Here is a 43,047-nt window from a genome sequence, read left to right as displayed (position 1 = left end):
ATCCTGGTGCCGCTGCCGACCGAGGGCGTCGAGATCGTCCAGGGCCAGCAGGTGTTCGGCGATCCCGACGCGCCGCACGGCCACATGCACATCCGGTTCGACAACGCCCGCGTGCCGGCCTCGAACATGCTGCTGGGCGAAGGCCGCGGCTTCGAGATCAGCCAGCTCCGGCTCGGACCCGGCCGTATCCACCACTGCATGCGCGCCATCGGCCGCGGCGAGAAGGCGCTGGACCTGATGGTCACCCGCGGCCTGACCCGGGTGGCGTTCGGCAAGCCGATCATCCAGCTCGGCGGCAACATCGAGATCGTCAGCCGCGCGCGCATCGAACTGGAGGCCATGCGCCTGATGGTGCTCAAGGCCGCGAAAGCCATGGATGTGCTAGGCAACCGCGAGGCCCGCATCTGGATCCACATGGTCAAGGCCATGGTCCCCGAGCGGGTCTGCAAGATCATCGACCAGGCGATCCAGATGCACGGCGCGCTCGGCGTGTCGCAGCACACGCCTCTGGCCGACCTCTGGGCCAAGACCCGCACCCTGCGGATCGCCGACGGACCCGACGAGGTGCACCACATGGTGGTGGGCCGCCACGAACTCCAGCAATACCGCGAAGCGCCGGTCGATCCGTCGCTGGTCTCGGTGTTCAGGTCCTAGGCGCGCGCGATGGCGGCGGCGGACACCCCGAGTGGCGACGAGGGCCACATCCACGGCTACGGCACGCGTCGCTACCGGACGTGGGTGCTGGGCGTTCTGCTCTTCATCTTCATCCTGAACTTCGTCGACCGGACGCTGCTGTCGGTCGTCGCACCGCAGATGAAGCCGGAGCTCGGCATCTCAGACACCGCGTTCGGCCTGCTCACCGGCTTCGGATTCGCCCTGCTGTTCACCGTCGTCGGCATTCCCCTCGCTCAGTTGGCCGAGACGCGCCACCGGGTGTGGATCATGAGCATATGCCTGTCGATCTGGTCGCTGATGACCGCGCTGTGCGGTCTGGCGGCGGACGTCACGATCGGCTCCATCACCATCGGGGCCTTCTGGATTCTGCTGGCCTGCCGGGTCGGCGTGGGCGTCGGCGAGGCGGGTTGCGTTCCCCAGTCCAACTCGATCATCGCCGACTACTTTCCACCTCACGCGCGATCGACCGCGCTCGGCTTCTTCGGAATGGGCGTGACGCTGGGCACGATGCTCGCGAACGTCGTCGGCGGTCCGATCACGGACGCCTTCGGCTGGCGATGGGCGTTCCTCATCCTGGGCCTGCCCGGCGTGCTGGTCGCCGTGGGCCTCAAGCTCACGGTCCGGGAACCGCCGCGCGGCTACACCGACCCTCCGGGCACGCCCCGGCGCGAAAAGGTCCGCATGGCGGACGGCCTGCGCGAGATCGCCTCCAAGCGGTCGTTCTACACCATGACGGCCGCCGCGACCGTCGCCGCCTTCTGCGGCTATGGCCTGTCGACCTTCCAGTCCCTGTTCGTGAGCCGCAGCTTCGGGATGACCGCCGGCGAGGCCGCGATCGCGATCAACGTGCCGGTCGCCCTCGCCGCGGCGGCGGGCACCTTCGCCACGGGCTGGATGGCGGAGAAGCTACGGCGGCGCAGCTCGACGGCCATCGCCTGGCTGCCCGGACTGGGCCTGCTCATCTGCGTGCCGTTCTACATCGTGGCCTTCTCGACCGATCATATCGGGGTCTGCCTGGCCGGCCTCGTGGTGGGCGGCGCCGTGAAGTACGGCTACGTGGCCGCGCAGTACACGATCAGCCAGGGCGTGGTCTCCGCCCAGACGCGGGCGCTCGCGACCGCCGTCATGATGTTCGTCATCAACCTGATCGGCTACGGCCTGGGTCCGCTGTTCATCGGTGGGCTCAGCGATGTGATCTTCGCCTGGCAGGTCTCGGACATGGGCGCCGCGTCCCTGACCCGCGCGGCCTGCGAGGGGGCGGCCCGAAGCGGGCTGGATGCGGCCATGACGCAGGTGTGCGCCGTCGCCCATCCCCAGAGCCTCCAGCGCGCCATGCTGATCACCGCCTCGATCTATGCGTTGAGCGGCGTGCTGTTCCTGCTGACCGCCCGTACACTGAAGTCCGATCTCGTGGCCCGGTGAGCTGCGCGCGCCGACAGCGCCCCCCACGACGAACAAGAACAGGGAGAACGAACCGAGATGAAACTGGACGGCAAGGTCGCGGTGATCACCGGCGGCGGCGGCGGCATCGGCAAGGCCATGGCGGAGCGCTTCCGGAAGGAGGGCGCCGTCGGGCTGCTGATCGCGGACCGGGACGGCGACGCCGCCCAAGCGGTGGCCAAGGCCGTCGGCGGCGTCGCCGTCCAGGCGGACGTGGCCGACGAAGCCCAGGTCCGAGGGATGGTGGCGCTGGCCGAGGACCGGTTCGGGCGCATCGACCTGATGTGCTCCAACGCCGGGGTGTCGGTCCGCGATCCCGACTTCGACAATGCGACCTCGGCGTCCAACGAGACCTGGATGCTGGGCTGGACGGTCAATGTCATGGCCCATGTCTACGCCGCCCGCGCCGCCCTCCCCGGCATGATCGCCCGGGGCGGCGGCCATTTCCTCCACACGGTCTCCGCCGCAGGGCTTCTCAGCCAGCCGGGGAGCCCGGCCTACGCCACCACCAAGCATGCGGCGGTCGGCTTCGCCGAGGCGCTGGCGATCACCCACAAGCGCGACAACATCGGGGTCTCGATCCTCTGCCCTCAGGCGGTGGACACCCCGATGATCCGCGGCGCCCGCGGATCGCAGGCGGTCGACGGCGTCATGTCGCCCGAGGACGTGGCCGGCTTCGTGGTGGACGGCCTCGCGCAGGAGACCTTCCTGATCCTGCCCCATCCGCAGGTGCTGACCTACATGCAGCGCAAGGTCGGCGACTACGATCGGTGGATCCGCGGCATGGTCAGGCTGCGCGACGGACTCTCGCCCCCGACGGCGCGGTGATGCGCGTGAGCGACGATCTTCGCAACGACGCCACCGAGGCGACGCGGCGGGCTCACGCCGACACCGCCGGGCGCCTGCCGCCGGACGACGGCGCCGACTTCGCGCTCGCGCGCCGGGGCTTCCTGGGCAGTATTCCGGACGCCGAAGTCCCGGGCGCCTGGAGCCAGGCGCCGTTCGCCTTCCTCGACGGCGAACGGCCGGACACCGTCAATCCCAGTCTCTGGCGGCAGGCGCGCCTGAACGCGCTGCACGGCCTCTTCGAGGTGACGCCCGGCGTCTATCAGGTGCGCGGCTTCGACATCTCGAACGTCACGTTCATCGAGGGACGCGAGGGCTGGATCGTCATCGACCCGCTGACCTCGGCCCAGCCGGCCGCCGCCGCGCTCGACCTCTTGCGGCGGCAGGTCCGGGACCGGCCGGTCACAGCGGTCATCTATACGCACAGCCACGTCGACCACTACGGCGGGGTGATGGGCGTCCTGTCCGCGGACGACATCGCGCGGGGCGTTCCGATCGTCGCGCCGAAAGGGTTCCTGGAGGCGGCCGTCGCCGAGAACGTGCTGGCCGGAAACGTGATGAGCCGGCGGGCGACCTACATGTACGGCGGCCTGCTGCCGAAGGACCCGCGGGGCCACGTGGACTCGGGCCTGGGCAAGGGCGTCTCGACCGGCCGGGTGGCGCTGGCGCCGCCCAACGTCTCGATCGACCACACGGGCCAGCGCCTGACTCTCGATGGCGTGGAGGTCGTCTTCCAGGTGACGCCCGACACCGAGGCCCCGGCGGAGATGAACTTCCACTTTCCGAAGTTCCGCGCGCTGTGCATGGCCGAGAACTGCACCTGTCACCTGCACAACCTGTACACCCCGAGGGGCGCCCAGGTGCGGGACGCCAAGGCCTGGGCGTTCTACATCGACGAGGCGCTCGACCTGTTCGCCGGCGCCACGGACGTGATGTTCGCCAGCCACCACTGGCCCCGCTGGGACGAGGCGTCGATCCGCGGCTTCCTCGCCAAGCAGCGCGACCTCTACAAGTACATCCACGACCAGACGCTGCGGATGGCCAACCACGGGATGACCGGCGCCGAGATCGCCGAGGTCCTGCGGCTGCCGCCCAGCCTCGAGGCGGAGTGGTACACCCGCAGCTACTACGGGACGCTCAGCCACAACGCCAAGGCCGTGTACCAGAAGTACCTGGGCTGGTTCGACGGCAATCCCGCCAACCTGAACCGGCATCCGCCCGAGGCCGCCGGCCGCCGCTACGTGGAGGCCATGGGCGGCGCGGACCGCGTCCTCGCCGAGGGCCGGCGCGCCTACGACGCCGGCGACTACCGATGGACGGCGGAAATCGTCGGCCATCTCGTCTTCTCGGACCCGGCCCACGCCGAAGCGCGCGCGCTGCAGGCCGATGCGCTGGAGCAGATGGGGTATCAGGCCGAATCCGGACCCTGGCGGGATTTCTACCTCACCGGCGCCCAGGAGCTTCGCCGGCCCCGGCCGAAATCCGACAGCCCACGCCAGGCCTCGGCCAACCAGTTGCGGACGCTTCCGGGCGACAGTCTGCTCGACGCCCTGTCGGTCCGCCTGAACGGCGAGGCCGCGGGCGACGAGACGCTGCGCCTCACGATCGCCTTCACCGACACGGGTGAGCAGTTCGCCGTGCGGATCGAAAACGCGGTCCTCCATCACCGGCGCGGCGACGGCGGCCCCGGCGTAGCGCTCCAGCGGACCGATCTCGTGGACCTCGTCACCGGCGCCAGGACCGTCGCCGACCTCGGACTCGCGGGCGATGGCGCCACGGCCCTCGCCCGCCTCGTCGCGCTGCTCGACCGCTTCGACCTCTGGTTCGAAATCTCAGCGCCCTGACCAAAGGAGACGGCGCCCATGGCCCAACCCGAATTCGAAACCCTGCTCTACGATGTGGCCGACGGTATCGCCACGATCACCCTGAACCGCCCGGACCGGCTCAACGCCTTCACGCCGAAGATGATGCTGGACATGATCGCGGCCTTCGACGCCACCGACGCGGACGACGCCGTGAAGGCGGTGATCGTCACCGGGGCCGGGCGCGGCTTCTGCGCCGGCGCCGACCTGGGATCGGGCGGGGCGACCTTCGGGGAAGGCTCGCGCGAAGCCGAGCGCCGGGCCGCCGGCGACACGGGCGACGTCACGCGCGACGGCGGCGGCCGCCTGTCCCTGCGCATCTTCGAGAGCCTCAAGCCGGTGATCGCCGCGGTCAACGGCGCGGCGGTGGGCGTGGGCGCCACCATGCAGCTGCCCATGGACATCCGCCTGGCTTCGCGCGAGGCGAAGTTCGGCTTCGTCTTCGCCCGGCGCGGCATCGCGCTGGAGGCATGTTCCTCATGGTTCCTGCCCCGTCTCGTGGGTCCGCCGACGGCCCTGGAATGGGGCTACTCCGGCCGGGTCTTCGGGGCCGAGGAGGCCCACCGCCGCGGACTGGTCCAGGCCCTGCACGCGCCCGAAGACCTGCTGCCCGCGGCCCGCGCGCTGGCGGCCGAGTTCGTACAGAACGCCGCGCCGGTCTCCATGGCGGTGACCCGCCAGCTCGTCTGGCGCGGCATGGTCGCCGATCACCCGATGGAGGCGCACCGCGCCGAGAGTCGATCCATGCGGCTTCGCGGGGCCTCGGATGACGCCAAGGAGGGGATCGCCGCCTTCCTGGACAAGCGGGCTCCGGCGTTCCCCGACCGAGTCTCGGCCGGCCTTCCCGACCTCTGGCCCGAGTGGCGGGAGCCCGAATACCGCTAGCCCTCGATCGATCGAAGGACATCCGAATGCCCGGTCAGACACCTCCAAAGGCCTTCCCCCGCCGACCGGCCCGCCGTCGAGCGATCCCGGCGGGCCTTCTTCTGGCCGCCGGGATCGCCACCGCCTGCGCGCCCCTGCCCGACCGCCAGGGCGTCGCGCCTGCGCGGGATGCGGCGATGATCCGGATCGCGGCCGCCACCGTGCAGATCGGGGACGACCAGGCGCCGCCCGACGAACGTCCCCAGACGACCCGCCGGATCGCCGCGTTCCTCCTCGACCGCACGCCGGTGACCGTCGCCCAGTTCCGGGCGTTCGTGGCCGCGAGCGGACATGTGACCGACGCCGAGCGTCTCGGAGGCGGCGCCGTACTCGACAAGGCGTCCGGGGGCTGGGTCCTGGAGCCCGGCGCGGACTGGCGCCGCCCCTACGGTCGGTCCGGCCCAAAGGCCGCCGACGACCATCCCGTCACCCAGGTCAGCTGGCGCGACGCGGAGGCCTTCTGCGCCGCCTACGGCCTGCGGCTTCCCACCGAGTTCGAGTGGGAACGCGCGGCGCGCCTCGGACAGACGCCGGACGGACATGTCTTCCGCGCCGGCGATCCCATGAGCCTGGACGGGCGCTGGCGGGCCAACGTCTGGCAGGGGCTCTTTCCCCTCCTCGACGAAGGGCAGGACGGCTATCGCGGCGCCTCGCCCGTCGGGGCCTTCGGGGCCGCGCCCTCGGGCCTGACCGACATGGCCGGCAACGTCTGGGAATGGACGGCGTCCTGGTACGTCCCCTACGGCGCGCGCAACGCCAAGGGCGTCGAGCGGGTCCAGCGCGGCGGATCCTTCCTCTGCGATCCCTCCTTCTGCCAGGGCTTCAGGGTCACGGCCCGGGGCCGCGCCACGCCCGACACCTCGCTGATGCACGTGGGCTTCCGCTGCGCGTCCGGCGACGACCGCCCGCCGGCGCGGGCGGGACGCCTGTTCACCCCCAACCCCGTTCCAGGCCGCACGGCCCAGACCGCCCGCGCTCAGGAGGTTTCATGAAACGTGTCATAGCCCTCGTCACCGCCCTCGCCCTGGGCTTTACGACCTTCTCCGCGCCTCACCAGGCGGCCGTCGCCAAGACGCCGCGCGCGGCCAAGGCGGGCAAGGCGCCCAATGTCATCGTCATCGTGGCCGACGATCTCGGGTACGCCGACATCAGCGCTTATGGCGCCAAGCGCATCAGCACGCCGAACATCGACCGCATCGGACTGGAAGGCGTCCGGTTCACCGACGGCTATGTCTCAGCTCCGGTCTGCGGGCCGTCCCGCGCCGGAATCCAGACCGGCCGGTACCAGGGTCGTTTCGGCTACGAATACAACAACGGCCCGCCGCAGCGCGACGTGGAGGAGAACCTCGGCCTGCCGCCCGACGAACTGACCATGGGCGAGGCCCTGGGGCGACAGGGCTACCAGACCGCCCTCATCGGCAAGTGGCATCTGGGCAGCAACGACGCCTACTACCCGACCAACCGGGGCTATCAGACGTTCGTCGGATTCCTCACCGGCGACACCGCCTACATGCGCCTGGACGCGCCCGACCTCCACTATGCGCCCACGGCCGACGTGGCGCTGCCGCGCCGGACGCCGCAGAGCCAGATCATCGAAGGGCCCGCGAGGACCGTGGTCCACAACGAGGACGAGTACCTCACCGACTACTTCGGCCGTCGCGCGGCCGAGTACGTGACGCGCGCCGCGCGCAGCGACCGGCCCTACTTCCTCATGCTGACCCCCAACGCGCCGCACACGCCCCTGATGGTCACCCGGAAGTACTACGAGCGCTTTCCGCAGATCGCCGACGAGCACGCCAGGGTCTACGCCGCGATGATCTCCGCCCTGGACGACATGGTCGGCGAGGTCCTGAAGGCGGTCGATGCGTCGGGGGAAGCCGACAACACCATCGTCTTCTTCCTCACCGACAACGGCTGCGCCTCCTACATACCCGGGCTCTGCTCGTGCGAGCCTCTCAGGGGCGGCAAGCTCAGCCACTACGAAGGCGGCGTCCGGGCGCCGATGATGGTCCGCTGGCCGGCGAAGCTGAAGCCCGGCCAGGTCAACCGCGAGATCGTCTCGAGCCTCGACATCTTCCCGACCGCCCTGGCCGCGGCCGGCGGGACCCTGCCGAAGGACCGCGTCTACGACGGCGTCGATCTCACCCCCCATCTCACGGGCGAAAAGGCCGGCCCCCCGCACGACCTCCTGGCCTGGCGACGGCGCCCCCTGGCGTCCATCCGGATCGGCGACTGGAAGCTGTGGAAGAGCCTGGACGGGCAATACACCCTTCTCTTCAATCTCAAGGACGACCTGAACGAGACGACGAACCTCGCGGCGAGCCGCCCGGACAAGCTCCGCGAACTCGAGGCCGCCTTCGATCGCTGGGCCAAGGACATGCAGGACCCGCGCTGGCCATCGCGGCCGCCCCGCGACCAGGACGTCTGCGGGACACCGTTCAAGCTTCCGATCTGACACCCGACCTGAAAGTCCGGCCCGCCGCCGCGCCTCGCCACGAATCGGGCGGTTGCGCGGCGGCGTCCCAACCGGCCGGGACGCCGCACCCGCCGCGGTGAAGCCTTCTTCGGCGAACAGGACGCCGGGAATTTTGAGGCCCGGTCCGGGCAAGACGCCCTTCAATACGCGCCAAGCGGGCGAATGGCGCGCCCTCCAGGCTCGGACATCCGACGGAGCCGTCGCTCGGAACAGGCTTGCAAAGATGGTGCCCCCGGTCGGGATCGAACCGACACCCCTTTCGGGACCGGATTTTGAGTCCGGCGCACCTGAACCATATATCTGATCTTCTTAGCATTTTCCACCCGTGGCCGTAAGCTGTGTAACGCAGTGTGCAAGTCCAGCCACCCCACAGGGTGAGCTGCCGTGGTCCTTGGGGGCCGAAGGGGTACGTCAGCAGCAGAATCGCGGACAGCCAGAGCAAAGGGGGCGTCAGCTTCGCACCAACGCCGGCATGGTCGCAGCATTCCGGACGCGCCTATCACTGGGCCGCAGCAGCCCGGCGCTACCCGCGCCTCCACGTGGTACGCCTGGTTCAGTAGAGACTTGAACCTGCACCGCGGCAACTCCATGTTCCTGTTTTGGACCAGGGGGGCACCTCATGGGAAATCGAGAAGCGTCCGGCAAAGCCGCGGCAAGCGCCGCCGGCAAAGTTCTGCGTGATCCAAAGGCGTCCGCCGCCGCGAAGAGCGCAGCGGCCTCCACCCTTACGCAGCGCGCCAGCCAGCTCGAGGAGACAAGCCGGGCCGCCGCGAGCGCCGCCGGCAAGGTGTTGAGCAATCCGAGCGCCTCAGCGGCACAGAAGCGGGCTGCGGCATCGGCTCTGACGCAGCGGCGCAATCGGGGCCGCTGACCTCCGTCTGGCCATCGCCACGAAGTCGAGCGGCGACGCTCGTGCGAAGGCACCATCCAACGTCTGGCGATCAGGACTCACGCTAAGGTCGAGGCATGGAAGAAAAGCTCGTCGAGACCTTTATGGAAGCCCGCGTCGCCGAGACCGGACGCGATCGCGCCTATTGGCTCTCCAGAAGTTGGGTCGACCAGCACCGGCGCGGCGCGGTCGCCGCGGCGCCGATCGTAGTGTTGCCCTGGGAGGACGCCGAGGGCGACAAGATTCATTATCCGACCGCCGCGCCGGAGTTCGTGCAAATGCTGCGCGAGGCTTTCGGTCCCGACCTGACGATCGCCATCCCGACCCGTCCGGAGGACTACGCCGAGCTGGTGCTGCATTCGCGTGAATGGCGGCTCCCCAAGCTATTGATCGGCTTTGTCCTGGTCCCGCTGCTGGTCAATCTCCTCTCGGACAAAGTGGCAGAGCTCCTGCCCGGCTTCGAGGTGGGCGACACCATAGAGATGGATTTGATCGTCGAGGGAGAGAACCACCGGTGCTTGTCGGTGACCTACAAGGGACCTCCCGACGCCATTCCTGAGGTCGTGCTCAAGCAGATCGAGCGATGCGGCCACTATCTGACCGAAGCAAAAGGGGCGGCACGCAAGTGACGGCCATCGACGAGATGGCCGAGAGTCTGACCGCGCGCGCGGCAGCGCCGCATGGGCTGGCATGGCAAGCGCTCGCCGATCAGGTCCTCGCGATGGAGATCGATGACGCGCCGACAGACGAGGCCAAGAACCGCCTGTGGTTTCTTCGCCAGTACGTCGCAATGGTAAGGGCCTATGTGGCGGCCTTCGAGGAAATGCGCGATCGGCGCTATTATCCCGCGTGGTGCCAACTGGAGCAGGTAGAGATCGGGCTAAAGGCGCTCCTTACCAACCGCTTCTACGATCCGTCGCGGTTCGACGTCCCTGGTCTCGTGAGCCGTATTGCCGCCTGGCAGGAGCTCTTTCCCTACGGGGTCTTTATCAGTCCGGGGATGCGGGTGCGGCGCGCGACCTGCTCAATCTGCGGCGCGGCGAACACCATCGACATCCACTGCGGGCATCGACCGGGCCGTGTGTACGCTGGCCGCTTCTGCGCACGTCGATTGGAAGAGGTGGAGCTGCGGGAGGTCTCCGTCGTCCTCAAGCCAGTGCAAAAGTACTCGGTGCTGTTTGCCGACGTGGACAATCCCGATCGCTACACGCTCGTCGGCAGCGTCGTGGAGATGGTTGGCGAGCCTTTTGCGCATTGGCGCGCCCATTGGACTTTCGCGTACCATCCCCACAGGCTTTTCGCTCATGTTCCGCCCAGCGGCCCCTGTCCCTGCGGCGGCGGCGGGCTCTACGAGACCTGTTGCGCGCCCCGCCCCGGCGTCCGGCGGCCGCACCTTGATATTGAGCTAGAGCGTCCGCCGCCGGCTGACTGGCGCGGAGCTCGTTTGCACGGCTATTCCGAGGAGCAGCTGGCGCGCCTTGAGAACGCCGGGGCCTCCTTGCCGTGAACGGTCAGGTCTGAACGCATGCTGCCGGACCTCACGCGCTATGACCGCTGGAAGTTAATCACGGCCAAGAATGTCAGGCTGAAACGCCTATGGCCGTGGGGCCTTTCCATTCAGCGCATCTTGGCGCCCAAGGAGCGGGGGCCCGCGCCAGTGCGGCAGCTCGTTGTGGCTTCCGATTTCGGCGGCGAGCACAAGTCTGCGACCCACATCCTCTATGTCTACCTCGTCGTCGCCACGGGCCTCGAAGACTGGACGACGCGCATGGCCGCCCTTCGTCATGAGACGCTTGGCGACCGAACGATGGCCTATAAGAAGCTTGGCGACGGAGTGCGCCAGGCCGCCCTCCCGGCCTTCTTGAGCGCGGCTGCCGACCTCGATGGGCACCTCGTAGCCATCGCCGTGGACAAGCGCCAGAAATGGCTGTCGACCCAGCCTGGCATGGCCGACGAGCTACGCCGGGTGTTCCAGCTGCAATGCTCCTGGAATCCGCGGGCCTTGGAGGCCCTCATGCGCAAGGCGCACTTCCTTGCGCTGCTGCTGTCCGTCTGGGCGCCTGCTGGAGCGCACGTGACCTGGCTTACGGATCAGGACGAATTTGTCGCCAACGATAAGCGGCATGACGACGCCCTGCTCGCCGCAGGTCGATTGTCATCGATGTACCTCGATCAACCGATGGGCATCTTCGCCCTCAACACCACGGCTCAGGACTCCGCGCGTCGGCACTTCGAGGATTTGTGCAGCGTCGCCGACCTCATGGCCGGGCTGCTCTCCGACGCTCGCGCTGGTCTGCCCTCGGAGGCGAATTGGGCGGTCGAGGAGCGGCGGGTTGTGGGGCCCGATCTGCCGCTCAAGGCCCAAGTGCTGTTGGATTGGTTCGCTGATCGCGGCATGCGCCTGCGAAAGACCCTGATTTCGATCGATTACCTCGGAGCACAGTCGATGGTCCGCGAACTCTGGACCGAATCTGACTTGATCCCGGAGCCGCCTAAGGAGGGCCGCGCCCTGTCGGTCTAGCCCGAGCGCGCCTTGTGCGGCAGCCTGCCCAACTCCGAAGCTCCCTCGCGCAAGCATGCGTAGGGTTCGCCTAGCCCTGAGCGACACGCTTGGAGGTCAGCTCACGAAGAAGAGGAAGAGCGAGAGGAAGAGGAAGAAAACGATGAAGATCATCATCGTGGGCGTGAACTTGGGACGATGCGGCCTAAGCGGGCTCGCAAGGTCAGACTTGCATGGCCAGGACTGTTACGAAACCTAGGACTTTGCGAACATTATCCGAGGATTTATAACATCTCCATGGAACCGAGAGGCCACCGTCAACGCGCCATCGAAGTCGCCCGCGCGCAAGGGATCGCCCGGGGATCGGACTTCGATGCAGCCGGCGTGCCGCGCATGTATCTCAAACGCCTCACCGAAGACGGCGTGCTGATGCAAGTGGGACGTGGACTCTATCGCCTGGCCGACTCCCCCTCGGACGCGGCCTCCAGCCTGGCCGAGGCCGTGCGGATCCAGCCCCGCGGCGTGATCGGCCTGCTCTCGGCCCTGCAGTTCCACGACCTTACGACCCAGACGCCCCATGCGGTCTGGATGCTGCTCGGCCCCAAGGACTGGGCGCCCACCAGCGCGCCGGTGCAGATCCGGGTGATCCGCGCCAGCGGCCGCGCGCTCAGCGAGGGCGTCGAGCGCCACGAGATCGACCAGGTGCCGGTGCCGATCACCTCGCCCGCGAAGACGGTCGTCGACTGCTTCAAGTACCGCAACAAGATCGGTCTCGATGTGGCCGTGGAGGCGCTGCGCGACCTCGTGCGGCGCGCCGATCGCAAGCCGCCCATCGCCGAGCTCTGGCGCTTCGCCGAGATCGATCGCGTCCAGACCGTGATGCGCCCCTACCTCGAGGCGCTGACGTGAACGACAAGCCCAAGGACATGGCCGTCTCCGCGCGCGCCCGCCTGACCAACCGGGCCCGCGAGCGCAAGGAGAACGCCCAGCTGCTGATGACCCGCTACGTCATCGAGCGGCTCCTGTGGCGCCTCAGCGTCTCGCCCTACCGGCAGCTCTTCGTGCTGAAGGGCGCCATGCTCTTCAGCCTCTGGGCGCCCACGCCCTACCGGGCCACCGGCGACCTGGACCTCCTGGGCTTCGGCAACAACGACCCCGACCAGGTCGCCGGCCTCTTCCGGGAAGTCATGGCCATCGCGGCGGACGACGGGATCGTCTTCAAGCCGGACACCGTGGTCGCGGCGGCCGCGCGCGCCGAGGACGAGTACGCCGGGGTTCGCCTCGACTTCCAGGCCGAGCTCGCGGGCGCGCGACTACCGATCCATGTGGACATCGGCTTCGGCGACGCGATCACCCCGGGCGCCCAGGACATCGAGTATCCGTCCCTGCTCGACCTGCCGCCGCCGAAGCTTCGCGCCTACCCGCCGGAGACGGTGGTGGCCGAGAAGTTCCAGGCCATGACGGCGCTTGGCATGGTCAATTCGCGGATGAAGGACTTCTTCGATCTGTGGGCCATCGCCAACACCTTCGCCTTCGAAGGCACGGTTCTGGCCGACGCCATCGCCGCCACCTTCGCGCGCCGCGAGACGCCGCTGCCCACGGAGCCGCCCCTGGCGCTGACGGCGGCCTTCGCGGACGCCAAGCAGGCCCAGTGGACGGCGTTCCTGAAGCGGACCGAAATCTCGCTCGCGCCCGAGCCCTTTCCGGAGATTCAGGCCCAAATCGTTGAACTCGTGATGCCGCCGACGCTCAGCGCCTCCAAGGGTGAGCCGTTCGGGGCCCACTGGCCCGCCGGCGGCGGTTGGACAACGTGAAGTGCCGGCCGGCCGACCAGCGCAACGGTTGGTAAAGTATCGTTAGCCATAGTCGCCTGGCGCGCGAGCGCGCGGGGCTCCGCCGCAGGCGCTCCCCGACGCCGAGTAAGGACACCGCATGGCGGAAACGCAGATCGAATGGACCGACGCCACCTGGAACCCAGTGGCTGGCTGCTCCATCATCACGGCCGGCTGCACCAACTGCTACGCCATGGAGATGGCGCGCCGGCTCGAAGCCATGGGCGCCCCGAAGTACCAGGGCCTGACGCGTCGCAGTGGCGGCCGTACGATCTGGAACGGCGTGGTGCGGGAAGATGCGGCCGCGCTGGAGATTCCCTACACCTGGAAGAAGCCGCGTAAGATCTTCGTCAATTCAATGAGCGACCTCTTCCACGAGGCGGTCAGCGACGACTTCATCCTGTCGGTCTGGCGCGTGATGCGCGATACGCCGCACCACAACTACCAGATCCTCACGAAGCGGCCGGAGCGGATGGCGGAGGTCGTCGCGCGTCGCGTTCCCGATGTCTTGCCCAACGTCTGGCTCGGGACGAGCGTCGAGGACGCCCCGGCGCGGGGACGCATCGATCACCTTCGGCGCGCGCCGGCCGCCATCCGCTTCATCTCGTTCGAGCCGCTGATCGGCGCGGTGGGCGAGCTCGATCTGACCGGAATCCACTGGGCGATTGTCGGCGGCGAAAGCGGCCGCGCGGCCCGTCCGATCCGCGAGGCGTGGATTGACGAAATCTACGAACAGTGCGGCGACTATGGTACAGCTTTCTTCTTCAAGCAGTGGGGAACTTGGGGGAAGGACAACAAGCGGCGCTCGAAGAAGGCCAATGGCCGCGAGTACCGGGGGCGGACCTGGAACGAGATGCCGGTCACCGCGGACCTTTGAGCGCATAGACGCGGCGCGGCGGCGCCGGGAGCGATAGGTGGTCACCAAGGCTTATGCGTGGGCGGACGGCGCGCCGCTCGACGATCACACCGAGCGGAAGCACAAGATCCTGCGGGAGTATTTCTTCCGTTACATCACGGTGCGCTGTCAGATCCCGCTGCAGACTAAGTTCCGGCTTGCGGTCGTGGACGGCTTCTCGGGCGCGGGGCGGTATCGGTGCGGCAGCCCCGGCTCCCCGATCATCTTCATCGAGGAGCTGCAGCGCGCGCTCGAGGCCGTGAACCTACAGCGCGCCGTGCAGGGGCTCGGTCCGGTCGAGATCGAGTGCCTGCTGATCTTCAACGACGCGAAGCGGGACGTCACCGAACTGCTTAAGGCGCACTGCGCGCCCGTCGTGGCCGCCGCCAAGGAGACCTGCCCGAAGCTGCACTTGCAGGTCGGCTACATGTCCGAGGATTTCGAGGCGGCCTATCCGGCCATCCGGGATCTCGTCGCCGAAGGCCGCTACCGAAACGTCCTGTTCAACCTTGACCAGTGCGGTCATTCCGCCGTCGAGCGGGGAACGCTGGTCAACATCATGCGAGCCACGCCGTCGGCCGAGATCTTCTACACCTTCGCCATCGAGTCGCTGCTGGCCTTCCTGAGTCGGACCGATCCGGCGCTGCTGGAAACACAGGTGCGGCCGCTGGGGCTCTCCGCGGCGGACTTCCAGGGCTTCTCGGGGCCGGTCAGCAACCACGTCTGGTTGGGCGCGGCCGAACGGGTGGTTTTCGAGACGTTCAAGGGCTGTGCGCCGTTCGTGAGCCCGTTCTCGATCCACAATCCCGAGGGTTGGCGCTACTGGCTCGTTCACTTCGCCAACAACTACCGGGCGCGGCAGGTCTACAACGACGTGCTGCACGCCAATAGCAGCGAGCAGGCGCATTTCGGCCGCTCCGGCCTGAACATGCTGGCGTACGACCCGGCGCGCGACGGCGCGCTCTATCTCTTCGACACCGGCGGCCGCGGCGGCGCCAGGACCGAACTCCTGGCGGACATCCCACGCCTCGTGGCGGGTGCCGGCGACGTGATGAACGTCGGGGAGTTCTACGAGTCGATCTACAATGCGACCCCGGCGCATACCGACGACATCCACGCGGCTATGATCGAGAGCGACGAGCTTGAGATCATCACACCCACCGGCGGCGAGCGGCGCAAGCCGAACACGATCACCATCGGCGACACGCTGCGCCTGAAGAATCAGCGCACCTTCTTCCCCCTCTTCATCAAATCGGAAGGGCCGTCGGGCGACCACTGAACGACGGCAGCCAGCCTGAACACCCTCGCGCATCATCTGGCCCATCCCGAGATCACGATCGAGGCCCATACCAAGGCCCGCCAGATCGAACTGGCCCAAGCCCTGCCGCCGACCCGGGTCTATCTCGACACCAAGTTCTGGCTCATTGCGCGGGACGTCGTCCGGGGCGTCCGGACCGAGGCCGTCGATGTCGCGTTCGTCGACCGCCTGGCCGCACGGGTCGCCGCGCGCGAGGTGTTCTGCCCGATCAGCGAGACGGTGTTCCTCGAACTGATGAAGCAGTCCGACCGCACGTCGCGCCGCGCGACGGCGGAGTTGGTCGATGCGTGGAGCGCCCGCGCCACCTTGATCCCGGCCCAGACGCGCATCGCGACCGAGATCGCCCACTTCTTCCACGCCGTGCGCTATCCGGGCCACGTGCATCCGCTGGACGACCTGGTCTGGTCAAAGCTCAGCTACGTGATGGGGTTCGTGCATCCGTCGAAGACGCCTTTCGACGCCGCGACCGAACTTGCCCTGCAGAAGGCGTTTCTGGATCACATGTGGGACCGGCCGCTGGTCGAAATCGTCGACCACCTGGCCGGCGTGGACGCCGACGCCTTCGACATCGACCACGTCGCGCTGGCCCAAACCCTGAACGACGGCGTGGCGGCGCATGCGCACACCATCGACGGCTTCTCGGCGGCCTATGAGGAAGAGGTGCGCGGCGTCGTCGATCTGCTGGGCGACGTGGCGCTCGACGTCATGGCCGGCATGGCCGCGAAGGAAGGGATCGCCGGGCCGCTGCCGGCCGACCGGCCGGGCCAGGTTAACATGCTCAAGAACCTGCTGGTGGCCATGCTGAAGGCCCCCGAACCTCGGCGCACCCTCCGGACGGCGCATGTGCTGGCGACGCTGCATGCCGCCGTGCGCGCCAACAAGGGCCGGAAGTTCAAGCCCAACGACCTGCCGGATTTCGATCACGCGGCCGCCGCCGTGGGCTATTGCGACGCCTTCTTCACCGATCACAAGCTCTGCAAGCTGCTCACGCTTCCGCCGGTTGGGCTCGACACCGCCTTCGTTTGTCGGGTGATGTCGGATGTCGGCGATGCGGTCGACTGGCTAGGCGTCCTGCCGCACGCCGACCGCACGCCCAAGGACAGCGCGGCCAGGGCCTGACGTCAGCCCTCGATCGCGGAGCCGGCGAGTGCGGAGGCGTCGAGCTCCACGAGGTTTTCCGGGTTGATCACCACGTGCAGGCCGTGCCGCGCGGCGAGGTCCTCGGCGTAGTCCTGCAGGTCCGCCACCGCCGGGCGCACGTCGAGCGGATCGAAGCTCGTCGACCGATACTCCTCAGTGTGGTCCGCGGCGGCCTTGAGCGTCACATTGAGCGCGTAGCTGACCGACGCTCCGGCCAGGCTGGCCGTGTTGATGTAGATGGCGTTCACGGGCTCGGCCGGCTCGCCGATGTCGCGTCTGTCGAAGGCGAACCAGGCGGTGGGGGCGTCGCTGGAGAGGTCGGCCGCCAGGGCCACGCCGCGCGCCTCCCATAGGTCCTGCAGCGAAAAGGCGCCGCCGGGCGGTACGCCGGCCAAGGCCAAGAGCCGCTCCCAGGCTTCCAGGGCGCGGCTCCAGGCCGGGAGCTGCTGGAGATAGGGACCGTCTAGCCTTGAGCTCATCGGCAGGGTGACGGCCGCCGCTACGGACATCGACGGCGTCAGGACGATCACGCCGTCGCCGCGCGCCAGATAGCCAAGGCCGCGGAGCAACTGGATCCAGGCGCGCAAGGTCCGAGGCGTCGAGTCGAAGCTGGCCGTCGTGTTGAAGGTGGCGGCGCCGGCGCTCAGCTTCAGCGTGAAATCGGGATGGCGGATGAGCAGCCAGGTTCCTTCGCCCGCCGACGCCGGCAAGCCGGCGAGCATCTCCGTGTCGAACACTGCGGCCGGCGACAAGCCCGCCCCTCGAATGGACACCGTGCAGCGGCCGACGCTCGGCGGTTCGATGCGCAACTCCTCGAGACCGTCCAGCACCGCGCCCACATAAGGCAGCCGAATGCCGAACCGCGTGTCGAAGGCCCGTAGCTGCTCCGGCTTGAGCGGCCGAAGACCGAGGACGACGTCACTGAGGTGATCGGCGCTTTCGACCCAGAACAGCGCTTCGGCCTCAAGGCCGCCGTCTTCGTAGCCAAGCTCTTCGAGCTGGCGCTGCTTTTCGATCCCGTAGGCCGCCCGGTCCTCCCCGCAGGCGCGCCGCAACGCCTCGGCGAGGCCTTCGGGCGACGGGGCGAACCGCACGCCGAATTTGGCAGGGTCGAAGGTCAGGGTGAGATTGTTTAGGTCGAATCGACCTTGAGCGTGGGCGGTCCGCAGCCGATGCAGGACCCGTTCAAGGGCGGGGCCCAGCAGGTGGATGAGGTAGCCGGTGCGTGCTTCGCCGTCGGGGGTCAGGCGAAGCACGACGACGAAGGAGGGACGAGGGTCCTTGGCCAATCGCTCAACGGCTGAGAGGCTCAGCTTCACCGGGCCGCCTCGCGCCGTGGATTTCAGCTGCGCGAGGCAGGCGGTCGGCAATCGCGCGTCGAGGGCGCCGGTGTCGGGGCCCGACATCGGGAACTCGACGACAAAGTCCCAGCCCGTTCGGTCCCGGTTGCTCTTGTTGCAAGTCAGGCCGGCGCGGACGCACAGATGGGCGAAGAGGGTCTCGCCGGCTTCGCCCAGCTCATCCGATGTCAGTTCCTGCGACATGCCCCAAGCTAGCTGGCCGCAGGGTCGACCGCCTAGGCCCTCGGCGAACGCGGCGCGCCATGGCGCGCCGCGGTCGAGTAGCTGAAGGACTTGTTCAATGTCCCTCCCGGCCATAAATGCCAGTGGCCGTCTGCCTAGCCGTGCTCAGCGACCCCGATCCAATCCCCGCTCGCGCCCGACCGACCGGGCCAGTTCGTCAGCCAGCCCGCGCTGCGGTCCGCTCCGGTCGATGCCAAGTTCGCTCCGCCGACGCGCCAGCGCCTGCCGCAGCTCAGGATCCCGATGCAGCTGCGTCGCGAGGCGATGGAAGTCGCGCTCGACAGCCCGGCGAGCGAAAATGTCGCCACCGGCCTTTGCCGATCGGCTCTTTGCGTCAGTCCAATCGGCGATGAACCGGTCGGCGCGCCGCGTGATCGGATCCGTGCCGCTGACGCCGCGACGCGCCGCGAAGCCGTCGCTGTAGTCGAGCGTGGTGTCCTTGGGCCGTTCGCGGCTGAGCGTCGCCGCTAGCTCCGAGCGGCTGCGGAAGTCTTCACGTGCATAGTGCAGCGTCGCCTCGGAGCGATGCCGCGTCATCCCGACGTAGGTGGCGTGTCGATCGAGGCCGCTCGTCGCCAACAGGTGCGTCCGGTCGACGGTGACGCCCTGGCTCTTGTGGATGGTGGCGGCGTAGCCGTGATCGACGTGGGCGTATTCATGCGTCGAGAAGGCGACCTGGCGTGCGCCCGGCCCGTCGAGACGCACCGAAATCGTGCTGCCCTCCACGCGCTCGACCACGCCGAGGGAGCCGTTCTTCACGCCAAGGGAGCGCTCGTTGCGCAGGAACATGATCCGGTCGCCAGCGGCGAACGCCCGCTCGCCGCGCTCTGTTTGCACGACCTGGTCTTCGCCGAGGCGGCCGCTGTCCCTGAGCCGCTGCCGCGCGAGACCGTTCAGTTCGGCGACGTCGGTCCGGGTGTGCGCCAGCATGATCTGTCGGTCCGCTGGGTTGGCGAGCCGCGCCTCATTCCACTGCTCGACGAGGCCGGCGCGCGCATCAGCTCGCGTGGCGTGCTCGACCACCGACCCTTGCGCCGCGTAGCGATCAAGCGCCTGCGAGGTCCGGCCCGTGGCGAACTCCCGCGTCGCCTGCCGCTGCCAATCAGCAGTCTGCCGGCGGACCTCCGTGATCTCCGCGGCGCCATGCCGTTCGGCCAGTGCGCGGAAGGCCGCGCCGGCCTCAATAGCCTGCAACTGCTCGACGTCGCCGACCAGGACGACCTTGGCGCCCGCCTGCTCCGCATGCCCGAGCACGCGCTCCATCTGCCGGGAACCCACCATGCCGGCTTCGTCGATCACCAGCACGTCGTTCGGGCCCAGCCGGTCCCGGTCGTTCGCCCAGCTGTGTTCGAGGCTGGCAAGCGTTCGCGACCTGATGCCGGAGCTGCCTTCCAGGCTCTCGGCCGCGATGCCAGAGAGCGCCGCGCCGCGGACGTTCAGGCCGTCGGCTTCCCACGCCTCGCGCGCCGCGCCGAGCATGGCGCTCTTGCCGGAGCCGGCGTAGCCGACGACCAGCGAGAGATCGCCGCCGCCGGTGACATGCGCCAAGGCCTCGGACTGCTCCCGCCCGAGGGTGGCGGCGCGCCCGCCATCTTCTTGCGGGCGGACCGCAAGATCCTTGCGGGTGGCGAGCCGTTCGGCGGCGTCTTCCAGCCGCTGTTCGACAGCTAGCATCTCCCGCGTGGTGAAACGCTCGCGACCCCCGCCGTCCTTGCCGAGGGCCACTATCTCCGGCGACGTCCGCATCGCCGAAAGCGCGCGCTGGAACTGCTCGGCGTCATCCGTGTGCCGGTGCGCGAAGCGCATCAGGTCGTGGTCGGTGAAGGTGCTCTGCTGGCGGGTGATGGCGTTCAGCCCGACCGACGGGTTCGCCGCCAGGACCTCGCCGTTGCGACGCGCGATCTCGCGATGCTCGGCGAGCCGCTCCGCCGCCTCGCCGCGGTCCCCACGGCCGGACGCGGCGGCGCCGATCTTGTTCTGCGGCTCGAGGTCGATCCCCTGGTCCTTCAGGCTGCGGTGATCGATGGCGGCGTCAATGTCGAGTTCGGCGAGGCGCGCATTCACATGCTCGGCCCAGGCCTCGCGCCAGTGCGAGAGCAGCTCGGTGCGGTTCCAGTCCCGCGCCTTCTGCCCAAACCCGTCGCCTTCCACCTGGCGCATCGAGAGCATGACGTGGGCGTGCGGCTTGGGCGTGCCGTCCTCCGCCATGTCCCAATGCACATTGAGGTCGGCGACCATGCCGCGATCGACGAACTCGCGCTGCACGAAGTCACGCGCCAGGCGCACGCCTTCGGCCTGATTCATCTCGCGGGGAATGGCGAACTCGACCTCGCGGGCGAGCTGCGCATCCTTGCGCGCTTCGCCGGCCTCGACCGCGTTCCAGAGCGTTTCGCGATCGCGCCACTGCTCCGGTGCGCCGTCCGGCAGCATGACCTCGGAATGGACGACGCCGGCCTTGTTGCTGAAGTCGTGCGGGCGGGCGAGCCGCTCGTCGTTCAGGCGCGACGCCGAACGGTACGCAGCGGCGGCCACCGCGCTGGAGCCGTTGGCGCGGCTGATCACCTTCGCCGAGAAGTGATAGATCGCCATGACGGCGTCACTCCGCAGCCGACGTCGGTCACGACGTATAAGCGCGCACTCAGACCTGCGGCCGTTCGTGACTGGCGGGGCATTGCAGCATCGCCCACTTGGCGGACGAACTCAACCTGAGCTAGCATGTTGTCGGGGGCGCATCCGCTTGAAGGAGCGTACCTGCATGCGCAAACCTCGCGACATCGACGCCGAACTGAAGGCTCTGGCTGACAAGGCGAAGGGCCTGAAGGCGCGGAAGATCACCCAGCTCGGCGAGCTCGTCGCCGCCACCGGCGCCGACAGCCTCGACATCGACTCCTTGGCCGGCGTCCTGCTCAGCGCCGTCGAAGAGAAAGACGCGTCCGCGAAGGAGGCGTGGCGCCGCAAGGGCGCGGCCTTCTTTCAACGCGCACGCCGGAGCGGCGCGTCGCGCAACGGATCTGAGGAACACGCTCGGGGCGCTCCGTAGCAACGCCGCCGCCGTTCGGCGGGCGGAAGCCTACCGGGCGCGCACAGACACGCGGAGCTGGATCGTGGAAAGACGCGAACGCACCCATCGGCTGATCGAACTCGGCGGCCTGGTCCAGAAGTCAGGCCTGGCCGATGCCGTGGACGACGACCGGGCGACACTCTACGGCGCTCTGTTGGCGCTCGCTGAGACGCTGTCTCCGGCCGACCGCCAGGCCACGCTAGCGCTCTGGCGCCGTCGTGGGCAGCGGGCCTTCGAGGCCGAGCAGGACGCGAAGAAGGCGGCGGCCGACGCACCGGCGGTGTCGCCGTGATCGGCCGCTACATTCTCTGCGTCGTCTTCGTCATCTGGGGCTTGGTCCTCGGCCAGATTGCGGGCGGCCTCGCGGGCTGGTTCATCGACGAGGTGATGGGGGCCGGCGACATCTGGCGGCGCGTGTCGATCTTCTGCGGCAGTCTCCTCGGCGGCGTCATCGCCTTCGGCAACTGGCGCCTCCGCTACGAACGTGTGAACGACACCGTGCACGGCTCGGCGCAGTTCGCGTCGGACAAGCGCGTCCGCCAGACCCTGCGGCGCGACCGCGGCCTCATCGTTGGCCGCGAAAACCGGCGCGGCGGCGGGCTCCTACGCCACGATGCGCCGGGGCATCTGCTCACCATCGCGCCCACCCGGTCGGGCAAGGGCGTGGGCGCGATCATCCCCAATCTGCTGGCCTGCGATCGCTCTGTCTTCTGCCTCGACCCGAAGGGCGAGAACACTGGCGTCACCTACGACCGGCGCCGCCAGTTCGGTCCCGTCCATGTGCTCGACCCGTTCGGGGTCACGGGCATGCCACAGGCCCGCTACAATCCGATGGACGTTCTCGATCCCGATAACCCGGACCTCGCCGAAGACGCCGCCGTTCTGGCAGACGCGCTCGTCTACGATCCGCCGGCGCATCTCGGCGAAGCGCACTGGAACGAAGAGGCCAAGGCGCTGATCGCCGGCTTGATGCTGCACGTGGCCTGCAGCCGCCCGAAGCCGGAGCGCACGCTGGCGACCGTTCGCGACCTGTTAAGCGGCAGCCCCGACGAGTTCGACGCGACGCTGGCCGAAATGCAGAAGAGCACGAGCGCTGGCGGCCTCGTCCGCCGCGCCGCCAACCGCCACCTGTCAAAGAGCGACCGCGAGGCGGCGGGCGTGCTCTCGTCGGCGCAGCGGCACACCCACTTCCTCGACAGCGCCCGGCTGAACGCCGCCATGGCGGGCAGCGACTTCCGCTTCTCAGACCTGAAAACCTCCTGGTGCACCGTGTTCCTGGTGCTGCCGCCGGACCGCATCGACACCTACGCCCGGTGGCTCCGGCTGCTGGTGGCGCAGGGCCTGCGCGAACTGGCGCGCACGCCGGCCGAGGAAGGACCGCCGGTGCTCTTCCTGCTGGACGAGTTCGCCACGCTCGGACGGCTCGAGCCCATCGAGCGCGCGTTCGGCCTGATGGCCGGCTATGGCGTCCAGCTCTGGCCGATCCTGCAGGACATGCATCAGCTGTGGGGCGCCTATGGCGAGCGCGCCGGCACCTTCCTCTCCAACGCCAGTCTGCTGCAGGTCTTCAACGTCGCCGACTACGACACCGCCGAGTGGATCTCGAAGTCGCTGGGCGCCACCACCGTGGCGTATGAGACGTCCGGCACATCCGTCTCGCGCGCCCCAAACCAGTTCTTCAGCACCCATGGGTCGTCGACCAGCACGCACCTGGCCCGCCGCGAGCTGATGACCCCCGACGAGGTGATGCGCCTGCATCCGTCGCTGGAAATCCTGCTGCGGCCCGGCGAGGCGCCGGTCGTGGCGCAGAAGGTCCGCTACTACGCCGACCCGGAGTTCCAGGGCCTGTTCACGGTGGCGACGCCTCAGACGCGGGCGATGCGGATCGCCGCGCGGGCGGCCGACGCGCCGCAGCTTTCGGAGCCGGAGCCTTCGCCGACGGCGCCGGGCCTGGCCGCCTCGGCCCGGCCGCCGGACGCGCCGCCGCCTTCCTGACGTTCACCGCGGCGGCGTCGATCGTGCCGGCGATGTGCGAGGCGTAGAACTTCTCGATCATCTCCACGCTGGTGCGGCAGTTCTTCGCGATCTGGTAGATGTCGGCGCCTTCCATCAGCCGCAGGCAGATGTAGGTGTGCCGCAGGCTGTAGGCGGTCCGGACATTGCCCTCCCGGTCGTGCTTGAGATCGAGCTCCGCCAGGACGGCGTTGAAGAGCTGCCGCTGCACCTTTCCGAAGATCAGGTCGGCCTGGGCCGGCGCGCCGCGCTTGGCCAGCCGCTCGAAGGGCAGCACCGCGCCCGGCATGCTCTTGCAGAAGCCGACCCCACGCTTCCCCCGCACCTCGATCTGCAGGATGCGTTCACCGCTGCCGGTATCGGAGATGACGCTGACGTCCCTGAACTGCAGCCGCGAGGCCTCGTCGGGCCTGAGGCCGGTGTTCGCCATGAACAGAACGTAGTCGTGCAGCTTCTCCGATTGCGCCCGCCAGCGTTCTTTCCTGGGCGTCCGGGCCCGCTCCCGCGTGGCCTCGTAAAGCCGCTTGTATTCCTCGGGCGAGAACCAGGCCCGGTGCGAGATCTTGCCGGACTGGCGGTAGGGGGCGCTCATGTCCGGCAAGGCATGGATCCAGCCCTGCCGGTTCGCCCACTTCAGGATCTGCCGAAGCGTCACCAACTCCTGGTGCAGGGTGCTCTTGGCCGGCGGCCGCCACGCCTTGGCCGCGTCGCCGTCCGGCGGGGTCATGCGGCTGACGCGGTAGGCCTGGATGCGGCCCGCGGTCATGCGGTGCAGCGGCGCCCTTCCGAAGAAGGGCTCCAGCCGCAGGCGCACGTGTCGGGCCTTGCCCTCCACATAGACGGCGTTGCGCTCGCCGAAGGTCAGGACCTGGTACTCGGCGAGGAATCCCTCGGCGGCCTCCTTGAAGGTGTGGCTCCGCCCACGCGGGGCCGGCAGGCGTGCTTGGCGCAAGCGAGCTTCCTCGGCGGCGACGATCTCGCCGCCGCGACTGCGGACCCGATGCTCCGTGTAGACGTCCATGTACCAGTCGCGGGCGAAGTCCATGGCCGCCGCGAGGTTCTCCTCTCGGGTGGACTGGCGATGGTTGCGGCTGCCGAGGTAGGTCGAGCACTGCCAGTACCGGCTGTTGGCCCGCCGGTAGACATGGACCTTCCCGTCCAGGAGCGTGTGTTGCTCCTCATCGGCCATTGCGCGCCTCCTGCTGGTCGCGCGCCCCCTGCCCAGTCCCATCATCGCCTGATGGGTGCGTTCGGCAAGAGGTAAACCGCCAGGGTTGCAAGCGCTCCGCAGAACGGCCTTGATCCTCCAGTGGCTAGAGCATGCACGCTCGCCGCGGATTGGGAGGCGGCGAGATGGCGAACCTGAAGACGACGGCGCGGCGGGAAGCCTACGAACGCGAGGCCGCGGCCGCGCGCGTGGGATACGCACGGGGCGACCTGCGCGAGGCGTTCCGCCTGGCTGAGCGCGCGCACATCCTGGGCCAGCCGTGGTTCGACGCCCACAGCTGGACGCACTGGCTGATGCTGAAGATCGGCTGGCGCCGCCGCGACGCACGCGAGGTGCTGGGCCAGGTGTTGCGCCTTTCGACCGGCGGGCTGCTGTCGCTGCTGGGATGGCTGCCGCACGGCAACACCGGCGGCGCCGACGTGCCGCCCAAGAAGCCGATGCCGATCCCGGATGACCTGCGCCCCTACTGCGAAGCGCCCGGCGCGCGCTGAGCGCGCCGGGCCTCGCCTCAGGCGGCGACGGCGTTCGCCGGCTGACGGGCGTGCAGGAAGTCGCACGCGCGCTGGGCGTGGGCCGCGGCGGTGAAGACGAACCGCCGGTCGCCTTCAAGCACCTGCAGCCAGCTGTCGATGTAGCTGGCGTGGTCCTCGCGCGGGGTGAGCTCCAGGCCGAGGTCCGCGCAGAGGAAGGCGGCGCCCAGTTCGGCCACCAGCTCCTCCCGCGCGTAGCCCTCGTCGCCCCAGCGCTTGCGGCCGAAGTCGCGGTCGAGGCGGCTCGGGTGGCGGGTCCAGTGCGTGCACTCGTGGGCGAGCGTCGCGTAGTAGGCCTCCGGGTCCACGAAGGTCTCGAACGGCGGGCACTGCACGTAGTCTGGACCAATGGCGTAGTAGGCTTGGCCGCCGCCGTGGCGGATGTCGGCGCCCACGGCCCGGAAGAAGGCCTCGGCATGCTCGACCCGCTGCTGCGGCTCCGGCTGCGGTGCGGCCGGGGCGTGGAAATGCGCCGGCAGGCCCTCGATCTGTTCGACGTTGAACACGGTGTAGGCCTTCAGGAAGGGGATCTCGCGTTCGACATCCTGGCCGTCGTCGCCGGCTTCGGTGCGCTTGACCCGGTTGGCGTAGACGACAGTCGCGCCGTGCTCGCCCTTGCGGATGTGGGCGCCGAGCGCCAGCGCCTGGCGGAAGGTCATCCAGATCGGCGCGGCGTAGCCGTGGGCCACGGCTTCGGCCCAGAGCAGGACCACGTTGATACCGCTGTAGGGCTCGCCGGAGTGGCGGAGCGGGCGGCTGATGCGGCCGGCGAGGTGCTCGGCGGACCAGGGCTTGGTCCAGGGGCGGACGCCACGCTTCAGGTCCTCGACGATGGCTTGGGTGACGCGGCTGTAGAGGTCGGGGCGAGTGTGTTTGGGCGCGCGCGACATGGCGGCCTCCTTGAACTTGGATGATGGGGATGGGGCGCCGCCCCGCCGTGCGGGGCGGCGGCTCGGGGCGGTCAGTCGGCGCTGCGGCTGCGGGACCAGATCAGGCTGTAGCCGTCCTCGGCGTCGACCAGGCTGGCGTAGATCGGCGCCGGGAAGCTGGGGTCGTCGAGCTTGACCGAGAGGTAGTCGCGGTTCTCCCGAGAGGTCTTCTTCCAGGCGGCGCCGAATTCGGTCTGGCCGGAGAAGATGCGGAAGTCCGGGGCCTTCTCGTTGTCCTTGTCGGCCGCCCGGAACTGGGCCTGCTTGACGTTGAGGGTGAGGGTCTTGATGGCCCCGCTGTAGGAGCCGTCGGCTTGCTTGTGGAAGGCGCCGATGGTGGCCATGGGAAGTCTCCGTTTCGCTGGCGAGCCGCGCCCATCGCGGTCTCGATGGCGATCGGTCGGGCGGAGCCAGGCCGGACCTTCACCCTGCCGGGTCCCCACGCGCCCGCGCGTGGGGTGGCGAAGGGCCGGAGCGCAGCGGAGGGCGCCCGACCCAGAGGCTTTCTTGCCTCGCGAGGAATGAGGCGAACGCCTCAGGGGAAGAAAGCCGGCGGGTCGGCGTTGAAGGTCCGGATCGGCTTCGCCCAGATCAGCCAGCGAGAGAGACCGCGTCCGGCCGGGACTCGCGCGACGAAGACGTATGGCCGCCGGGGCCGCCAAGCATCGGCCTCACGGAACGGGCTCAAGTCCCTCGTTCGAGCCGGAACGAACCGCAGGTTGACGAAGTTGACGAGATTGCCCACCTTGACATCCCGGGAGCTCGCCATGACCCACGCCGTCACCAAGAAGACCGGAACGCCAGCCGGGGTCGCTCAGCGTAGCGCTGCGACCGGTGGCTTCGGCGGTGCTGCGCCCGCCTCCGCCCAGGCGGACCCGGAAAGCCCAGCCCTCGCCGCTCTGCTGCAGCAGGTGGAGCGCGCCGTTCGCGCCGCCTACAGCACGGGCCGGCCGACCCAGCTCACCGTCCGGCTGCAAGGTCCCTCATCCCAGGTGGACATCGACGTCGAGCCGCTGTCGGCGGACGCGCTCCCCGCCGACATCGAAGCAGAACAGGCGCTGCTGGGGGCCCTGCTGTACGACAATGACGGGTTCGAGCACCTGGGCCCCGCCCTCACCGCGGTGGACTTCTACGAGCCGTTCCACCAGCGGCTGTTCGCCGCCATGGAAGACGCCTGGCGCAGCGGGAAGCTCGCCGAGCCGATCCTGATGGCGGAGCAGTTCTCGAACGACGCGGCGTTCAGAGAGCTAGGCGGCGTCCGCTACCTGGCCGACCTGGTGGATCGCGCGCCATCCACGACAGACGTGCCGACGTTCGCCGCGCGGATCGGCGGGCTTGCCCTGCGTCGACGCCCCCCGGCGGAGGATGAGCTCGAAGCCGCCCTCCGCGACGCGCGCGCCCGCGGCGAGGCCCGTGCGGCCGAGGTCCTCGCCGCGCCTGACATGCTGGGCGCCGACGACTTCGCCGGGCTGATCGGCGCCACGCGCGAGACCGTGCGCCAGAAGCTCAAGCGCCGGGAGATCCTGGGGCTGCAGGGCGCGAAGCGCGGCGTCCGCTACCCGGCTTGGCAGGTGACCCGGGACGGCGGCCTGCTACCGGGCCTGCCGACGGTGTTCGAGCTGCTGGGCGACAGCCCCTGGGCGGTGTTCCGCTTCCTGACGCAGCCGTCGCCGGCTCTGGAAGGCGAGGCGCCGAAGGATAAGCTCCGCAGGGGCAAGGTCGCAGAGGTCCTGGACCTAGCTGAGAGCCAGGCGCGCGGAGATTTCGGCTGAGTGGCGACCGAACCGCCGGAGGGATTTCGCACCCGCTCGCTCGTCCTGCACGACGAGCCGGCCGGCGCGAAATGGCTGCGGCTCTATCGCCGGACCTTTCCCGATCCCTTGGGGTTCGGAAGGTCGGCGAAAAGCCGGTTCAGCCCGCCGCCTGAGGCCGCCGACCGATACGGCGTCGTCTATCTCGGCTCATCGGTGAATGTGACGGTTGCCGAGACCCTGGTGCGGGATCGCGGCGACGGCCGGCTTGGCGACCTCCCGATCGAACTTGCCGAGTTCGAGGCCTGGGCTTGCGCGGAGATCGAGGTGGTGACGCCGCTGCGGCTGGCGGACCTGCGCGGCGACGGGCCGCTGCGCATGGGCATCCCGTCGGACGTGGCGCATGCGGCGGACTGGCGGCTGGGCCAGCTCTGGTCTGCGGCGCTCCACGCGCATGACCTCCAGCCCGATGGGCTGATCTACCTGTCCCGGTTCACTGGCGAGCCGAACCTAGCGGTCTTCGAGCGGGCGCTGCCCAAGCTCGCTGCCACACGAATTGGAGCCCTGCTGGACCGGAGGGCGCAGCTTGCGGCGACGCTACGGCGCCTGGGCGTCGCGATCTTCTGACCGCCGCCCGGCGGCCGTTGGTCCGCCAACAACCGCCGCATGTCTGTCGCCCGGCAATGGCCGCGCTGAAACCGTGGACAGAGGACCACGGTTCGAGGTTCCATAGGATTGGGTCGACAAGACGACGTTCGGGAAGATGCCGGATCGGGACATCAATCGCCGCAGGGCGGAGGAGCTGCTGCGTCAGGCAGCCGAGACACAGAACCTCGCGGAACGGAGCCGGCTGATCGGCGAAGCCACCATGTTCCACATGCGCGCCGTGGAAGCCGAGGTTGGGAAGCTCGAAGGCGATCTTCACGCAACTCGAACTCCAGAGGAAGATTAGGCAGAGGGAAGCCCGCGCAGGCGGACCCGCGCGGGCGAGTCGGCCGAGCAGGAGCGCCTACTCGGCGGCCATCGCCGGCGAGTCCACCGGCGCCTCCGGCGTCTCGGCCTTCGTCGTGCGCAGCAGCGGCGGCAGCCATCCGGTCCCCGAAAGCAGGACTTCGGCCGTCTCCACCATCTCGGTCTTCTTCTGGTCGCTGATCCGCTCCGCGACCTCCGCCCCCCGCGCCTCGGCGACGGCCTCCAGGATGCGCGCCTTGGTCACGCGGCCAAGGTAGCGCTCGGCGGTCGGCGCCCACGTGGTGGTCATGTCGAGCCCCGCGGCGCGCGCCAGCCGCTCGACGTGGTCCCAGGCCGCCGGCTTGCGGTCGAGCGGATTGCGCACGGCGCTGATCCCGAGGCTCACGCAATGGGCCAGCAGGTCCATCAGCTCGCCCGCCCCGAAGCCCGACACGGCGTCCCACGCCTTCGAGGGCTCGCGCGGCAGGCGCGCCGCCCAGGCCTCGTGCCGTTCGGCGATCCGTCGTCCAGCTGGGCTGTCGCTGACGCCCGGCGCATGGCCGTCGAGGTAGGCGCTGACCAGCTTCACCTCCACGCACGACGCCTGCTCGCAAGGCGGATAGAAGGCCTTGAGCGCCAGGGCGTGCACCAGGGCGGTCAGCGCCAGGGTGGGGTCGGTCGCCACGGCGTCGCGCAGGCCGACGGTCCGGTAGGCGGTCAGGTCCAGCAACAGCCGTTCCGACAAGGGCGCGCCCGCATCCTCCTCGGGCTCGGCCTCCTTCGGCGCGGTTCCATCGCTGTCACCATCCGGTTCCGTCTCGCCTTGGGCATTGTCTTCGGCTTCGGCCTCCGCCACCGGCAGTTCGTCCTCGGGCCGGATCAGCCCTCGCTCGATGCGGGCCTGCCCGTCATGGCCGAGGATCACGAACACGCCGCCGCGCGCCACCTCGTCGGGATCGTAAGCCGGCCCGTCGCCGAAGGCGTCCAGGGCGGCATCAATCTCCTTGAAGCGGGCCTCCACTTCGGGCGGCAGCTCCTCCACCGCGTCCCACTGGCTCACCAGGGCGTCGTATTCCTCGGAGAGAGCGTCGATCTGCGCCTTGTCCGGCTCCGAGCGCTCCACCGGGTGCGGGTAGACCCGCCGCATCCCGTGGCCGTGCGGGTAGTCGAGCGAGGCCGCCGCCCACTTCCAGCCCTCCTGCGCCTGGACCTCCGAGGCGATGGCGTCCAGCTTCTCAGTCACCAGCCGGTCGAGCAGCGGCACGTCCTCGAACCAGCCGCCGCCGTCCTCGGTGAAGAGGTCGCGCAGGATGGTCCCCCCGGCCTCGCCGTAAGCCTCGGCCCCCACGAAGATCGCCCGCCGGTCGCTGGCCGGGACCTTGGCTTCGGTCATGGCGCGGCGGATCACCCCCGGCGAGCGATTGAAGGTGAGCTGGTCATAGACCTGCTCCTGCCGCCCATGATCCTCGCTGACCGCGAAGGCCATCAGCTGATCGAGCGCCAGCCCGCCCTCGCGGTAGATCGCCATCAGCTTGGGCGAGACCGCGCCGAGCCGCAGACGCTGGCGCACCACCTGGGCCGAGACGCCGAAGCGCGCCCCGATGTCCTCGGCGCCAAGACCGCGTTCTGCCGCCAGCCGCCGGAAAGCTTCGAACTGGTCCGCCGGGTGCATCTCGGTGCGGGTGACGTTCTCGTCCAGGCTGATCTCGTGGGCGTCGTTGGTCGTGTCGACCACACAGCGGACGGGCTCGCTCTTGCGGACCTCCTTGCGCTTGAGGCGGAGCAGCATGGCGAGGCGGCGGCCCTCGCCGATGGTCACCAGCCAGAAGCCGGTGGGCGCGCCGTCCTCACCCACTTCCGGCTCCACCACCGGCGCCTGCAGCATGCCCTTGGCGGCAATGGACGCGGCCAGGGCCGCGATGGCCGCTTCGCCGTGCGGGGTCTTGCGGGCGTTCTTCGGCGACTTCTTGAGCTTGTTGAGGGGCACTTCGATCACAGCGCCGGACTCGATCACGGTCTGGACGGTCATAAGGTCCTCCTTGGGCCTGGGTTGCAGGCGCACGCCGCGCCTGCAGCCCTGCCCGTCGGCGAGACCGGGTGTGCAAGCGGAGGGGCGGCTTCGCGGGGAACCGGCTGCAGGGTCCTGGAGGCCCGTCAGCCTGTGGCGCCCGGCGGAGGGGACCGAAGCTGGGCGGAAGCCGCTCCGAAGCGCGCCGAGGGCGGAGCCCTAAGCGGGCGCCGGGCCAAAGGCGCGGCGATGGGAACTATGACGAGGCGACAGCATCCGCTTCAAGCAGGTCGAGAACCGGACATGCGGGCGCATCGGCTTGTCCGTCGCACTTGCGGATGGTGTCACTGAGAATGGTCTCCAGCCGGCGAAGATCAGCGATCTTTGCGCGGACCTCGTCCAGGTGCATCGCGGCGAGCTTCTTGACGTCACCGCACGCGCGTCGCCCAGGCTGGGCCAGGTCCAGCAGCGCACGAATCTCATCCAGGGAAAACCCAAGCTGTCGGCCCCGCCGGACAAAGACGAGGCGTCGCAGATGGTGATCCTCGTACACGCGGTGGCCCGCCGCGGTGCGGTCCGGCGCCGGCATCAGGCCGATTCGCTCATAGTAACGGACGGTCTCGAGATTGACGCCGCTGGCGGTCGCCAACCCCCCGATCGTGAGGCCTCGGGAAGCGCGCATGTGATTAAGCCTTGACCCTGTAGTCGCTACGGGTGGGAGAGGTAGCAACGGTTAGAGGGAAGCGCGAGCGTGACAATCCAGGCGACAGCATCATCCGCGCGCAAAGACGCGGCTCTTAGTTGGTCAGCTGTTTGCGCCGCGTGCTTGGCGGTATTCGCCTGGGCCGCGTGCTGTGTGCTGCCAATGGCGCTCGCGGCCGCAGGCCTGGGCCTAACCGGGGCAGCCTTCGTCGCCGGCCAACGCCTGTGGCTGACCATCGGCGCAGCCCTGGTCCTGGGCGCTGGCTGGTGGCGCATCGGACGCCGGGCGCGGGCGTGCAAGATCGCTGGGGGCTGTGCGCCGCCTTCTCAGCTGTCCGTGATCCTGCTTTCACTCGCGACAGCGCTGCTGGTGCTGGCGATCCTTTGGCAGCCGTTCGTAGAGCCAAAGGCCCTGATGATCCTGAGGACCTTACGCGCATGAACGCGATGACCTTTGAGCTACGCTCCACGCTGACCTGCCCCGAGTGCGGTGGGCGGACAACGGAGACCATGCCGACGGACGCCTGCCAGTATTTCTATGACTGCCCGTGTTGCAGCGCAGTTCTGAAGCCGAACGCCGGCGATTGTTGCGTCTATTGCTCGTACGCCGACGTTCCGTGCCCGCCGGTCCAAGAAGCTCGCGCGAACGGCGGAGCACCGTCGTGCTGCAGCGCCGCCAGCGGCTGAAACGTTACGCGCCGGCGACCGCTTAGCAAGGATGCGGCCGCAAGGAGCCTGCGCGCGGCGGAGCCGGCGCTGCATGGCGGGACGCTGCCGCGAGCGGCGGGCGGCGCGACGCGCCCGAAGGGTCGCTCCCGCAGGAGCCGCGCCCGGCGCGGCGGGACCGCGAGCGACCGCCCGGCGCTCTCCCTAACGCTGCGAGAGCGTCAGCTTCCCAGGGTGCGGACGGGCCTCGTGCGGCGCTGATGCACGTCGGGCGAGGGTGCGCGTTCGAGCACCTGGTCCGGAGCCGGGTCCCGGCGCGCCGCCAGCCAGGCTTGGACCTCGTCGAAGCTCCAGGCGACGCAACGGGGCGTGAGGTTGAAGCGACGGGGGAACTCGCCGCGGCGCTCCATCTCATAGATCGTCGTGTCGCTCAGCGGCACGAGCCTCCGCAGCTCCGCACGTCGGATGCAGCGGGTGATGACAGGGTTGGGCATGAGCGCGCTCCGCAAGTTTCGAAGGACTGACAAAGTCACCTTCTTGCGAGTCGACCTGAGGGAGGAGCGGCCCCACAGGGCTGGGGAGCGGGGGCGTTGCGGGGGCGCTCCCCCGCTGGAAGGGGTCGGACGAGACCGTCAGGGCTCGACCGCAGGGGAAGGCTTTCCCCTCTGAACTTTAGGCTACGCTCGCTTCAGGCGGACACCTGGCCCGCCAGCTTGATCAGCGGCGATGAACACCACCCCCGCTCCTTCAAGCGCCTGCTGCACGGCGTGAACGTTCGCAGCTGTGCTCCGCCCAGGCCCAACCTCACCTTCCATGCGTCGGATGGTCTGCAGGGAGACACCTGCGGCCGCGGCAAGTTGGGATCCACTCCACCCAAGAAGGGACCGCGCCGCTCGAATTTGCGCGGCGGTCACCACGACAAGGTACTTTTTGATACTTTCATGGTGCTTTTAGATTGATCTGGAAGCGTCATCTGTGGCACTAAAAGTCTAATACACCGGAGAAGCTTAATCATGGGCTCACGTCAATCGGCGGCGGGCGAGCGCGCCCGGCTGCCTGCGCTCTCCCGACGAGCCGTCCTGGTCGGGACCTCGGCGGCGGCCACCGCGCCTCAGGCTGGCGTGGCCCATCCGCTCCCGTCCGTCACAGCGCCCGGGACCGCCACGGGCCTCTACCGGCGCTGGGTCCATCTGGATCGAGAGATCGAGCGCCTGCTCCTGCGCTGGGGCGACATCGAGGGTTGGCTGTTCGAGACGCACAACTGGCACCGGCTGAGCGAAGCGGAGCAGGCGGCTTTGCCTGCGGGGCAGGCGCTGCGGGACGTGGACGCGCAGCTGAAGCGGCTGTGCGCGGAGCGGGACGGCTTGCTCGACAAACTTCCCCGGTCCGGCGCCGACACGCTCGAGACCGTCGCCGCGCGGCTGGCGGTCGTCGAGCGGCTCCTCTACCGCGACGACCATCCCGAAGCGTACGACATGATCCTCGGCTCCCGACGCGATCTCACGACGCTCGCGGCCCGTTCCGGGGAGCGCCCTTGATCATGGGCTCAGGACGTCCTCCCGTCGCACACCCGGCGCGCTTGGCAGCGGTCTCCCGCCGGACCCTGCTCGCCGGCGCCTCCGCCGCAGCCGCCGCGCGCCCCGTCGGCGCCGCGCCTCTGCAACTGCCGGCGGGCTCCTCGTCTCCGGACCCCACGAAGCCCTACCGGGCCTTGCTCCACCTCGACGCCAGGATCTCCCGGCTACGGCGCCGGTGGGCGCGGCTCGAAGCCTATATCGAAGACCAGCCCTCCCAGCCGGGAAGAATGCTGGCAGGCGCGCAGGAGCTCCGTGACATCGATGGTATGCTGGAGCTCCTCCTGGAGCAGCGCGCCGCGCTGCTGGAGGCCCTGCCCAAGCAGGGCGCGACAAGCCTGGAGGAGGTGATCGCCCGGCTCGCGGTCGCCGAGCAGCTGATCTGGACCGACGACCACCTGCAGGCCCAGGCGATGATCGCTGGCTCGCGCCGGGACCTCACCGCACTCTTGGGCGAGCGTCGCCCGCCGGCACGCTAGTCCGATGGAGACCCGCTTGGAGGACGCGCTCGCCTATCTGCTGGACCTGCGGCTGCGCTGCCGGGGAAACCCCGAGGCCATAGCGCTGGTCGACCGTTGCCTTGCGCTGCTGGCGCGCGCGGAGCGCGCGGACGCCGCCGAGCTGCCGCAGCTGGAGGCGGAGATCGAGGCCATCCGCCTAGAGCTCGCCGAACGCTTCGGACCGCCCGGCGAGTTCGTGCGGCACTGACCTGCGCCAACGATCAACCATGCTGAGCGAAGACCCAGGTCTTGCCGCCTGAAAGCAATAAGAGCGTGGCGTAGGCTTCGCTGCGTCCATCGTCCCGCACTGAGACGTGTTGGAGACTAGGCCGTCTTCATGGAGCTGCTCGGCCGCTGCTTTCAGCTTTGGCCCTACATTGTCGACCTCGTTGGTAAAGCCTTCGCCAAAGATCGAAAGGACCCCGGAAGCCCCGAACACCTCCGCATAACTTTCCCATCACAGGAGAGTCTGCCGCCGTACTTGGTTCCTGCTCTTGTAAATCCGGAACGCTGGCTGCGCTGTAGGCGTTGCCGCGACGGGAACAAAGGGAACGCCCATGCCGACGAACAATGGACTTGCACCAACCTGGCTCATGACGGGCGCAGCGATCGCCATCCTGGGTCTCGCCGGGTGCAACAAGAGCAACGAGAGCACCGAGGCGCCGGCCGCGACTGCGGCAGAGTCGGCGGCCTCACCCGCGAGCGCCAATGCGGCGATCCCGGCCAGCGGACCCGCGGCGGTCTTCATGCCGATCGAGACGGACATGAAGCAGAAGATGGCTGCAGCGGTCGGCTCCACCGTCGAAAGCACCTGGGCGATGAAGATGATGGCTCACCACCAGGGCGGTATCGACATGTCGCGGGCGCTGCTCAACCAGTCTCCCAACGGGCCGATGCACGACATGGCCCAGAAGACCATGGACATGCAGACCAAGGACCGGGCCGAGCTCGACAAATGGGTTCAGGCGCACGCCGGCGAGCAGGGCGGCCAAGCCAATCCGTTCGCCGAGATGGAAGCGACCATGAGCCAGAAGATGATGGCGGCGACCGGCGCAAATGCGGACCAGACCTGGGCGCGTAAGATGATCGAACACCACCAGGGCAGCATCGACATGTCGAAACGGGTCCTGCAGGACGCGAAGGACCCTGAGATCCGGCGGATGGCGCAGAAGACCATCGACATGCAGACGAAAGAGATCGCCGAACTGCAGTCGAAGCTCGGCGGCTGATCCCACCTGCCGCCGGCAAGCCACCGCCGGCGGCAGGCCCGATCATGAGGGGTTCATGTGCCGGGTGCGTATATCCCTTTGAATACTTCAGTCGGGATATCCACCATGATCCGTCATCACCTCGGTGTCGCGGTCGCTGCGGCGACCCTTCTCGTGGCCTCGCAAGCCGCCGCCCATGCGAAACTCGTGTCGTCGAACCCGGCCGCCAACGCCACGGTCGCCGCGCCGAAGATCATCACCCTGACGTTCAGCGAGAAGCTGGTGCCGGCCTTCTCCAAGTTCGAGGTGGTCATGCCCGAGCACGGTGGGATGAAGGTCGCTGTGAAGACCACCGTCTCCAAGGACGGCAAGAGCCTCACGGGCGCGCCCACGGCGGCGCTGAGCGCCGGCGCCTACAAGGTTGTCTGGACGGCGGCGACGGCGGACGGCCACAAGGTGTCCGGCGAAGTCGCCTTCAAGGTTGGCTGATCGTGCTTGAGCCTGCGGTCATCGTCCTCAGGCTGGCGCAATATCTGGGAGCGATGGTCCTGATGGGATCATCGCTCTTTTTCGTCTACGCACTGCCGGGGCGAGGAGATGGATCCGCGGCCGAGGCGCCATGGGCCAGCCGACTTCTCGCTTGCGCCGGAACGCTCCTGGCTGCGACGGCTCTGTTGTCGATCCTCGGGCAGGCCAGCATCCTCAGTGGCTCCTTTTCCGAAGGGTTGAAGCCCGAGACCCTGAGCGCCGTCGCCACCGGCATGGATCTCGGCAAGGCGGCCATAATCCGCGCCGCGGCTGCGGGGCTGGCGGTGCTGCTGATCCTCGTGCTCAAGCCCTCTCGCACCACCTGGATCGTGGCGGCCACGCTTGGCGCGATCGCAACAGCAAGCTTGGCCTGGATGGGTCACGGCGCGGCCACAGAGGGGGTCGGCGCGTCCCTTCATCTCGTCTCTGACATCCTCCACGCCTGGGCTGCGGCGGTGTGGATCGGCGCGCTCGTCGCCTTTCTGCTGTTGCTTCGTACGCCCACCCCAACTCCAGCAGCGACGGGGGCCCTCCACCGCGCTCTACACGGCTTCTCCGGGGTCGGCACAGCTGTCGTGGCCGTGCTCCTCGCCACCGGTGCGATCAACGGCTGGTTCCTGGTCGGGCTCGATCATCTCAACGGCCTCTGGACCACGGCCTACGGCCGGCTCCTGTCGCTCAAGCTGGTCCTGTTTGTGGTCATGTTCGGGCTTGCGGCGGCAAACCGCTTCCAGCTGACGCCAGCGCTCGGACGCGGCCTCGGCGCTCAAGACAGCGAGGGTGCGGCCCTCGCCCACTTGCGTCGAAGCGTCATCCTCGAAACCGCGCTGGGCTTCGGTGTGCTGGCGCTGGTCGCATGGTTCGGCACGCTCGCGCCGCCAGGGGCCATGTGAGGACGTGAACCGAGTTGCCCGGCGCCGAGCGGCTGACAGGCGGGCGCTATGTTGACACGAGATCCACCGCGCCGCGGCTGCCCGCTACGGCCTGAACATCGCCGATGTCCAGGAAATCGTCTCCGGCGCAATCGGCGGTGAGACCATCGGCGAAACGGTGGAGGGCGTGGCGCGCTATCCGATCAGCCTCCGCTACCCGCGTGAGCTGCGCGACAGCCTTGAGGGGCTGCGAGGGCTGCCGATCCTGACGCCCACGGGCCAACAGATCACGCTCGGCACGCTGGCGGCCATCACGATCGCAGACGGCCCACCGATGGTGAAGACGGAGAACGCCCGCCCCTCCACGTGGGTCTATGTGGACGTCCGGGGCCGCGACCTAAGTTCGGTGATCGGCGACCTTCGCCAGACGCTCAGCGAGGACGTACAGCTGCCATCGGGTGTCTCGATCGCCTACTCGGGGCAGTTTGAGTACCTCGAACGGGCGGCCGAGCGGCTGAAGCTCGTCGTGCCCGCGACGCTCGCGATCATCTTCCTTCTGCTCTACGTCACCTTCCGTCGTTTGGACGAGGCGGCGCTCATAATGCTCACCTTGCCCTTCGCCCTCACCGGCGAGTTCTGGGCGCTCTACCTCCTTGGCTATGACCAGTCGGTGGCGACTGGGGTGGGCTTCATCGCCCTCGCCGGGGTCGCCGCGGAGTTCGGGGTCGTGATGCTCATCTACCTGAAGCACGCCCTTGCCGAGCGCGGGCCCGAACCGGGCCCCGGTGACGTCGAGGACGCCATTCGGGAAGGGGCGCTGCTGCGCGTACGTCCGAAAGCCATGGCGATGGCGGTGATCCTGGCGGGGCTCACGCCTGTGCTGATCGGCCATGGCGCCGGCTCGGAGGTGATGAGCCGGATCGCGGCGCCGATGATCGGGGGCATGCTGACGGCTCCCCTGCTCTCCATGCTTGTCATCCCAGCGGGGTACCTCCTGTTGCGCCGCCGGCGCCACCGCGCGCCCCGCGAGATTCCTGAGCGGCGCCGCTGTACTGCATCGCGGCGTCGGCGCGGAGCATCGTGGCCGCGCGGGATCAGGTCTCGGTAGATCCTCTCTTCGGGGCGAAGCGCGCGACGAGGTCGTAGGCCTCCCCCGGGAAGATGAGCCGAACATGGGTGATGCGGTCCGCGCCTCGCCAGGTGCGGCGCTCCAGCAAGAGGCAGGCGGTCATCAGCTTGATGCCGAGCGCCGCCGCCACCGCCTTCGGCACGTTCGCCGCGCTGATCCGATGCTCGGCCTCCGTCCAGGGCACATGGCTCAGCAGCCAGCTGCCCGGCGCGGTGGCGGCGAAGTCGGCTTCGGCGGCCTGCGGCACTGTCTCGAGGTTGATCAGCCGCTCCTCCAGCGCGAAGGGCCGCCCGCCGGCCCGGTGAAGGCTTTTGAGGACGAGGACTTCGGCCGAACGCTCGAGGCCGAGCTCCTCCATCTCGCGAGCCGTGGCGGGTCGAACGCGTCGGGACAGGAGCTCATAGTCGTAAGCCTCGCCGCGCCCGCTCACCTCGGCCGGGATGTCCGGGATGTCGAGCACGGCGGAGTGAATCCTGGGCCGCGCCACGAACGTCCCGAACTTGCGACGTCGCTCAATGAGCCCGGCCTCGGCAAGCGGCGCGAGCGCCTTGTTCACCGTCATGCGTGAACAGCCGTACTCCACCATGAGTTCGTGCTCGTAAGGAATGCGGTGCCCCGGGGGCCATGCCCCCGACAAGATGCGCTCGGATATGTCCGAGCGGATCCGCTTGTGAAGCGTCAGGGCAGCGGCAGCACTCATGGACTCGCTTTCGGCCGCGCCTGCGTAACGCAGCCTTGCGCTTGCAATGCCACGTATCAAGCCCGGGGGCGGCTGTCCTTGGCGGCGGGCGGCAGCGGCGCCGTCCGCTTGGCCCGCCGGCGCTCCGCCAAGGCCTCAAGCGGGTCCAGGATCCAGGCCACGTCCGAGCGCCGGAAGCTGCGAAACAGCAGGATCAGGCCGCTGAGCGCCAGCCAGGTTGCCCCCGTCGCGAGCGTGACGATGAGCGGATGGTTGAAGCTCTGGCGGTCGTCGTAGTCCATGATGTGCAGCATCCAGGCCACGTCCCAGAGCCGCCAGGTGTCGTTCTTCGCGGCCAGCACCTCGCCGGTGCTGGCGGACACGAGCAGAGCGTGCCGCTCCTTGTCGGCGAACTCCACCCTCCAGACAGGCAGCGGAAGGTCGCGAGTCTCCAGCGTGGACTTGGCCACGTAGGTTACAGATTTGGGCGGCTCGTATCCGGTGAAGCCTGCCACGGCGAGCTCGCGCGCCTTGGCTGCGTCGATGACGACGGGCTGCCCCGTCGTTGCATTGATGACCCTGACGCCGCGGGGCGTGCTCACCTCGTACACCCAGCTGTCGTACAGCGGCTTCAGGCGCAGCTTGGTGATGGGTTCGCCGACCGCTCCGGCCACGCCGGTCAGCGGCAGCAGCGCAGCGGCAGCCGGCAGCTCAGCGGGCGGGGCGAGCGCATGTTCGCCTGAGACCTTGTGGTGATCGAGGAGCGCCATCACGGCGCCGCTCAGCGCCCACAGCAGGAACTGCAGGCCCAGGACCAGGCCGGACCACTTGTGCAGCCAGCGGATCAGGAACATGGGCGACCAGGTCATGCCGCGGCCTTTCGGACCCGCCGCTTGCGGCGGAAGCTGTAGAGGAGCAGCCACCCACCGGTGGCCGCCGTGGCGACGCCCATCCAGGTGAAGATGCGAATGAGGATGTTGTTCACGTCCTGACGGTCATCGTAGTCCATGATGTGGAACATCCAGACGAAGTCGAAGGTGCGCCACAGGTCGTGGCGGCGGGAGACGAGCTCGCCGGTCTGGGGCGAGATGTAGAATGTCGGCCGCCAGGCGCCTTCAAACTCGACGCGCCAGATCGGCACGGGTCGGGTCTGAATCTCCAGCGGAGCCTTGGTGAGTAGCTCGGCGCTCACGATGTCGCCGTCCTCGGCGAACAGCGCCTTGGCCCGGGCCCGCGCCGCCCCCTCGCCCAAGGGGGACAGCTTCTCGCCGCTGCGGGCGTCGAACAGCGCCTTCCCCTCATCCGCGTCGACGACATAGACGGGCTGCCCCAGCTGGTTCTCAAGCCGCGCCGCCTTCAGTCCGGGCGCGAGGTGGGCGAGATGCGTCGGTTCCACGAGGCCGGCGAGCGCGATCGGCTGTGGGGCCTGGGCGCGCACGAGCCGGTCGCCGTGGATGATGTCGATGTGGACGGCCGTCATGTAGAGGCCGCTGAGGGTCCAGAACACCGCCTGGATGGCGAGGATCAGGGCGAACCACTTGTGCGTGGTGCGGGCGAGAGCGGGTAGCCGCATCGGGGGTCTCTAGAAAAGGGCAGGCGCCGGAGAGCATTGGGGCCTCTCTCCGGCGCCCGGAACCTACGTCCGTCAGAACGTGTATTGCAGGCGAACGTAGCCCCTACGACCCAGCAGGTCGTAAGTCATGGTGTCCGTGTTCGCGTCGGTCCAGCTCTGGATGAACGGCGCGTCGCGGTCGAACAGGTTGTCGACGCCGACGGCGATGTTGGCCTTCTCCGACACGCGGTAGGCGAACTGGACGTTGTGGTAGAAGACGTTCGGCGTCTCGTCGCCGATGTCGCCGGGCGAGGCGTTGAAGTCCTTCGCCTTACCGATCCACTGCACCGACCAGGTGGCGTTCCAGTTGACGTCCGACACCGTCAGGCTCGCGTTCGAACGCCAGTGCGGATAGCCGCCGTTGCCGCCGCCGATATAGCCGTCGAAGATGATCGGGTCGGCGCCCACGAAGGGGATCACCTCGTACTTGGCGAGGTAGGTCGTGTTCCAGTCGAGGTCGGCGCGAAGATGCGCCACGTCGAAGGCGTAGCGCACGCCGAAGTCGACCCCCTTCATCGTCTCCTTGCCGGCGTTGGTCGGCTGCGAGGAGAGGAAGTTCACCTCACCGGTCCGCGTGCTGCGGGTGAAGTGTTCGGGTCCGCAGAACGGGTGCGAAAGGTTCGGGCTGGCGTAGCATACGGCGAGCTTCGTAGAGCCCGGGATGTTCCGGATCGCGTCCTTGATCTGGATGTCGAAGTAATCGACCGTCACCGACAGGCCCGGCACGAACTCCGGCTGGAAGACCGCTCCGAGGGTCAGGTTCTCCGACTCTTCCGGCTGCAGGTTCTGGTTGCCGCCCACCGTCGTCAGCACCGTGTTGCCGAGCTGGACGTAGCCGGCCGGCACGCCGGAGGCCTGGCAGTTGGCGATCAGCGTCGCATCGCCGCTCGTGGAGTAGCGGCTGCACGGATCGGTGGTCGTCAGGTTGCCTTCGGCGACGCCGCCGAACAGCTCGGGGACGCTGGGGATACGGAAGCCGGTGCCGTACGTGGCCCGCAGGCGCAGGCCGGAGATGACCGTCCAGTCCAGGCCCAGCTTGTAGGTGATGTTGTTGCCGAACAGGTTGTAGTCCGAGTACCGGACCGCGCCGTTCAGTTCGACGCGCTCGGCGAAGGGCATGTCCGCCAGCAGCGGCGCCGAGAGCTCGAGATAGGCTTCCTTGGTGTTGACCGAGCCCGAGATCGGATCCTGCTGGTTGGTGTTCGCCACCCCCAGCACCGTCAGCGCGTCGGGGTCGCGCCAGTGGCCACGGTCAGCAAAGATCTTCTCATCGGTTCGAACCTTTTCGAGCTTAGAAGCGGGCCGTGAGGCCGATGTAGTAGCGACGGCCGACCAGGTCGTAGCTGGAAGGGTCGGTGTTCGCCGCGATCGACGGCGAATAGACCCGGGGTTGCTTGTCCGTGAGGTTGTTCACCCCGCCGCGGACCGTCACCGTCTCGTTCAGCTTCCACGAGCCGTTCAGGTCGAAGTAGTTGACCGCGTCGAGGACCTGTTCCCGGTTGTTGAAGTTCTCGACGGAGCCCTGGTAGCGCCAGCGCACGCCCAGGCTGAAGGGGTCGTAGTTCCAGCTCAGGGTCGACAAAAACTTCCACTCCGGCAGGGTCAGGCCGAAGGTGTTGGAGATCGTCCCCTTGCGGTCGGTGAACGCGCCGCCGGGCAGGTCCTGCCGCTTCCACTCCTGCAGCTTGGTGCCGATGACGTTGAGCGCCACCGTGCCCCAGTGCGGCCCGCCGACATCGGCCAGGGCCACGACCCAGTCGACCTGGAAGTCGGTGCCGCTGGTCTTCAGCGTGCCGAGGTTCGCGTTGGTCTCAAGGGTGCTCGTGATCTGACCCGAGTTCGGGTCGCGGCGGCCCGGACGAGGTCCATCGAGACCAGAAAGCCGCGCCGCGGCAGACGGTCGACGAAGGCGTTCACAACCGGGCCTACCCCGATATAGGCGATCATCTTGATCGCCAGGGCCCCGCCGAGCACGGCGCCGGCGTTCGCGCCCGCAAGATCGTAGGACAGGAGACCCAGCGCGACGGTCGCTAGGCCCGTGCCGATCAGGGCGATGACCTGGGCCAAAAAGAGATGCCGATAGGTGCGGTCTCCTAGAACGCTCAACATGACGTTCGCTTCCTCAGCGCGAACTTAAGCGTCGGACGCTCACAGGTATTTCGCGAGTCCGGATAGGCGCCCGAGTTGGTCGTGCGATGCGACTGAGCCGCGAAACGATGTCTTCGAGGTGATGTTCGATTTGGCCCTGCACGAGGGATGCCTTGGCCTTGCCGAGGGCGCTGATCAGGTCCGATAGGATCGATTGGGCGCGCAGCTCGGACGCACCTGTGAAGCCCCACCCTCAAACATTGTCGTGCTGTCGGATTCATCGGGGTTCGACCGTAACGTGCGCCAGCTCATGCACTCTGCGCAGACGTTGGCGCACGTCGGCGGCTGAAGCGTCGCCCGTGAAGCTGACAATCGCCGCGTGGGCGCCAGGCCCGATCCGCCAAACATGCAGGTCCGTGATCTTGGCGTCCCCGAGCCCTTCAACCTCCTGACGCACTTCGCCCTCCAGGTGAGCATCAGCCGTATCGAGCAGCACGGCGGCTGTGTCGCGCATCAGGTTCCAGGCCCAGACGGAGATCACGACCGCGCCGACGATGCCCATCACAGGGTCGAGCCAAACCCAGCCCAGATATCGCCCGGCGACCAACGCCCCGATCGCCAGCACCGAGGTCAGCGCG

The 43,047-nt window shown here is 68.6% G+C and carries 43 protein-coding genes, 1 tRNA gene and 4 pseudogenes; 31 read left to right on the top strand and 17 right to left on the bottom strand.

All coding sequences use genetic code 11. The features are described 5' to 3' along the window. From ABS78_RS20560 to ABS78_RS20530, 7 genes are all read left to right on the top strand, one after another. Positions 1-654: acyl-CoA dehydrogenase family protein (locus tag ABS78_RS20560; RefSeq protein WP_293383866.1), on the top strand; the 654-nt coding region annotated here is incomplete at its 5' end. 9 nt (positions 655-663) lie between these two features. Then, complete coding sequence (locus tag ABS78_RS20555) at positions 664-2,097, top strand: MFS transporter (RefSeq protein WP_293383863.1); 1,434 nt, start codon at positions 664-666, stop codon at positions 2,095-2,097. A gap of 57 nt (positions 2,098-2,154) precedes the next feature. Beyond that, the gene (locus ABS78_RS20550; protein WP_293383860.1) at positions 2,155-2,943 is read left to right on the top strand and encodes an SDR family oxidoreductase; all 789 of its coding nucleotides are present in this window, start codon (positions 2,155-2,157) and stop codon (positions 2,941-2,943) included. A gap of 5 nt (positions 2,944-2,948) precedes the next feature. Beyond that, the gene (locus tag ABS78_RS20545; RefSeq protein ID WP_293383857.1) at positions 2,949-4,805 is read left to right on the top strand and encodes an alkyl sulfatase dimerization domain-containing protein; all 1,857 of its coding nucleotides are present in this window, start codon (positions 2,949-2,951) and stop codon (positions 4,803-4,805) included. A gap of 18 nt (positions 4,806-4,823) precedes the next feature. Beyond that, the gene (locus ABS78_RS20540) at positions 4,824-5,708 is read left to right on the top strand and encodes a crotonase/enoyl-CoA hydratase family protein (protein WP_293383854.1); all 885 of its coding nucleotides are present in this window, start codon (positions 4,824-4,826) and stop codon (positions 5,706-5,708) included. 26 nt (positions 5,709-5,734) lie between these two features. Further along, positions 5,735-6,739, top strand: coding sequence for a formylglycine-generating enzyme family protein (locus ABS78_RS20535; protein WP_293383852.1), 1,005 nt, complete (start codon positions 5,735-5,737; stop codon positions 6,737-6,739). Continuing rightward, positions 6,736-8,202, top strand: coding sequence for a sulfatase-like hydrolase/transferase (locus tag ABS78_RS20530; RefSeq protein ID WP_293383849.1), 1,467 nt, complete (start codon positions 6,736-6,738; stop codon positions 8,200-8,202). The genes ABS78_RS20535 and ABS78_RS20530 overlap by 4 nt, the downstream gene beginning before the upstream one ends. Positions 8,203-8,447: 245 nt before the next feature. Here ABS78_RS20530 and ABS78_RS20525 read toward each other — a convergent pair. Beyond that, positions 8,448-8,530 (bottom strand) — tRNA-Leu (locus ABS78_RS20525). Positions 8,531-9,189: 659 nt separating this feature from the next. Here ABS78_RS20525 and ABS78_RS20520 point away from each other — a divergent pair. The 8 genes from ABS78_RS20520 (at position 9,190) to ABS78_RS20485 (ending at position 16,776) form a co-directional block, all read left to right on the top strand. Further along, positions 9,190-9,741 (top strand): hypothetical protein, encoded by a 552-nt coding sequence (locus ABS78_RS20520; RefSeq protein ID WP_257835801.1) that lies wholly within the window; start codon positions 9,190-9,192, stop codon positions 9,739-9,741. Beyond that, positions 9,738-10,619: a hypothetical protein gene (locus ABS78_RS20515; protein ID WP_257835802.1), complete on the top strand. Its 882-nt coding sequence runs from the start codon at positions 9,738-9,740 to the stop codon at positions 10,617-10,619. Before ABS78_RS20520 ends, ABS78_RS20515 begins: the two co-directional genes overlap by 4 nt. Before the next feature lie 18 nt (positions 10,620-10,637). Continuing rightward, positions 10,638-11,633: a hypothetical protein gene (locus tag ABS78_RS20510; protein ID WP_257835803.1), complete on the top strand. Its 996-nt coding sequence runs from the start codon at positions 10,638-10,640 to the stop codon at positions 11,631-11,633. 276 nt (positions 11,634-11,909) lie between these two features. After that, complete coding sequence (locus ABS78_RS20505; RefSeq protein WP_293383846.1) at positions 11,910-12,521, top strand: type IV toxin-antitoxin system AbiEi family antitoxin domain-containing protein; 612 nt, start codon at positions 11,910-11,912, stop codon at positions 12,519-12,521. Continuing rightward, complete coding sequence (locus ABS78_RS20500; protein ID WP_257835805.1) at positions 12,518-13,426, top strand: nucleotidyl transferase AbiEii/AbiGii toxin family protein; 909 nt, start codon at positions 12,518-12,520, stop codon at positions 13,424-13,426. Before ABS78_RS20505 ends, ABS78_RS20500 begins: the two co-directional genes overlap by 4 nt. A gap of 118 nt (positions 13,427-13,544) precedes the next feature. Continuing rightward, positions 13,545-14,321, top strand: a complete 777-nt coding sequence (locus ABS78_RS20495; protein WP_257835806.1) for a phage Gp37/Gp68 family protein — start codon at positions 13,545-13,547, stop codon at positions 14,319-14,321. Positions 14,322-14,358: 37 nt separating this feature from the next. Further along, on the top strand, positions 14,359-15,618 hold the full coding sequence (locus ABS78_RS20490) for a three-Cys-motif partner protein TcmP (RefSeq protein ID WP_257835807.1): 1,260 nt from the start codon (positions 14,359-14,361) through the stop codon (positions 15,616-15,618). A 234-nt stretch (positions 15,619-15,852) separates the two neighbouring features. Next, entirely contained in the window at positions 15,853-16,776 is a 924-nt protein-coding gene (locus tag ABS78_RS20485; protein ID WP_293383843.1) for a hypothetical protein, read from the top strand. 2 nt (positions 16,777-16,778) lie between these two features. Here ABS78_RS20485 and ABS78_RS20480 read toward each other — a convergent pair whose 3' ends face one another. Both ABS78_RS20480 and traA read right to left on the bottom strand, forming a co-directional pair. Continuing rightward, positions 16,779-18,341 (bottom strand): hypothetical protein, encoded by a 1,563-nt coding sequence (locus ABS78_RS20480; RefSeq protein WP_293383840.1) that lies wholly within the window; start codon positions 18,339-18,341, stop codon positions 16,779-16,781. 144 nt (positions 18,342-18,485) lie between these two features. After that, positions 18,486-20,969 (bottom strand): Ti-type conjugative transfer relaxase TraA, encoded by a 2,484-nt coding sequence (gene traA / locus ABS78_RS20475; protein WP_257835813.1) that lies wholly within the window; start codon positions 20,967-20,969, stop codon positions 18,486-18,488. Positions 20,970-21,135: 166 nt separating this feature from the next. Here traA and ABS78_RS20470 point away from each other — a divergent pair, with 166 nt between their 5' ends. From ABS78_RS20470 to ABS78_RS20460, 3 genes and pseudogenes are all read left to right on the top strand, one after another. Further along, complete coding sequence (locus ABS78_RS20470) at positions 21,136-21,420, top strand: conjugal transfer protein TraD (RefSeq protein WP_293383837.1); 285 nt, start codon at positions 21,136-21,138, stop codon at positions 21,418-21,420. Positions 21,421-21,484: 64 nt separating this feature from the next. Further along, entirely contained in the window at positions 21,485-21,733 is a 249-nt protein-coding gene (locus ABS78_RS20465) for a conjugal transfer protein TraD (RefSeq protein ID WP_257835815.1), read from the top strand. 95 nt (positions 21,734-21,828) lie between these two features. Next, positions 21,829-23,274 (top strand): annotated as a pseudogene (locus ABS78_RS20460) (type IV secretory system conjugative DNA transfer family protein); the annotation flags it as partial. 16 nt (positions 23,275-23,290) lie between these two features. Here ABS78_RS20460 and ABS78_RS20455 read toward each other — a convergent pair. Continuing rightward, entirely contained in the window at positions 23,291-24,643 is a 1,353-nt protein-coding gene (locus ABS78_RS20455; RefSeq protein ID WP_257835816.1) for a site-specific integrase, read from the bottom strand. A gap of 164 nt (positions 24,644-24,807) precedes the next feature. Here ABS78_RS20455 and ABS78_RS20450 point away from each other — a divergent pair, with 164 nt between their 5' ends. Beyond that, positions 24,808-25,173 carry a DUF3703 domain-containing protein gene (locus ABS78_RS20450; RefSeq protein WP_293383834.1) on the top strand — a complete coding sequence of 122 codons (366 nt, stop codon included), beginning with the start codon at positions 24,808-24,810 and terminating at the stop codon, positions 25,171-25,173. A 17-nt stretch (positions 25,174-25,190) separates the two neighbouring features. Here ABS78_RS20450 and ABS78_RS20445 read toward each other — a convergent pair whose 3' ends face one another. Together ABS78_RS20445 and ABS78_RS20440 are read right to left on the bottom strand one after the other, a co-directional pair. Further along, on the bottom strand, positions 25,191-26,102 hold the full coding sequence (locus tag ABS78_RS20445; protein ID WP_257835817.1) for a zincin-like metallopeptidase domain-containing protein: 912 nt from the start codon (positions 26,100-26,102) through the stop codon (positions 25,191-25,193). A 71-nt stretch (positions 26,103-26,173) separates the two neighbouring features. Further along, the gene (locus tag ABS78_RS20440; RefSeq protein WP_257835818.1) at positions 26,174-26,485 is read right to left on the bottom strand and encodes a DUF736 domain-containing protein; all 312 of its coding nucleotides are present in this window, start codon (positions 26,483-26,485) and stop codon (positions 26,174-26,176) included. Between the two features lie 423 nt (positions 26,486-26,908). On the opposite strand from ABS78_RS20440, the gene ABS78_RS20435 reads away from it, so the two are divergent. The 3 genes from ABS78_RS20435 (at position 26,909) to ABS78_RS20425 (ending at position 28,844) form a co-directional block, all read left to right on the top strand. Beyond that, the gene (locus tag ABS78_RS20435) at positions 26,909-27,913 is read left to right on the top strand and encodes a DnaB-like helicase N-terminal domain-containing protein (RefSeq protein WP_257835819.1); all 1,005 of its coding nucleotides are present in this window, start codon (positions 26,909-26,911) and stop codon (positions 27,911-27,913) included. Next, a complete protein-coding gene (locus ABS78_RS20430; RefSeq protein WP_257835820.1) occupies positions 27,914-28,519 on the top strand; it encodes an RES family NAD+ phosphorylase in 606 nt (201 codons plus the stop codon). 136 nt (positions 28,520-28,655) lie between these two features. Then, the gene (locus ABS78_RS20425) at positions 28,656-28,844 is read left to right on the top strand and encodes a hypothetical protein (protein WP_257835821.1); all 189 of its coding nucleotides are present in this window, start codon (positions 28,656-28,658) and stop codon (positions 28,842-28,844) included. Between the two features lie 57 nt (positions 28,845-28,901). Here ABS78_RS20425 and ABS78_RS20420 read toward each other — a convergent pair whose 3' ends face one another. Both ABS78_RS20420 and ABS78_RS20415 read right to left on the bottom strand, forming a co-directional pair. Continuing rightward, positions 28,902-30,872: a ParB N-terminal domain-containing protein gene (locus ABS78_RS20420; protein WP_293383830.1), complete on the bottom strand. Its 1,971-nt coding sequence runs from the start codon at positions 30,870-30,872 to the stop codon at positions 28,902-28,904. Between the two features lie 235 nt (positions 30,873-31,107). After that, a complete protein-coding gene (locus ABS78_RS20415; protein WP_293383827.1) occupies positions 31,108-31,500 on the bottom strand; it encodes a helix-turn-helix domain-containing protein in 393 nt (130 codons plus the stop codon). Positions 31,501-31,677: 177 nt separating this feature from the next. Between ABS78_RS20415 and ABS78_RS20410 the strand changes: the two genes are divergently transcribed. Next, positions 31,678-31,995 carry an MFS transporter permease gene (locus ABS78_RS20410; protein ID WP_257835825.1) on the top strand — a complete coding sequence of 106 codons (318 nt, stop codon included), beginning with the start codon at positions 31,678-31,680 and terminating at the stop codon, positions 31,993-31,995. Beyond that, on the top strand, positions 31,992-32,240 hold the full coding sequence (locus tag ABS78_RS20405; RefSeq protein WP_293383824.1) for a GDCCVxC domain-containing (seleno)protein: 249 nt from the start codon (positions 31,992-31,994) through the stop codon (positions 32,238-32,240). Before ABS78_RS20410 ends, ABS78_RS20405 begins: the two co-directional genes overlap by 4 nt. 200 nt (positions 32,241-32,440) lie before the next feature. On the opposite strand, the gene ABS78_RS20400 is transcribed toward ABS78_RS20405, so the two are convergent. Together ABS78_RS20400 and ABS78_RS23955 are read right to left on the bottom strand one after the other, a co-directional pair. Continuing rightward, positions 32,441-32,713, bottom strand: coding sequence for an AlpA family transcriptional regulator (locus ABS78_RS20400; RefSeq protein WP_257835826.1), 273 nt, complete (start codon positions 32,711-32,713; stop codon positions 32,441-32,443). Positions 32,714-32,896: 183 nt separating this feature from the next. Then, positions 32,897-33,133 carry a helix-turn-helix transcriptional regulator gene (locus ABS78_RS23955; protein ID WP_363083696.1) on the bottom strand — a complete coding sequence of 79 codons (237 nt, stop codon included), beginning with the start codon at positions 33,131-33,133 and terminating at the stop codon, positions 32,897-32,899. Positions 33,134-33,232: 99 nt separating this feature from the next. On the opposite strand from ABS78_RS23955, the gene ABS78_RS20395 reads away from it, so the two are divergent. The 7 genes and pseudogenes from ABS78_RS20395 to ABS78_RS20365 form a co-directional block, all read left to right on the top strand. After that, complete coding sequence (locus tag ABS78_RS20395; protein ID WP_257835827.1) at positions 33,233-33,757, top strand: helicase; 525 nt, start codon at positions 33,233-33,235, stop codon at positions 33,755-33,757. Positions 33,758-33,930: 173 nt separating this feature from the next. After that, positions 33,931-34,272: a hypothetical protein gene (locus ABS78_RS20390; RefSeq protein ID WP_257835828.1), complete on the top strand. Its 342-nt coding sequence runs from the start codon at positions 33,931-33,933 to the stop codon at positions 34,270-34,272. Between the two features lie 16 nt (positions 34,273-34,288). After that, positions 34,289-34,501, top strand: coding sequence for a hypothetical protein (locus ABS78_RS20385; RefSeq protein WP_257835829.1), 213 nt, complete (start codon positions 34,289-34,291; stop codon positions 34,499-34,501). Positions 34,502-34,850: 349 nt separating this feature from the next. Next, positions 34,851-35,522 carry a DUF305 domain-containing protein gene (locus ABS78_RS20380; protein WP_293383821.1) on the top strand — a complete coding sequence of 224 codons (672 nt, stop codon included), beginning with the start codon at positions 34,851-34,853 and terminating at the stop codon, positions 35,520-35,522. Between the two features lie 105 nt (positions 35,523-35,627). Beyond that, positions 35,628-35,990 carry a copper homeostasis periplasmic binding protein CopC gene (gene copC / locus ABS78_RS20375; protein ID WP_293383818.1) on the top strand — a complete coding sequence of 121 codons (363 nt, stop codon included), beginning with the start codon at positions 35,628-35,630 and terminating at the stop codon, positions 35,988-35,990. Between the two features lie 2 nt (positions 35,991-35,992). Beyond that, a complete protein-coding gene (gene copD, locus ABS78_RS20370) occupies positions 35,993-36,922 on the top strand; it encodes a copper homeostasis membrane protein CopD (protein ID WP_293383815.1) in 930 nt (309 codons plus the stop codon). Between the two features lie 23 nt (positions 36,923-36,945). After that, positions 36,946-37,913 (top strand): annotated as a pseudogene (locus ABS78_RS20365) (efflux RND transporter permease subunit); the annotation flags it as partial. 82 nt (positions 37,914-37,995) lie between these two features. Here ABS78_RS20365 and hutC read toward each other — a convergent pair. From hutC to ABS78_RS20330, 7 genes and pseudogenes are all read right to left on the bottom strand, one after another. Further along, on the bottom strand, positions 37,996-38,730 hold the full coding sequence (gene hutC / locus ABS78_RS20360; protein ID WP_293383872.1) for a histidine utilization repressor: 735 nt from the start codon (positions 38,728-38,730) through the stop codon (positions 37,996-37,998). 56 nt (positions 38,731-38,786) lie between these two features. Further along, positions 38,787-39,578 carry a PepSY domain-containing protein gene (locus tag ABS78_RS20355; protein ID WP_293383812.1) on the bottom strand — a complete coding sequence of 264 codons (792 nt, stop codon included), beginning with the start codon at positions 39,576-39,578 and terminating at the stop codon, positions 38,787-38,789. Beyond that, a complete protein-coding gene (locus ABS78_RS20350) occupies positions 39,575-40,282 on the bottom strand; it encodes a PepSY domain-containing protein (protein ID WP_257817732.1) in 708 nt (235 codons plus the stop codon). Before ABS78_RS20350 ends, ABS78_RS20355 begins: the two co-directional genes overlap by 4 nt. Before the next feature lie 72 nt (positions 40,283-40,354). Beyond that, positions 40,355-41,584, bottom strand: a complete 1,230-nt coding sequence (locus ABS78_RS20345) for a TonB-dependent receptor (RefSeq protein WP_293383869.1) — start codon at positions 41,582-41,584, stop codon at positions 40,355-40,357. A 28-nt stretch (positions 41,585-41,612) separates the two neighbouring features. Then, positions 41,613-42,110 carry a TonB-dependent receptor gene (locus tag ABS78_RS20340; RefSeq protein ID WP_257839063.1) on the bottom strand — a complete coding sequence of 166 codons (498 nt, stop codon included), beginning with the start codon at positions 42,108-42,110 and terminating at the stop codon, positions 41,613-41,615. 59 nt (positions 42,111-42,169) lie between these two features. Then, positions 42,170-42,430: pseudogene (locus ABS78_RS20335) on the bottom strand (MFS transporter); the annotation flags it as partial. A 256-nt stretch (positions 42,431-42,686) separates the two neighbouring features. Next, a pseudogene (locus ABS78_RS20330) lies at positions 42,687-43,047 on the bottom strand (cation transporter); the annotation flags it as partial.

This window comes from Phenylobacterium sp. SCN 70-31, from assembly GCF_001724605.1.
Taxonomy (GTDB): Bacteria; Pseudomonadota; Alphaproteobacteria; order Caulobacterales; family Caulobacteraceae; genus Phenylobacterium.
The sequence above is the reverse complement of the archived record's forward strand: the minus strand, read 5'-3'. Positions and strand labels throughout refer to the sequence as shown.

Bases quoted from the DNA above. Each gene is read 5' to 3' on its own strand.
- ABS78_RS20555 (WP_293383863.1), top strand. From the start codon at position 664: ATGGCGGCGGCGGACACCCCGAGTGGCGACGAGGGCCACATCCACGGC.
- ABS78_RS20550 (WP_293383860.1), top strand. From the start codon at position 2,155: ATGAAACTGGACGGCAAGGTCGCGGTGATCACCGGCGGCGGCGGCGGC.
- ABS78_RS20540 (WP_293383854.1), top strand. From the start codon at position 4,824: ATGGCCCAACCCGAATTCGAAACCCTGCTCTACGATGTGGCCGACGGT.
- ABS78_RS20535 (WP_293383852.1), top strand. From the start codon at position 5,735: ATGCCCGGTCAGACACCTCCAAAGGCCTTCCCCCGCCGACCGGCCCGC.
- ABS78_RS20530 (WP_293383849.1), top strand. From the start codon at position 6,736: ATGAAACGTGTCATAGCCCTCGTCACCGCCCTCGCCCTGGGCTTTACG.
- ABS78_RS20520 (WP_257835801.1), top strand. From the start codon at position 9,190: ATGGAAGAAAAGCTCGTCGAGACCTTTATGGAAGCCCGCGTCGCCGAG.
- ABS78_RS20510 (WP_257835803.1), top strand. From the start codon at position 10,638: ATGCTGCCGGACCTCACGCGCTATGACCGCTGGAAGTTAATCACGGCC.
- ABS78_RS20505 (WP_293383846.1), top strand. From the start codon at position 11,910: ATGGAACCGAGAGGCCACCGTCAACGCGCCATCGAAGTCGCCCGCGCG.
- ABS78_RS20495 (WP_257835806.1), top strand. From the start codon at position 13,545: ATGGCGGAAACGCAGATCGAATGGACCGACGCCACCTGGAACCCAGTG.
- ABS78_RS20480 (WP_293383840.1), bottom strand. From the start codon at position 18,341: ATGTCGCAGGAACTGACATCGGATGAGCTGGGCGAAGCCGGCGAGACC.
- traA (WP_257835813.1), bottom strand. From the start codon at position 20,969: ATGGCGATCTATCACTTCTCGGCGAAGGTGATCAGCCGCGCCAACGGC.
- ABS78_RS20470 (WP_293383837.1), top strand. From the start codon at position 21,136: ATGCGCAAACCTCGCGACATCGACGCCGAACTGAAGGCTCTGGCTGAC.
- ABS78_RS20455 (WP_257835816.1), bottom strand. From the start codon at position 24,643: ATGGCCGATGAGGAGCAACACACGCTCCTGGACGGGAAGGTCCATGTC.
- ABS78_RS20450 (WP_293383834.1), top strand. From the start codon at position 24,808: ATGGCGAACCTGAAGACGACGGCGCGGCGGGAAGCCTACGAACGCGAG.
- ABS78_RS20445 (WP_257835817.1), bottom strand. From the start codon at position 26,102: ATGTCGCGCGCGCCCAAACACACTCGCCCCGACCTCTACAGCCGCGTC.
- ABS78_RS20440 (WP_257835818.1), bottom strand. From the start codon at position 26,485: ATGGCCACCATCGGCGCCTTCCACAAGCAAGCCGACGGCTCCTACAGC.
- ABS78_RS20435 (WP_257835819.1), top strand. From the start codon at position 26,909: ATGACCCACGCCGTCACCAAGAAGACCGGAACGCCAGCCGGGGTCGCT.
- ABS78_RS20425 (WP_257835821.1), top strand. From the start codon at position 28,656: ATGCCGGATCGGGACATCAATCGCCGCAGGGCGGAGGAGCTGCTGCGT.
- ABS78_RS20420 (WP_293383830.1), bottom strand. From the start codon at position 30,872: ATGACCGTCCAGACCGTGATCGAGTCCGGCGCTGTGATCGAAGTGCCC.
- ABS78_RS20405 (WP_293383824.1), top strand. From the start codon at position 31,992: ATGAACGCGATGACCTTTGAGCTACGCTCCACGCTGACCTGCCCCGAG.
- ABS78_RS20400 (WP_257835826.1), bottom strand. From the start codon at position 32,713: ATGCCCAACCCTGTCATCACCCGCTGCATCCGACGTGCGGAGCTGCGG.
- ABS78_RS20395 (WP_257835827.1), top strand. From the start codon at position 33,233: ATGGGCTCACGTCAATCGGCGGCGGGCGAGCGCGCCCGGCTGCCTGCG.
- ABS78_RS20380 (WP_293383821.1), top strand. From the start codon at position 34,851: ATGCCGACGAACAATGGACTTGCACCAACCTGGCTCATGACGGGCGCA.
- copC (WP_293383818.1), top strand. From the start codon at position 35,628: ATGATCCGTCATCACCTCGGTGTCGCGGTCGCTGCGGCGACCCTTCTC.
- hutC (WP_293383872.1), bottom strand. From the start codon at position 38,730: ATGAGTGCTGCCGCTGCCCTGACGCTTCACAAGCGGATCCGCTCGGAC.
- ABS78_RS20355 (WP_293383812.1), bottom strand. From the start codon at position 39,578: ATGACCTGGTCGCCCATGTTCCTGATCCGCTGGCTGCACAAGTGGTCC.
- ABS78_RS20350 (WP_257817732.1), bottom strand. From the start codon at position 40,282: ATGCGGCTACCCGCTCTCGCCCGCACCACGCACAAGTGGTTCGCCCTG.